At 45.3% G+C, this 57,671-nt stretch carries 41 protein-coding genes (1 of these 41 running past the window's edge); 25 read left to right on the forward strand and 16 right to left on the reverse strand.

Annotated features, from left to right (window positions below):
* Nucleotides 1-45: 45 nt before the first annotated feature.
* Complete coding sequence (locus ABW391_RS10070; protein WP_353481729.1) at nt 46-870, reverse strand: hypothetical protein; 825 nt, start codon at nt 868-870, stop codon at nt 46-48.
* 30 nt (nt 871-900) lie between these two features.
* Complete coding sequence (locus ABW391_RS10075) at nt 901-2,340, reverse strand: hypothetical protein (protein WP_353481730.1); 1,440 nt, start codon at nt 2,338-2,340, stop codon at nt 901-903.
* Nucleotides 2,341-2,500: 160 nt separating this feature from the next.
* Here ABW391_RS10075 and ABW391_RS10080 point away from each other — a divergent pair, with 160 nt between their 5' ends.
* From ABW391_RS10080 to ABW391_RS10090, 3 genes are read left to right on the forward strand one after another with little or no spacing between them, the layout of a single operon-like run.
* A complete protein-coding gene (locus tag ABW391_RS10080; RefSeq protein WP_353481731.1) occupies nt 2,501-3,208 on the forward strand; it encodes a hypothetical protein in 708 nt (235 codons plus the stop codon).
* Between the two features lie 5 nt (nt 3,209-3,213).
* On the forward strand, nt 3,214-4,449 hold the full coding sequence (locus ABW391_RS10085) for a hypothetical protein (protein ID WP_353481732.1): 1,236 nt from the start codon (nt 3,214-3,216) through the stop codon (nt 4,447-4,449).
* Nucleotides 4,446-5,888: an SUMF1/EgtB/PvdO family nonheme iron enzyme gene (locus ABW391_RS10090; protein WP_353481733.1), complete on the forward strand. Its 1,443-nt coding sequence runs from the start codon at nt 4,446-4,448 to the stop codon at nt 5,886-5,888. Before ABW391_RS10085 ends, ABW391_RS10090 begins: the two co-directional genes overlap by 4 nt.
* Nucleotides 5,889-5,896: 8 nt before the next feature.
* Here ABW391_RS10090 and ABW391_RS10095 read toward each other — a convergent pair whose 3' ends face one another.
* From ABW391_RS10095 to ABW391_RS10120, 6 genes are all read right to left on the reverse strand, one after another.
* Nucleotides 5,897-6,853: a PorP/SprF family type IX secretion system membrane protein gene (locus ABW391_RS10095; protein WP_353481734.1), complete on the reverse strand. Its 957-nt coding sequence runs from the start codon at nt 6,851-6,853 to the stop codon at nt 5,897-5,899.
* A gap of 22 nt (nt 6,854-6,875) precedes the next feature.
* Nucleotides 6,876-9,272, reverse strand: a complete 2,397-nt coding sequence (locus tag ABW391_RS10100) for a T9SS type B sorting domain-containing protein (RefSeq protein ID WP_353481735.1) — start codon at nt 9,270-9,272, stop codon at nt 6,876-6,878.
* 105 nt (nt 9,273-9,377) lie between these two features.
* A complete protein-coding gene (locus ABW391_RS10105; protein ID WP_353481736.1) occupies nt 9,378-9,920 on the reverse strand; it encodes a helix-turn-helix domain-containing protein in 543 nt (180 codons plus the stop codon).
* A gap of 267 nt (nt 9,921-10,187) precedes the next feature.
* Nucleotides 10,188-11,681, reverse strand: coding sequence for a M48 family metalloprotease (locus tag ABW391_RS10110; protein WP_353481737.1), 1,494 nt, complete (start codon nt 11,679-11,681; stop codon nt 10,188-10,190).
* A 138-nt stretch (nt 11,682-11,819) separates the two neighbouring features.
* Complete coding sequence (locus ABW391_RS10115) at nt 11,820-12,593, reverse strand: hypothetical protein (RefSeq protein WP_353481738.1); 774 nt, start codon at nt 12,591-12,593, stop codon at nt 11,820-11,822.
* On the reverse strand, nt 12,590-13,144 hold the full coding sequence (locus ABW391_RS10120) for an RNA polymerase sigma factor (protein WP_353481739.1): 555 nt from the start codon (nt 13,142-13,144) through the stop codon (nt 12,590-12,592). Before ABW391_RS10120 ends, ABW391_RS10115 begins: the two co-directional genes overlap by 4 nt.
* Nucleotides 13,145-13,315: 171 nt before the next feature.
* On the opposite strand from ABW391_RS10120, the gene ABW391_RS10125 reads away from it, so the two are divergent.
* From ABW391_RS10125 to ABW391_RS10170, 10 genes are all read left to right on the forward strand, one after another.
* Complete coding sequence (locus ABW391_RS10125) at nt 13,316-16,366, forward strand: CHAT domain-containing protein (RefSeq protein WP_353481740.1); 3,051 nt, start codon at nt 13,316-13,318, stop codon at nt 16,364-16,366.
* A gap of 20 nt (nt 16,367-16,386) precedes the next feature.
* Complete coding sequence (locus tag ABW391_RS10130) at nt 16,387-18,267, forward strand: caspase family protein (protein WP_353481741.1); 1,881 nt, start codon at nt 16,387-16,389, stop codon at nt 18,265-18,267.
* A 131-nt stretch (nt 18,268-18,398) separates the two neighbouring features.
* Nucleotides 18,399-19,163 (forward strand): hypothetical protein, encoded by a 765-nt coding sequence (locus ABW391_RS10135; RefSeq protein ID WP_353481742.1) that lies wholly within the window; start codon nt 18,399-18,401, stop codon nt 19,161-19,163.
* A 9-nt stretch (nt 19,164-19,172) separates the two neighbouring features.
* A complete protein-coding gene (locus tag ABW391_RS10140) occupies nt 19,173-19,712 on the forward strand; it encodes a hypothetical protein (protein WP_353481743.1) in 540 nt (179 codons plus the stop codon).
* A gap of 118 nt (nt 19,713-19,830) precedes the next feature.
* Nucleotides 19,831-20,862 carry a hypothetical protein gene (locus ABW391_RS10145; RefSeq protein ID WP_353481744.1) on the forward strand — a complete coding sequence of 344 codons (1,032 nt, stop codon included), beginning with the start codon at nt 19,831-19,833 and terminating at the stop codon, nt 20,860-20,862.
* 313 nt (nt 20,863-21,175) lie between these two features.
* Nucleotides 21,176-21,712 carry an NUDIX hydrolase gene (locus ABW391_RS10150; RefSeq protein ID WP_353481745.1) on the forward strand — a complete coding sequence of 179 codons (537 nt, stop codon included), beginning with the start codon at nt 21,176-21,178 and terminating at the stop codon, nt 21,710-21,712.
* Nucleotides 21,713-21,772: 60 nt separating this feature from the next.
* Nucleotides 21,773-22,312 carry an RNA polymerase sigma factor gene (locus tag ABW391_RS10155; protein ID WP_353481746.1) on the forward strand — a complete coding sequence of 180 codons (540 nt, stop codon included), beginning with the start codon at nt 21,773-21,775 and terminating at the stop codon, nt 22,310-22,312.
* Entirely contained in the window at nt 22,309-23,697 is a 1,389-nt protein-coding gene (locus tag ABW391_RS10160) for a hypothetical protein (RefSeq protein WP_353481747.1), read from the forward strand. The genes ABW391_RS10155 and ABW391_RS10160 overlap by 4 nt, the downstream gene beginning before the upstream one ends.
* Before the next feature lie 402 nt (nt 23,698-24,099).
* Nucleotides 24,100-24,321, forward strand: a complete 222-nt coding sequence (locus ABW391_RS10165; protein WP_353481748.1) for a hypothetical protein — start codon at nt 24,100-24,102, stop codon at nt 24,319-24,321.
* Nucleotides 24,311-24,649, forward strand: a complete 339-nt coding sequence (locus ABW391_RS10170) for a type II toxin-antitoxin system RelE/ParE family toxin (protein ID WP_353481749.1) — start codon at nt 24,311-24,313, stop codon at nt 24,647-24,649. Before ABW391_RS10165 ends, ABW391_RS10170 begins: the two co-directional genes overlap by 11 nt.
* 124 nt (nt 24,650-24,773) lie before the next feature.
* Here ABW391_RS10170 and rnr read toward each other — a convergent pair whose 3' ends face one another.
* On the reverse strand, nt 24,774-26,954 hold the full coding sequence (rnr, locus tag ABW391_RS10175; protein ID WP_353481750.1) for a ribonuclease R: 2,181 nt from the start codon (nt 26,952-26,954) through the stop codon (nt 24,774-24,776).
* A gap of 5 nt (nt 26,955-26,959) precedes the next feature.
* Nucleotides 26,960-27,457, reverse strand: coding sequence for a hypothetical protein (locus ABW391_RS10180; protein WP_353481751.1), 498 nt, complete (start codon nt 27,455-27,457; stop codon nt 26,960-26,962).
* Nucleotides 27,458-27,690: 233 nt separating this feature from the next.
* Here ABW391_RS10180 and ABW391_RS10185 point away from each other — a divergent pair, with 233 nt between their 5' ends.
* The 5 genes from ABW391_RS10185 to ABW391_RS10205 all read left to right on the forward strand — a co-directional run bounded on the left by ABW391_RS10185 (nt 27,691) and on the right by ABW391_RS10205 (nt 36,826).
* Nucleotides 27,691-28,425 carry a succinate dehydrogenase cytochrome b subunit gene (locus tag ABW391_RS10185; protein ID WP_353481752.1) on the forward strand — a complete coding sequence of 245 codons (735 nt, stop codon included), beginning with the start codon at nt 27,691-27,693 and terminating at the stop codon, nt 28,423-28,425.
* Between the two features lie 116 nt (nt 28,426-28,541).
* Nucleotides 28,542-30,545: a fumarate reductase/succinate dehydrogenase flavoprotein subunit gene (locus tag ABW391_RS10190; RefSeq protein ID WP_353481753.1), complete on the forward strand. Its 2,004-nt coding sequence runs from the start codon at nt 28,542-28,544 to the stop codon at nt 30,543-30,545.
* A 151-nt stretch (nt 30,546-30,696) separates the two neighbouring features.
* The gene (locus ABW391_RS10195) at nt 30,697-31,485 is read left to right on the forward strand and encodes a succinate dehydrogenase/fumarate reductase iron-sulfur subunit (protein ID WP_353481754.1); all 789 of its coding nucleotides are present in this window, start codon (nt 30,697-30,699) and stop codon (nt 31,483-31,485) included.
* Between the two features lie 318 nt (nt 31,486-31,803).
* Nucleotides 31,804-34,554, forward strand: a complete 2,751-nt coding sequence (locus ABW391_RS10200) for an alkaline phosphatase family protein (protein ID WP_353481755.1) — start codon at nt 31,804-31,806, stop codon at nt 34,552-34,554.
* Between the two features lie 10 nt (nt 34,555-34,564).
* Nucleotides 34,565-36,826, forward strand: coding sequence for a TonB-dependent receptor (locus ABW391_RS10205; protein ID WP_353481756.1), 2,262 nt, complete (start codon nt 34,565-34,567; stop codon nt 36,824-36,826).
* Between the two features lie 71 nt (nt 36,827-36,897).
* On the opposite strand, the gene ABW391_RS10210 is transcribed toward ABW391_RS10205, so the two are convergent.
* Complete coding sequence (locus ABW391_RS10210) at nt 36,898-38,394, reverse strand: calcineurin-like phosphoesterase C-terminal domain-containing protein (protein ID WP_353481757.1); 1,497 nt, start codon at nt 38,392-38,394, stop codon at nt 36,898-36,900.
* A gap of 125 nt (nt 38,395-38,519) precedes the next feature.
* Nucleotides 38,520-39,902, reverse strand: coding sequence for a class II fumarate hydratase (gene fumC, locus ABW391_RS10215; protein WP_353481758.1), 1,383 nt, complete (start codon nt 39,900-39,902; stop codon nt 38,520-38,522).
* Nucleotides 39,903-40,139: 237 nt separating this feature from the next.
* Here fumC and ABW391_RS10220 point away from each other — a divergent pair, with 237 nt between their 5' ends.
* Entirely contained in the window at nt 40,140-40,754 is a 615-nt protein-coding gene (locus ABW391_RS10220; protein WP_353481759.1) for a superoxide dismutase, read from the forward strand.
* 526 nt (nt 40,755-41,280) lie between these two features.
* Here ABW391_RS10220 and ABW391_RS10225 read toward each other — a convergent pair.
* The 3 genes from ABW391_RS10225 to ABW391_RS10235 all read right to left on the reverse strand — a co-directional run bounded on the left by ABW391_RS10225 (nt 41,281) and on the right by ABW391_RS10235 (nt 43,173).
* Nucleotides 41,281-41,916: a DNA-3-methyladenine glycosylase gene (locus tag ABW391_RS10225; protein WP_353481760.1), complete on the reverse strand. Its 636-nt coding sequence runs from the start codon at nt 41,914-41,916 to the stop codon at nt 41,281-41,283.
* Nucleotides 41,917-41,919: 3 nt separating this feature from the next.
* Nucleotides 41,920-42,516, reverse strand: a complete 597-nt coding sequence (locus tag ABW391_RS10230) for a 3-keto-disaccharide hydrolase (protein ID WP_353481761.1) — start codon at nt 42,514-42,516, stop codon at nt 41,920-41,922.
* 78 nt (nt 42,517-42,594) lie between these two features.
* Nucleotides 42,595-43,173 carry a hypothetical protein gene (locus tag ABW391_RS10235; protein ID WP_353481762.1) on the reverse strand — a complete coding sequence of 193 codons (579 nt, stop codon included), beginning with the start codon at nt 43,171-43,173 and terminating at the stop codon, nt 42,595-42,597.
* A 216-nt stretch (nt 43,174-43,389) separates the two neighbouring features.
* Between ABW391_RS10235 and ABW391_RS10240 the strand changes: the two genes are divergently transcribed.
* On the forward strand, nt 43,390-46,182 hold the full coding sequence (locus ABW391_RS10240; RefSeq protein ID WP_353481763.1) for a T9SS type B sorting domain-containing protein: 2,793 nt from the start codon (nt 43,390-43,392) through the stop codon (nt 46,180-46,182).
* A 328-nt stretch (nt 46,183-46,510) separates the two neighbouring features.
* Here the strand turns inward: ABW391_RS10240 and ABW391_RS10245 are convergent, their stop codons facing one another.
* Entirely contained in the window at nt 46,511-46,636 is a 126-nt protein-coding gene (locus tag ABW391_RS10245; protein ID WP_353481783.1) for an element excision factor XisI family protein, read from the reverse strand.
* Between the two features lie 198 nt (nt 46,637-46,834).
* Here ABW391_RS10245 and ABW391_RS10250 point away from each other — a divergent pair, with 198 nt between their 5' ends.
* From ABW391_RS10250 to ABW391_RS10270, 5 genes are all read left to right on the forward strand, one after another.
* A complete protein-coding gene (locus ABW391_RS10250) occupies nt 46,835-48,049 on the forward strand; it encodes an ROK family protein (RefSeq protein WP_353481764.1) in 1,215 nt (404 codons plus the stop codon).
* A 78-nt stretch (nt 48,050-48,127) separates the two neighbouring features.
* The gene (locus ABW391_RS10255) at nt 48,128-51,232 is read left to right on the forward strand and encodes a SusC/RagA family TonB-linked outer membrane protein (RefSeq protein ID WP_353481765.1); all 3,105 of its coding nucleotides are present in this window, start codon (nt 48,128-48,130) and stop codon (nt 51,230-51,232) included.
* 8 nt (nt 51,233-51,240) lie between these two features.
* Entirely contained in the window at nt 51,241-52,875 is a 1,635-nt protein-coding gene (locus ABW391_RS10260; RefSeq protein ID WP_353481766.1) for a SusD/RagB family nutrient-binding outer membrane lipoprotein, read from the forward strand.
* 159 nt (nt 52,876-53,034) lie between these two features.
* The gene (locus ABW391_RS10265) at nt 53,035-56,331 is read left to right on the forward strand and encodes a VCBS repeat-containing protein (protein ID WP_353481767.1); all 3,297 of its coding nucleotides are present in this window, start codon (nt 53,035-53,037) and stop codon (nt 56,329-56,331) included.
* A gap of 134 nt (nt 56,332-56,465) precedes the next feature.
* Nucleotides 56,466-57,671 carry the 5' portion of a vanadium-dependent haloperoxidase gene (locus ABW391_RS10270; protein WP_353481768.1) on the forward strand. It continues 117 nt past the right edge of the window, so only the first 1,206 of its 1,323 coding nucleotides appear in the window; its start codon is at nt 56,466-56,468; its stop codon lies beyond the right edge, outside the window.

Here is a 57,671-nt window from a genome sequence, read left to right on the forward strand (position 1 = left end):
TCTCAAAACTAATCCTTCTCCTCTAGTCTTCAAATTTTAATGCGTTTACCCTGTCCCTCCACCCCGGCTTAGGCTTAGCTGACTTCCGTTAATGCTGAGTTGCTGGATTTCATTTATGGTACTGGTATCGCCATCGCCCGCATTTGAAATCGTATTACCGCTGATTTTGATGCCGGTACCGGCAGTATAGGTCGTGCCAGTTCCACCGCCACCCGTGCTGGAATTGCTAATGGTATTTCCAACAATGGAGATGCCTTCCCCTGCTTTCAGGTCAGTACTAATGACGTTGGTGGGGCTAATGGAAATACCCGTACCTGCACTATAGGTAGTACCACTCCCGCCGGAAGCAGGAAGAACAACCGTGCCTCCATTTTTACTCAAAGTCAGTTGTGTGCCACTTAAGCTAAGCCGTTGAATTTCATTGGTGGTGTCTCGATCTCCCGTATTGGTAATGGTGCTTCCACTAACACCGATACCGTGGCCTGCTTTGAGGTTGGTTTTTTCGGCGTAGAGGGCGTAGGGTACACTGAGGATTTGAGTAGTTCCAACTGACAAATTGTCTACTACTACTTCTAGGTACTTGGGGCCTTTTGCCCAATCGACGTTTTGGAATTCCGAAAGCTTCGTACTGCCTATCGCCAAGGTGAACAATCCTTGATCATTGGTAGAGGTAAGAAACTTTTCCGAAAACTCAATCGCGCCATCTGATTTCAAGGTGTGAATTTTGAATTCTACGTTGATGGTTTTCAGCGCTTTGGGCGTGCCATCAAGATTCCAGGCAATAGCTTGGTAGTTGATGGATTGGGGGGACTGGGCAAACAATACAATAGCGGTAAAAAGGGTGAAGATTAAGGATATTAGCTTTTTCATCGCATTAGGTTTTGATGGATTGGAGATAGGTTAACGGATGCGAACTAAGGCCATCCAGTGTTCATCAATGCGAAAACTACTACCTACCCCTGATACATTACAAGTCATGCGTAATTGCTCTCCTTTATCCAATTGAGCTACCCAAACACCCACTCCGTTACCCCTTGACTGACCTCCAGTAACTACATGCAGAAGGGTACCAGCTTTGTCCGCAGTGGCCACTCGGAGCGTGGCCTCACTTTTTGCCGGATCCAGCCCTATTATCCAAGCACTAAAAAACACCATGTATATGCCTGAGTTAGGGACAATTAATCTATCAATTTTTTCAACCTCAAAAAAGGAAGTTGCGGAAGCTACAGAAGCTCCAAAATGAGCGCCTGTGGCATTTACGGTTAGATAGTCAACACCGGGTAATGACACTGAATTCCCATTACTAATGCTCAACACCCCATCCGCATAATTCAATATCTGTTTATCAATAGAGGGTAAATCCACACTTCCTCCATTGGGGCTTAAGGTCAATTTGCTGCCCACCAGGCTCAACGCCTGCTGCTCATTTGCGCTGATGGTATTGCCCGTGATGTTGATACCAGAACCCGCTGTATAGGTTGTGCCACCACCACCTGAGCCAGTCGGTAAGGTGACACTGCCTCCTCCTTTACTCAGGGTTAGTACATTGTTGTTGCTGTTAAGTGTAAGCTCTTGAATTTCATTGGTTTTGTCGGCATCTCCATCTCCACTGTTGCTGATGGTATTGCCTGTTATACTGATCCCAGTCCCCGCAGTATAAGTCGTGCCTGTTCCACCACCACCCGTGTTGGTATTGCTGATGGTATTTCCGACTATGGAGATGCCTTCCCCTGCTTTCAGGTCAGTACTAATGACGTTGGTGGGGCTGATGGAAATCCCAGTACCTGCACTATAAGTAGAGCCACTACCGCCCGAAGCAGGAAGAGTGACGGTACCTCCATTTTTACTCAAAGTCAGTTGAGTGCCACTTAAGCTAAGCCGCTGAATTTCATTGGTAGTATCTCGATCTCCCGTATTGGTAATGGTGTTTCCGCTGACACTGATGCCCGGGCCTGCTTTGAGGTTGGTTTTTTCGGCGTAAAGGGCGTAGGGGACACTAAGGATTTGGGTAGTTCCGACTGACAAATTGTCTACTATTACTTCCAGGTACTTGGGGCCTTTTCCCCAATCGACGTTTTGGAATTCAGAAAGCTTCGTACTGCCTATCGCCAAGGTGAACAATCCTTGATCGTTGGTAGAGGTAAGAAATTTTTCCGAAAACTCGACTGCCCCATCTGATTTCAAGGTATGAATTTTGAATTCTACATTGATGGTTTTCAGCGCTTTGGGCGTGCCATCAAGATTCCAGGCAATCGCTTGGTAATTGATGGATGGGGGGGATTGGGCGAACAATACAATGCAAGTGAAAACTGCGAAAATTAAAGATTGTAGCTTTTTCATTTAGGGATTTTAAATATTAGAATAACGTCTTGAAAATACGACCATAATTTCAATATACAAAACTTAAAAGAGGAAAATATTTAAATAATTAATACCTTTGATTTAAACATCTGTACGGGAAAAATTGTGTAACTTCAGATGTTGTAAATATTGTCAGGTTATGTTTAGGGCAGTTATCGTATTTCTAGTTTTTATTTTTATTAAAATGGGCTTGATTGCTCAGTGTGATCCTTCCGTTATGCCATCTGCGGATCAAAAGTTAGCATATCGACCAAGAGGAAATCGCTGCGAGGGTTTCTTTTCACCCAAGATTGCTGCACATCGAATCAGAATTGTGAGTTTTACATTAGGAGAAGTGCGCTTTGAGGCAGATCCATCCGAGGTAATCGAGGTGAAAGCTCCGGCAGAAGATTTGAAACTCCAGGCGATTGGCATTCCTAATGATTTATATTATCGCATGGATGTTGAATTGAAGGGGAATTCTTTGGAATGGCCAGTAAGTGATGTGCTTTATCAAAATGACCAGAGCAAATTAGCGCGCAACATTGGCATACTTGCCTTCAAGCAAGAAGGCAAAGACAAGGTGTACTATCCGGTCAATATCCAAGGAAAAAAAACAGCACTATCTGAGCCCGCCAAAACAATCATTCTGAAAATTGTGTCAACGACCAGACTTGCTCAGGTTGCATGGAAAATTGATAAAACAGGCGAAAAATACCGTCCTGTCAATGGTAATTCTTTCAAAGCTTATACTCCTGTTTACATTCGTATTCCTGCTGATTTGGTTGGATTTCAGTCTATAGTGATTAGAGCAGTAGAAGAAAGTAGCCCGAATCCCTTATTCTTGAATATAAAAGTAAGAATCTGACTAAAATGAATCCCATTGTACCTACCCGCGCGGAAATACTTCGGTTGCTTGAAGAAAATGACTTGGATACTTTGATTCCAATTCTAAAGTACAAAGCGATTGAAGAAAAGAACTTCGATCTGGAGCAGCAAATTATTTTATTGAGTTCAAGGTACAATCAGTATGTACAGCAACATCAGTTAGAGTTGGCGGAGGCAAAAGAGCTCAGAGTAGAATTGAATAAAATAAAAATGGGCCTGTTGAATCTGGTTAATCAACTTAATCTGGATCCGGGCAAACCTCAGCTGTCCTCACAGAAGATTCAAAAAGCAAGGCTAAACAAAATCACAATTATTCGATTGATGGTGGTTTTTATAGCAATTTGTTTTTTAAGTGTATTGTTTTATTTGGCTCAGGTCAGATTGACCAATACCCAATTCACCTTAAAAGCCAAAGTAAGTCAACTGGGTTTGCGCGCAACTCAGTCCTGGATTCCTGGCAACGGAGTTGACCTTTGGTTGAGGCGCTTTGAAGCATACCATCTCGCAAATTTTTCTTCTTTTTCTACATCCTTGTATAGCAATGGTGATGGCCCTTTATCCCTGTTTTTTTCCAAAGGACGAATTCGGATTGATTCGATTTCATTTTTACCAAAACATGAAATTATTCTGTTGATGGATGGTGATGAGCTTCAACTTAAGTTAAACAATGGAGCCATCAAGGGAGGACTCTTTTTGAAAAACAGTCAGTTAAGTTCGCCTGACTTAGGGATTGAGCAAAAGTTAGGAGTAAATCCGCTTGGCGATTTTTTTATGTTTGATTCTGAGGAAAATCCTGAGTTCAGCCTGATGCCTGCACGAAAAGGCGGATTGAAACTCCCTACGATGGAGGTAGATTCTGTATTTCTTTTCAGGCTTGAGAATAATTTAAATGTTTCGACAATCCAGGAAGGTACCTTACAAATAGGCAGGGCAAGGCCGATTAACTTGGCCAGTGGTGCACCCATTTTGTTGTCGAATTTGCGACAGGGAAAAATTCACTTCAATCAGCTTGACCAATATCTTGAAATTGAATTGACTGGTCAGGTAGGGAAAATTGTGCAAATTCAGAATGGGGACGTCAAGTCAATGATGCCAACACTTTTGGAGCATTTGCGAATTAATGCCATGTTGTATTATGCTATCATCACAGGTGCGGCATTGATGGGGATTTTTTATGCGTTCAAAAAAATGTTGTTAACTCAAAAAAGAAGACTTTTATGAAGTCAAATGTACTACTGAAGTCAATATTGATTGTTGTTTTACTGAAGCTATTGGGTACACCTAATGCCACATTTGCTCAACAAGTAGCTACCTACAAAGCAAAATCCTTGAAAGGAAACGTTGTGAGGATTGAAGCAACTTTTCCAAATGATAAAATTGATGGATTTGGTTTTATTATTGGAGCGAAGGATAGTTTTTATATCGTAACAGCACTTCATAATTTACAAGGAAAGGACGACGAAGACATAGAAGTCAGACCCACGGATATAAGGGTATACTTTGAAAATGAAACATCTGTTTCTGGAGTATACAAATATGATTGGAATGGACTTGCCGATTTGGCAATGCTCTCTGCTCCTTTTGGAAACAAGCAACAGAATTGGACTCGATATAGTGTGATGAGTCAAGATATGCAAAAAAACTTTGCTGTAACTTATTTAGGAAAGGATAAAAGTTGGACTTCTCCACTAGTAGAAGGAAAAGTTGAGACGATAAGCCAAACTCGTCATGAAATATACTTTCTCATAGATGAATTACTGGGAGGAACTTCTGGCGCACCATTAATTGGGAGCAATGGGATTGCAGGTATGATTTTGAGTACAGATACACAGAAATCCCAGAAAAATGGAACCGCAATCCAAATTTCCAGGCTTAAAACATTAATAAATGAGTCTAAACCAGGCTATTATATGCTTGAATCTGACGTTAGTGGAATGCGCTCTATTCCTGGAGGAGCCTTTGTTATGGGGGATAAAAATGGAGCAGATAATGCACGCTATGAACATGAAGTTAAAGTGAAACCTTTCTATGTCATGCCATATGAAATCAGTTTTGAAGAATATTATAAGTACTGCAATAGCAAACAGAAAAAAAAGCCAAATGATCAGGGTTGGGGCAGCGGGAATAAACCGGTAATCAATGTATCCTGGTTCAATGCCATAGATTATTGCAATTGGAGAAGTGATCAAGAATTACTGAAACCCGTTTATGACATTGGCGAAAATGGTATCGTTAAACTCGACACTAATAAAAATGGATATCGGCTGCCAACTGAAGCAGAATGGGAATATTTGGCAAAAACTGGAAGCATTGAGCAAGGTGAAGCAATTTATCAAACACCCAAAGAGGTGAATTTTAAAACGAAAGCAAAAAGACAAAGCCCTACTTGGGCTGTTTCCGAAGGAAGCGAAAATAATTTTGGTGTTTTCAATTTAAGAGGTAATGTGGCAGAATGGTGTTGGGACAATTACGATCATGATTTTTATAAGAATTCAGGTCCTAAAAATCCCATTGGCCCATCATCAGGTAGAGCTAAAGTAATTCGAGGTGGAAGTTGGAATAGTGATAAATTCGGTATACGGCTACATGCCCGTGATTCCAAGCTTCCTAATTTTGGCTACCCAACGGTCGGATTCAGATTGGTTCGCAACGCGGAATAAATCATTTTTTAATTCTGGTAGAAAGCATAAGAAATACCAATATCAAAAGTTTGCCCAAAATAAGAGTTGAGTTTAGATACAAACTGATTGTACCCCAAACTTAAGCGCAAAATATTGCCGCTTGTGGTTTCGATCATAGTACCAGCTTCAAACTTTATGGATTTTGATGTTCCACTACCTAATCCCAACCAAAGCGCCTTATTAAATTGGTATCGGATATTGGCGTCAATGCCAATGGGGCTATCGGGAAGGTATCTGCCCAAAAGATTAAATTCTATGAAATTGAAGTCTTTCTTGTTGAAGAAATGGTAGTAACCCACATTGGTATAATAATGAGGTTCTTTGATTACTTCATATGTATTTGATGGAGTCTTAAATGCTTTATTCAGGCTAAACATTTGTGGGATGGATGCTCCAATATAAAATATCCGCTCGTCATCCGTGGGATCTGTACAAAACATTAATCCTAGACCAACATCGTAGTAAAACTGCTGGGGATTTAGATTTGCGGTACTGATGATGTTGGTATTGTCTGATCCACTTAAAAGTTCACCCAAATTCAGTCGGTATTGTATGCCACCCAAGCTGATTCCACCAGCAAGAATATGGTCATTCTGAATCGGTATTCGATAGGCTATATTTCCGTAGATCCCGGTTTGCCCAATGGCACCAACCTGGTCATTGACTAAATGTAATCCACTTGAAAAATTAAACTGGTCATCATCGATGTATTCTAAAGATAAAATTTGTGTTCTGGGAGACTCAGGGAGTTTTAGCCATTGATTTCTTGCTGTTAAGCTACCCGAGATATTCATATTATAAGCCAAAAAATTGCTGCTTACTCCTGCTGGGTTTATTAAACCCGCATGATCTCTGTAGAATTGATACAATGGAAGTTGCTGTCCAAGAATTACTTGTGAAAACAAAGAAATTATTCCTATAATGAAGTATACTTTTAGTCGCATGTGATTAGGATTTAAGGTTTTATTATTCGATTATATAGAGTGCACCTTTCTTCGCTTTTTTATCTCCGGTTTTTCCACTTTCAATGATGTAGTAATATGTTCCATGTGGTAATATGCCTGAAGAAGAGCAATTTTCTGTACATTCTCCGTGCCAATTGTTTTGATAGGCTTCCGCCTGATAAACCAATTCACCCCAGCGATTGAATACCTTGATTTTATTATTAGGGTAATTATCTAAGCCATCTATTTTCCAAGGGGATTGCATGTTCACAATTTTATTGGCACTCAAATCCAGTTCGCTATCATCAATGACTTCTACCTTGAACCAGGCATCTTCGGAAATGCAAGTTGCGACTTTAGGCTGTTGTGGTGCTCTTACTTTTAGCGTAACGCGCCCTTCTATAGCTTTCGTAGCAAGCAATTTCAACTGATAAATGTCTACTCCAGAGGTATCCATCTGGTTGGGTAGTGTCCATACAAATAAACTATTGGATGGATAACTATTGGTCGTAAAGAGCCGGATGGTATCGCCTAATTTTACACGTTCAGTGCCTTGAATAATGGGCAATTGTAATTTTGCACTGTCATTTGGCATCAAGATCACGGATACAACATTTGACGCACACAAGCCTTGGCCAATCTTTGTGTAAATGACCAACTTATTAGCTATTGTTACATTCGGCTCCTTTATTTCATTTTTCAATGTTGAATCTCTGTACCAGCGTACTTGATTGGGTGGATAGAAAGGATTGGCTCTTTGAGCTACATCTTGAAGAGAAATGATCGACTTACCATTATTGTTAAGACAATTTGCGTAAGTACTGATTCCGATACCTTGCTTTTGTTCTATGCGCACCTCTACACTTGATTCGCGTTCCTTACAACGATTTGCTCCTTCCACTCTGTAAATGAAAAAATATTTACCGGGTTTATTTCCTTTTGGGATAAAATAGGGCATGGCCGGGTCAAAAGAATTGCTGTCTACTGGACTGAAACTACGCCATTTACCTCCGCTCGATTCATCTTTTAGCAAGTCATCGAGCATAATGGGGGTGTCCTGATTGCTGCAAACAGATAATGCAGGCTCGGGCTTACCCGGATAATTATTCGGAGTGACTTTAACTTGGAATATTGGTTTATTTAGCGAGGTATAGCATCCCGGCAAAGCGTCATTTCCTACCGCAAGAAAAGTATAGTTCGTATTTTGTTCAGGAAAGAAATCAAATAGCTGTTCACTGCGTACGCTTAATGTGTCTTGCTTAGTGCCATCACTAGTGTATACAACTCGATAAATGCCATTTCCTCCACCTAGGGTAAGTGAAGTTCTTGCTGGTTCACCTGCACAAATATTGATCTGATTTTTGGCTAAAGTGGCCGTCAAGGTAGGACAAATAATCGTAGTACAAGTTTGAGTATCTACACTTACGCCACATATTCCGCTGCCCATTGCTTGAACTTCAATTTTAATTTTGCTTCCCGGTGCTAAGTTTGAGAATGTCAGGCTGTTTCCTTTTTTTACGCCAGTTTCAGAAGTGCCAGAGATAACTCTTTCCTTGTAATCAGTAGCGCCTCCAACCTGAGACCAATTGAAAGAGATGGAGTTTCCACTTGGTTTCCCACAAGTAATTAATGCTGGTGATAATTTTCGATCTACTTCGATAGATTGCTCAAATTTCTCAGACTCACATCCATCATTGCTAATGATCAAGCTCACTTTTTTTGAACCATTAATTGACCATATGTTTCCTTGTTGTTTAGCTTTTTGACTTTTTACTAATAATCCGTCTGAAAAATTCCAGATGAAATTAGCGTTACTAATCGTGTCCTTTCCTGTAAAAGTGGCAAAAACGGAATCTCCAGTACACGAATTAACGGGCAAACTAAAATTGGCAAATGGTCTTTTGCGTACCAATAGATTGGTGGTTTGTCCAATTTCTTTCACATTGGAAGAAACAACCCGCATAAGGTAATTTCCAGGAGCTAAAGTAGCGGGTATTTCAATGGGTACTTTTCGAATGGTTGTGCCTTTTGCTTTACCAATTATGATAGGATTTGTAAAAGAACCTTTTTCATCAGAAACTTCAATTGTAAATTCATTGTCTTGCCCAAATAATAGGAGGGTAGAAAAACTAACTTCAGTCATTCCACCTATGCATACTGCCTTTTTTAGCGGTAAAGTTACTAGTGGCTTTGATGGAACCAATGAGGACAATGGTTGTAAAACACCTTGAGTAAGGTAACTTCCATTGCTACTTTTGAGGGTTTGAACTGCTGTTTCTCCAATGGAATAGCTTAACGTGTAATTTTCAAAACGAAAATAATTTCCAGTAGTATTTAATACTTGCTGCGCCTTAATGTTAAGGAATCCTAATGAGAAGAAAGTAAAAATAATTAATCTAAGATTTGATTGAACTAGCATTTAATCCGGGTTAAAGGTTGTAGATTTTTGTTTTGAAATGTTATTTTACCAATCAAATTTCATGATATAAGGCTTGTCTTGGAGTGACAATATGCGTACTTCGGTCTACCTCACCTCCACCCATCGCCTCACCCCCAGCTTCTCCTTGATCCGCCGCTTATGCGTATTCACCGTATTCATCGACACGAACAGTTGCTGGCCGATTTCTTTACTGCTGAGGCCTTTGAGTACAAATTGCAGCACTTCCCGTTCTCGGTTGCTCAGTACCTGCAACTTATCCAGCACTACAACTGACCTGCGGAGCCGGATTAAGTGCAAAGTGGCCATCAACTGGGGTTCAGTCACTGGATGGACCAGTACAGCTTGTGGTTCAATGTCAAGGGCAGTTTCCAATGCAGGAATGTCCAGTTCATCGCAGCAAGCCAATACTCCACACCTGGTTTGAGTCTGGAAAGCTTGAATGAGCTGACTTTCACGAGCATTTATAGGCAACATCACGACGATAAGATTGGGCTGGCGTTCCTGCCAAATCTCTGCGTAGTGCAATTCGTCTATGGATACCTCCCAATATTTTTCGCTGTATCTTTCAAACAGCGTATTATAAGGTGCCAATCGGCGGTTTTGGTCATAAATCATCAATATGCGCATAGATATCCCAGTATCATCACCGTCGGTGAAGTACAATACTTGTTGAATAAAGAATCATGTGGTAAATCTGACCGGATTGATCCGAAACAGAAAAATTCAGCTATTTGCCAATACCTACACTTGATAGCATTTCAATAGTTTGGGTTATCAGAATAGACTGATTTTTTTTGGGATATTTATACAATAAAAAGGAGTTGAAAAACGCAGTAGTAAAATTACTATGCATTCAATGAATTTCTTGTCACCGTTTATGGTGATTTTTGACCATTACCACCCCAAAGGAAGCAAGAATGCCCATGCTTCAATTTGTAGCCGTCGATTGCTTTTTACGGATGGTTGACAAGGGAGCGCATGCCAGTAGTCATATGTTGAGCCATCAGTCAGGATGTGCGCCTGTTTTATTGCGGTCCAATTGCCTCCTACACCAGTAAAACTGGCAAACGGTGTCGGACAGGGTTGGTGTACAATTTGCAAGCCCAATTCAGTTGATTGGTTTAAAGTTCGAAATTTTACCAAGCTTGAATGAGGCAAGGTTTTCCAGGCCAGTTCATATTGTTCATTCAACGCAAAAAAATGTTGTGTAGGAATTTTCAATAGTGCAGGCTTCAGTTGATCTGGATAAAAATCAAGGACAGGACAAGGTTCAGGCGCAAGATTCGATCTTTCACCTTGCAGCAATTTATAGTTTTGGGCGGCGGCAAAAGCAAGGTGTAGATCCTCAGCGTGGGAAAGCTGTTCAAAGCTGGTGCTGTACTCTGAGCCATTTGGTTGACGATGGAGGGCAATCAAAGTCTGAAAAAAAAGCAATTGTGCAGCATTGAGTTTGTTTGAATGGAGGGCCAACAATTGCTCGGCAGGTTCAAATTCATGATTCAGCAAGTGGATCATCAATAAATTCAAGGTGCTCGACAAATAAGCTGGTCGTTGCAAATGCGCCATTTGCAGGGCTCTTTTTGCGGTATTGAGCAAAGTATTCAGTTCAGACGTTTCATCGGGGCTTAAAGGCCCTCGAAATGCCTCCAACCGAAAGAGTCCTGCGGCCAATAGCGGGTAGTAAGGCGTAGCTTCTTGTCGATTCCGAAGTTGGATAGCCGCCAATGCAGCAGCCGTGCCCCAATTGTGCCACACTTCAGCACCTTGGTAATATTGAGCGATGTACTCAAAGCAAGCAGTTGCGACGGGGTATTGCTGCAAGCCCATCAAAAACAAACCTGATTCCCAGACTTGCCACAACGAGTCGGTTTTGCTGCCAATCCAGCTGGTGTATCCCTGTCGTTCTTTTTGGCTGGGATAGCCGGGTAAGTTTGGATCAAAGTGATAACGGCGGTACAGCTTTTCGATAAACTGAGGCAGGTGTTTTTTTACCTGAGCCAAGCCTGCCAATTTGCAAAGAAAAAGCCCGTATAAATCGGCATTGCCTTCATCTGCCTGCGGAGTATGGCTCTGGCGATAATATCCAAAAAAAGCGTGAATGGATTTGGAGGTACTGCGGTGTGCAAAGAGGTGCCCCATTTCATGGCCGATGATAAAACTAAGCAGAGCTGTAGAGTCTGCCCCAAATTGCCGACATACTTCCAGCGCTTGCACTTCAAGGATAATCTGATTTTCTCTTGGCTTACAGCTGGCTACAGAAGAACTGTCATTGCTCAACAAAATTTGTGGTACGGTACGACGTTGGTCTTCGGCTATGCTATACAATCGATTCACTAGCGCCTGGAGAAAAGGTGATGGCTTAGAAATAGTACTGGGTAGATTTGACACCGTGGGTGATGTTGTTGCTTGACTCCTTTCAGAGACCGCAACTGCTTTAGGCTGCTCTGCCTGGCAAGCCATCAACGCAAGAAGAATAAAAAATAAAACTGGGCGCATCGGTGTTGATGGTTAATTTTAAGGGGTGTTTTACTTTTCCAATTGTTGCAACATCAGGCGCGCCGACTCCTGATAAGGATCAGTGGCATCCCGAGCAATTTCTCGCCATATTCTCTTGGCGCGTTGCTGCTTCCAATAACTTTTTGCGTAAGCACAGCTCAACTCATACCGGGTAGCTTGTTTTACCCAGGTAGGGGCGTTGGTTGGCATCTTCATCCAGGTTTGTATGGCCAACTTGTTTTTTTGCTGTTCCTGATAAGCCTTGCCTAAAAAGAACTGAGCGACGGCATCGGGCTTGAGATTTGTAGTGCGGGATAGAAAATCGACAGCAGCTTCCAGTTCGCGGTTTTCCAGCGCGAGCAACCCTTTTAACAACAAACTATCGGAAGTGTTTTGACGTGCAAACCCCTGCATTTCCAAGGCATCTAGTTCTTGATTCAATAACTTTCGGGTATCCTGGTGGTAGGTTTGTTCCACCCGCAATAGTTTTTGCTGCTGCTGTTGCACCATACTTCCTCCGATGATCAATCCCAGCGCCAACGTAGCGGCAATTCCAAGACTCCAACGCAGAGTACGCCGTTTTTTTTGGTGCAAAAGCATATATCGAGTGCCCGCTGACTGTATCTCTTGGCGAACGCGCAACTGCCCAGTTGTCTGAATGCCCATGGTCAACAATTGGAAATCCCCCCAAAGTTGCTGCCAATGAGGATCGCTGCGCAATTTTTCTTCCAAATTCAACCGTTCGGAAGCTTCCAATTGATTGCGCTGATAAGCATGGAGTGTTTCCAACTCTTGTGGTGTCATAAACCAATGATTTCTTTTAACTTACTCAAACACCGAAAGCGCTTGACCTTAATGAAATTTCGGGAATAGGCCATGATTTGGGCAATTTCGTCATCATCTTTGTTGTCATAAAAACTCAGCAACAGCAATTGATGGCATTCTTCGCTTAGTTGATTCATTGCATTTATTACCCGTTGTGCTTGGTTTTCTTGCTCTTGAGCGGTTTCGAGCAAATGCCGAAAGTCTTCACCAGTGGTTTCTGCAAGCCGAAGCAGTTGTTCCGCCTCTGTGGAAATGATTCGACCAGCACTGCGTTGGTGGTACAGCCACAAATTGCGTACTACTGCATACAGAAAGGTAGCACAACTTGAGGTCAATTTGAAATGAGGGTTGCGCAGTTTTTCAACCAGTACAAAAAGAGCTTCCTGAAAAAAATCCTCTGCATCCTGACTGCTGCCCCGGTGTTGTGCAATGTAAGCTGTTGCTTTGGCAAAGCAATGTTGGTAAATCCAGTCAAAAGCAAAACTTTCCCCATTCCTCAGCCCTTTAATGATGTCGGATTCCTTTTGCATAAGTGATACACCACAGGTAAATAGCTCTAATCACAGAGCAGTTATCAAAAATCGTTGATTTTTTTTGAATTTTACAAAACTATGGATAACTTTTGAATCCTCGGAGCAAGTATTGCTTTCAAAACGATGCCAGCTCCGAAGATTAATAACCCTAATTAAAACCCAATACCTATGCCTCGTTTATGGATATTGCTTTTATTAATGCTCGGTTTGGTTGATCTGTATAGCCAAAATTTAAAGGACAGTATTTTTCAAAAACTGGATGAATATTATTTAACTGGACGCTTTCGGGAAGGACTACAGCTTAGTGAGCAATTGTTACAATCCCCTACTTCATTTACTGCGGATAAATTGGCTTTTGTTAAGATGAAACAAGGCTTGTTTTTGAAGGATGTAGATCGATTTAAGGATGCATTTAACATTTTGGAATCAGTAAAAACAGAGCAGGAAAACAATGGTGATACCTTGTCTATATTTTATTGTGAGTTACTTCAACATTGTTCTTATGCGGCGGCGGCCAGTACGAAATGGGATGAAAGTGAAGCTTGGGCTCGTCAATCGCTTAAGCTTGCGGAAGCACTAGTTGGTAAAAAACATCCTTTGTATGCTTTAGCTCTTTTTCATGTTGGATACATCAATAACCATCGACGCCGTTACATTGAAGCAGATCAATATTTTCAAGAGGCATTAACTTTACAAAAAACCACCTTGGGCGAACACCATCGAGATTATGCACAGACCCTTCAAATTTTGGGAAGCCTAAATATCAACCAAGCTAAAATAACGCAGGCGCAAGTTTATTTTGAACAAGCCTTAAAGGCAAGGCTTCCTGTTTTTCCCTCCGACCATCCTCGTATCGCTACTTTATACAATGCTCAAGGTGTCGTTTTAATACGAAGAGGAGAGGTAGAAAATGCAGAAATCTGGTTAAGAAAAAGCATTGAGGCAGGAAAATCTCTAGGAGACTATGGTTTGTTTGTTCGGTATTTAGCAAGTTTCAATTTGGCCAATATCTTTCTGGGTTTGGGGCGCATTCAGGAAGCGCAGGAATTAATTTTAGAGATTTTACCACTGGTATTAAAAATGCAAAATGCTGATCATCCAGATTATGCAATGAATCTACAGACTTTAGCGCATACTTATCAAAGGCAAGGTAAATTTGATCAAGCTGAGGAAACAATGAAAAAAGTACTCAAGCTAAGAGAAAAAACTTTGGGTACGAAACATCCCCATTATGGCGAAAGCTTAGGTTTTCTTGGAAGTTTGTATCTGGAAAAAAAAGATTGGGAAGCTGCAGTTCCTTTATTTGAGGAGGCAACTGCATGCATGCAAAGTATTCAAGGCAATTTGCATCCTGATTACGGTCAAAATCTATTTGATTGGGGGTTTGCTTTGTTCTATAGTGGCGAAAGGAAGGAAGGAATGAAAAAAACACAGGAAGCTTTTAAAATTTTACAAAATGCCTATGGCCTTAATCATCTCGATGTGGTTCGCACTCAGTACCGCATGGCAACAATGTTAAAAAGCGTTGGAGATTTTGAAGCTGCTTCACTTTTGGCAAAAACAGCCGGAGCAACCCAACAAAAACTGCTTATCCGCGCGGCTACGTATTTTTCTGAAAATGACCTGGAAACCTACACTTATGGATTTTCGCAAGATTTATCCAAACAATTTGCGCTGCTCGCTCCTGAAACCGCAACAAAAAACTGGGATGATGTAAATGGCACTTACTACAACAATCTCCTGTTTTACAAGGGTTTTGTAGCACAACAAGTATTTCAACTCCGGGCATTTATTCGCCAGCAAGGCGATACTATCCTTCGTGCCAAATTGGATCAATGGCAAAACCTATACCGCCAGATTGGTCAAGAATATGCCAAAACGGTGGCCGATCGAAGCACTGATCTCGCTGTGCTGGAACGATCTGCTGCTGCACTGGAAAAAGAACTGGCTCAAGAAGCCAAAGCCTTTGTTCAGTTGCGCCAGGAAGTACACTGGACAGATGTACAACAGCACTTGAAATCCAATGAAGCAGCCATCGAGTTTTTTAACTACCAACCCAATCCCGATGATCCTGAGGTAATGTATGCTGCCGCAGTAATTCGACCAGGTTGGAAAACTCCTCGATTGGTGCAATTGTGTAAAGAGATGGACTTAAACCTGGCATCGGCGGTTACAGTACAACCATGGCTGAAAGGCCAGCGGGGCATTGAGCCCGTCCAAAAGGCTGACCTTAAAGATGTTTATGAGCTGATTTGGAAGCCTTTGGATACATTACTGCATGGGGTGAAAACGATTTATTTTTCTCCAGTTGGAATCCTGAATACCTTACCAATGCATGCCCAATCAATGGGTAAATCCAAAAAAATGCTCAGTGATCGGTACGATTTAGTCCTGATGAGCAGTACCCGCAGTTTGGTAGATGAGGTGCAAGATCAAAGTAGCCGACCTCAAAATGCTTTTTTAGTCGGAGGCGTCAATTATGATCGTGCTTCAAATTCAAGGGTTAAAGAAGAATTGGTGAATGGCACAGCCTTGCGAACACGTACTGCTTTGCGGAGCAGCACCGCACTACGCGATGGTCACTGGATCAACTTACCAGGGTCTGCCTACGAAGTAACCCAACTTGAGTCAATTTTGGGATCTCAGAGAATTGCTACTACCGTATTAAAGGATACCGCTGCAACGGAAGAATCGGTCAAGCAATACCTGGCTGCGCCCAAAGTTGCCCTTGATGTCATTCATTTTGCTACCCATGGTTTTACCTTTAGAGATACATTGCTGCGGTCTGCTTTTCATTATACCGTACTGCAAAATCCTTTACTGCGCAGCGGATTGGTACTGGCTGGTGCAAATGATCGCTTGCTCAGAGACTCCTTGCATTTGGAAGACGGCATCTTAACCGCTTTTGAAATTTCAGGATTCAATGTGCAGGGCACAAAATTGGTCGTATTGTCGGCATGCGATTCCGGCTTGGGCGAAATTCGTCGGGAAGAAGGTGTTTTTGGATTGTCCCGCGCCTTCAAAATGGCAGGTGCCAAGGCATTACTGCTCAGTTTGTGGGAAGCGCCAGATGAAGAAACCGCCGAATTCATGACCGGTTTTTACCAGCGTTGGTTAAATGGCAAGTCCCTCAGGGAAGCTTTTTGGAAAACCCGCGATAAAATGAGGAAACGATACACCGATCCACAGAAGTGGGCCGGTTTTGTACTCTGGGAATAGGAAATCTAAACAACCACCTGATGCGTTATCAAGTACTGCTTTACCTCGTTTTTTACGCTTCAATGATTCCAGCTCAATCACCGCGAGTTAGCCTGCAGATAGGCATTAGCCAATATCCTCAGGCTTCGGGATGGAGCAGCATTCATGGACTCAATGACCTGGATATACTGGGGCCAGTTATGCAAAGAGCAGGATTTGAAGTTCGCCAAGTACGCGAAGAACAGGCAAAATTACTGGGAATTCGTACTGCAATGGATCAACTTTTAGCGGATGCCAGCACTGGCAGTATGATACATTTGCATTTTTCCCTTCACGGGCAGCAACTACCCGATGACAACGGTGATGAATTTGATCAATTTGACGAAACACTTATTCCTTTTGATGCGATTGCAAATCGACAAAATGGATACACCGGGGAGCAGCATTTGCGGGACGATGAATTGCAGCTCCGTTTATCAGATTTACGCAAAAAAATCGGCCCCGCAGGTCAGGTATGGGTAACGCTGGATGCTTGTCACTCCGGCACAGCAACGCGAGGTTGGGGAACTTTCAGAGGATCAACTTTGCCTTTTGGAAGGACTAAAACCTACCGGAATGCAATAACTGAATCCGCATGGGAAGCAGGCAATCCAGGAGATGACGAAGCAAACCTTGCTCCCCTTTTGCTATTTTCGGCAACCACAGCACAGCAACTCAATCGGGAGTATTTTGCCCCAGATGGTAAAATGTATGGCCCATTGAGTTATGCTTTGGCTAAGGCTTTATCAGAGTCTGTTCAAGCCAGTACTTACGGAACACTTTTTGATCGGGTATGCCAAAGCATAGTTCTGATTGCTCCGATACAAATTCCTCAATTTGAGGGTGACAGACAATTGATGCGGTGGTCAGCAATTCGGTCAGAACGAAAGCCGTTGTTCCCGGTTATAAAGGTTTGGGATGCCCAAACCCTGCTCATTGGAGCCGGGTACCTGCATGGGCTTCATGCTGATGCACTCATCAGTATTTACAATGCCGACGAAACGCAATTGTTGGTAAGGGGAAAAGCTACGAATATTGGCATACAGGAATCGGAAGTTGTGCTGGAGAAAGCCCTTTCACCTCAACTGTTGATGCATGCCTTGGCCCGTATTGAATACTCAAAAAATAGAGCAACTGCAATCCGGATCAAATTGCTCACCGATGAACTTTTAAAAAATGCACTGAGAGATCGACTGCAAAATGAACCAGAAATACTGGAGGTAAGCGAAAACCCGGATATCCTCATTGAAAGCAGCAACGCCAGGCAATGGGTTGTAAGGACGGTGGATGGTCGGGAAGTTTTAAAATCTGATGCCAAAGATCCAGTAACCGATGCGGACTTAATTTATCATCAAGGCTTGTTGCCTGCCATCAAAGCACACTATTTGCGCAATTTGGCATCGGACGATTTGGGGGAGTCCGTACAGTTGGTTTTTCATACTTATCAAAATGGCACTTTGCAGCCCCGAAAGAATACCAATGCATTCAAAATAGGAGAAGAATTTCGCTTGGAGTTGATCAACGCAAGTCCACAAAACTACTACTTCAATCTGCTGGACATCCAATCCAATGATCAAATCTCGATCATAAACCCAACGAACCAACCAGGTAGCAAGTCAGGTGATTGGTTGATTAAAGCCAACGAAAGAAAAATGCTAGAGCCAACCTGGCGATTTACCCTACCTGAAGGCTTGGAAATGCTTAAACTCATTGTTTCCAATAAGCCTATTGATCTTTCAACTGTGCTGGCCTCAAATTCGTCATTTACAAGAAGTATGGATGCATTATTTGAGCAAAATTGGTCATTTCAGCAAACAAAAAATGCGTTATTAGCGCAAACTTCGGTATCTGTTTACACAGTGGTATTTCGAATTGAGAAGTGATCTTTTAATCACCCCCTCAAACATTCCGAAACCCATACCCCCGCCACTAAAATTTAACAAAAGCTTCGAAGAAGTTGTTGAATTTTGATAAAAACACTTAAATTTCGAACACCAATCAACACCTAGAGCCTATGTCTTTTCAATTGAATTGCATCTCCTGCGGTACTCCAATTTTAGCCGAGGATGTGAATTTGCAAAACATGGTGGCCAAATGCAGGCAATGCAATGCCATTTTTTCCTTTATGCCTCCTCAAGCCAATTCTGGAAAAGGGAATGATGCGCCGTTGGAATTCAAAGATCCTATGGATAATCAACCAGCACCGGATTTTCTTCAAAGACCAAGCGATGGAAATTTAGTAGAAATGCCCAGTGGGGTAATCGCAGAACGCGACTTTGGAGAATTGCGCTTTACCATTCCCTGGCACAAAACGCGCCGTTGGGGATTTTTCCTTCTATTTACGATTTTGTGGAATGCCATTCTATCTCCTTTCGTCATCATTGCTGTAACCACTGGCAATTGGCAAATATTATTGTTTACCAGTATACACATCATTGTTGGGGTTTCTGTTTTGATCTATACGCTGGGTTTATTGCTCAACAAAACCAGCATCATCGTGACCAGCCAGGGCATTGACATCAAAAATGCGCCCATTCCGATACCCTTCAATCCGAATCGATTCATGGCGGTACGCGATATCGAACAATTGTTTGTAGAAGAATACGTTCCCAGCCGCACCAATGGTCGTCCCGATTATACCTATGCCGTGACCGCGCTCACTAAAAGTGCCGAGCGCCAGCGTTTGGTGGGAGGATTTTCGCAACCAGGGTATGCATTGTACCTGGAACAGGAGATTGAGATTTTTTTAGGGATCAAAAATCAAGCTGTACCCCATTAATTCAAATTTATGCCTTCTAACACCCATCAACAAGTGCTGGATTTACCCGTGCCCGAAGACCTGGAAATCAAGCGGACTGAAGATTCTTTGGAATTCACTTTGCCATTTACCAATGAATCAAAGTTTTGGATTTGGTTTGCTGCACTTTTTTGGGCAGGAGGAGTATTGATAATCTATATTTTTGCAATTGCCGCGCAGGAAGAGTACGTATTTATTGCTGGATTCTTTCATTTGTTAATTGGTGTTTTTTTAGTTATAAATGCCTTGGCCTCATCTTACAATACGGTTAAAATTACGGTTACTCGAACAACAATTGAGAAGCACGAGGGTCCAGTATTTGTCCCTTTTCGCCGCATGCACTATTCCAAAAGCTGGGCAGACGTGAAAAAAATTTACGTGGATACCTTTATTGTTGATAGACGCACCTACGACCGGCTGAATTTGAAGACACATTACGAAACGGATCGCATTTTGGTAATGTGGAGTTATGGAGGTTACCTCAAAGTAGTCATGAGGGAAATCAAAAGTTTCCTCTCTGAAATGGAATAAACCTTTAGTCGATATCCAAAAGGGAATTGTCGAAGCAATTGTTGGAATCCCCTTTCTTTTCCACTATATTTAGCCTGTCTTTCCCAAAAAATTAACCAACTCAAAAATCCAAACTGCCATGGGATTTTTCAATGAAATCAAAAAAGTGTTGTTCGGTGCTCAATCTTTAGGCAAATCAGCTGCGAATAAAGCAGTAGAAACTGCCAAAGAGGCCGGTCAAGAAATAAAAGAACGCTCTGGAGAATTGGCCAGCAAAGCCGAGGATTTCCTAAACAGTGCTTTGGATAGAGTAGAAGACCTCGGAGCTGTAGTAATCGACAAAGCTCAGGATGTAATGGGCACCAAAAAAGAAACGGAAGCACCAGTTGTACCTCCAACTGCGACCAGTTCCACAACTCCAGGGGATGCCATCAATGACCTGTTTGAAGAAACAGAAAAACAACAACCTGTAGCCAGTACACCTCCACTCGCCAAGCCCATTGCCGACGAAGACCATTCCCTGAATTTTGATGCATTGGACAGCACCGATCCAACTGCGCCGAGGGAAAAATCAACGGCTGAAAAGATTGGCTCAAAAGTGTTGGATACAACCATCGAAGCAGGCAAAAAGGTTGAAGAAGTAGCGGCTAAGGCAGGCGAAAAACTGTTGGACGTAGGCAGTTCTGTCTTCGAAACCATGAAAGGTGTAGCCGGATCAGTTGGCGAAAAAGTACTCGAAAAGGGCGGCGAGTTTTGGGACAAAGTAAAAGAAGCCCAAGGCCAGGTGATCACCAGAACCGACGAACTCTACGAAAAAGCCAAAGAAGAAGCCTCCTCGGAAAAACACCAAAACAAATTGGACGACCTTATCCAGAAGGCCAAAGAAATGGGCGATAAAATTGAGGAAAAAGCCCAGGACAAAGACCGCACGTTCATGGACGTGATGGACGATGCCAAAAAGAACGACCTCAGCAAACACGACGATTTTTTTGAAAAAGCCAAGCGTTGGGCGGATGGCGATAGTGGCGCATTTTCTACGGAAACACGCATCACCAAAGATCCTGATTTCAAATCCGAAAAGGGCAATAGCACCCACGGTTTTGAAGACGGCGACAAAGATGGCAACGACCTGATCGATGACGCGATCATCGATGATACCAAACCGGAGTAAGTCATGATCGATTGGTTCTAGTTTTAAACCATTTTGGATTGGGCTGCGCCCAATCGTTTTTAATAACCGCGACGACGCGACGGCGCGACGATTCATTTGGCTGCGCCAAATGCGCGACGTAAAACGACGAAAAAGTGTGCGAAGCGCTCTTCTCGTCGCGCCGTCGCGCCGTCGCGGTTATAAAAACCAAGCAGCGAAGCTGCTTCAACGAATAAAAATCAGAATCAATCGCCTCTGAGAGTAAGGGTGATAAAAAATAAATGTTCATTTTGCCCCACTGCTAATGCTTTAGGTTGCACCCAAAACAAATAACATGTCTTCCTGGAAAGTTCAACATTCCGAGCCTGGCCCCGACCTCAGTCTCTTCAAAACGCGCTTCGATCACCTGACCAATCCGCGCAATGGGATTACCCAAAGAATGATCATTCTTGACTCACCAGATGCTGCCAATGTGGTGGCCGTCACCCCCAACCAAGAATTGGTGCTGGTTCGCCAATACCGGGTCGGAATCGGTTTTGAGACCCTGGAGTTGCCCGGAGGCATTGTAGACGAAGGCGAAGAACACCACTTTGCCGCCCAACGCGAATTGCGCGAAGAAACCGGCTACGCCAGCAGCAATTGGAACTTCCTGGGCAGCATTCCCTCCAACCCCGTCTTTATGGATTCCTACATCCACCATTGGTTGGCCACAGATTGTGTACCGACCCATGCCCTGGATTTAGATTCAGGTGAAGCCGTTGACATTGAATTGATGCCGCTCGAAGAAGCCTTTCAGTGCTGGAAATCAGGCTTTTTTCAACACCCTCATACAGTAAATGCCCTATTGTTGTATTTTCGTGACAGGTTTTAACGTTAAGTTAGGCAGCGCTTTTTGTGTATGTCGGCTCTATTCATCAGACCTGTTAAACTTGTGACGGAAAAAGAAATCATCGAAGGTTGTTTGCGGCAGAAACGAGAATGCCAACAGGAACTTTTCCGACGTTACGCCGGAAAGATGCTGGTGGTCTGTATGCGGTATGCCCGGCATCAAATGGAAGCAGAAGATGTTGTTCAGGATGCTTTCATCAAAGTCTTCGATCATTTGAATCAATTTCAGAACAAAGGCTCCTTTGAGGGCTGGATTCGCCGCATTGTGGTGAATACCGCACTGAAAACCTTTGACCGCAAAAGTTTTACACATGAGCAGTATGGCCTGGATGTACGCGAGGATTACTCCGCAGCAGAACCCAGTGTATACGCCCAACTCAGCGAAGAAGAACTATTGGGCCTCATCGCCCAACTCCCTGATGGTTACCGCATCGTGTTCAACCTGTACGCCATCGAAGGCTACAGCCACGCCGAAGTCGCGGAAATGCTCGGGGTACAAGAGAGTACTTCGCGGTCGCAATTGGTAAAAGCCCGCAAAATGCTGCAGGCAATGGTCATGGATTTACAAAAAGTTGCCGTATGAGTGAGGGAAATCCCATTGACGCAATTTTTCGGGATCGACTGCACGACCACAGCATGGAACCGCCCATGCACTTGTGGGGTGCTTTGGAAGCCCGCAGAGCTGCGCAGGTAAAACAAGAGAATCGTCGAAAATTAGGATTTTGGTTATTGTCCGCCGCACTATTGTTGTGTATCAGCGGAGCTGTGTTGATTTGGCTCACCCAAAAGCCAACTGATTCAGCAGGCAATACTGCTCCAGCACCAACCCAATCGGATGAACCAGTTGCCCAAATTCAAAAATCACCAAGCAATAGTGGGCAGCTTAATGCAGATCTTAAGGGAGTTGAGACATCAAGCGCTGCAAACCTTTCTGTGAAAAATCCAGGTTCAAAGGCGGAGTTGCTTGCTGATCAGGAAATCGCCCTCGATAAAAACACCTTTGTAAAACCTGAAAACAACGCATCCGGTTTTCAGCCGAGATCCAAGTCTGGCCATACACCAGCAGTCAACTCTATTTTAGCGCTGAAACAACCAGCGGCTTCATTGGTTTCGGACAAAACAGCGGTTTCAACCTACGCCGACCAAAGTACAACCAATCAGGTGATGTCTTCAGCAACGAATGACACGGAAAGCCCTGTTGTCGCAGAAGACATCCAACATTTAACTGACTTTTCCTCGATTGATTCCAAAGCATACGCGGTCGTTTATGAGCCTTCTTTGGGTTTGGATGGCGGTCGGCCATTGACTTTGCCACTGCCCAAAGGCTGGAGGGTTTATGGCGAGTTGTTTGGGGCAGTAGATGTGCCTACCCGCACACTAAAAGCCCGCGAGCCAGAATTTGAAGCTTATCGCCAGGCGCGTGAACAATCTGAAATGGTGCAAACTGGGCAACGAATGTCTCTCCGTTTTTCCATGATCTCCATGGACGGTATCGCTGTACGCAGTGGGTTGAGTTATGGCATTCACCGCGAAACGTTCAACTATCAACAAGTAAAGCAAAACAACCGCTTCCAAACCATCGATATTCCGGTCGTTTTGGGGTATGAGCGCAACAACGTAGGCAAGTTTACCCTTTCCGCCAATGCGGGGGTTTATGTAAATATGGCTTTCAACCAACACGGTAGCTTCCTCTCGCCTGACCTGAACAAAGTGCTGGAATTTTCGAGTAATAAGCCCGATGCTTATCCGGCCTTTCGCAACCACCTGGGACTGTCCTGGTATGGCAGCGTAGCCGCCAGTTACCCGATCACGCCCCGGCTGCGCCTAGTGATTGAACCTTACGTACTGCGCAATTCCGGCTCTTTTACCGCCAACGATTATGCCATTGATCAACGTTACCAAAACTGGGGCATCAACATTGGCATCCGCAAAAAAATCAACAAGTACATTTATTTTGTCAAGCCATAAAAAAGCAATAGTAGTGGGGCAAAAATAAGTGATCATTTTTCCTGAGCCAGAGGATTAGATAAGACACTTGAAATGAAACGTTTGCTTATCTAATCCTCTGGCAAAATGATCACTTATTTTTTTATCGCCCCATAGACCCAGGCAGCAATTTAGCAACCACCTGGGTCTATACTTTTGAAATGACCACCGCCCACGAATGGATTTGTGGGCACTTAATGATCTGACACGAGTTTTTTCTTCTTCTTTATGCAGCATGGCCGCCGATTTAGGGAACTGAATCGGCGGCCTTTTTTTGTGCAAATGGATAGTAAGTGCTGGAACCTTATTAATTTTAACTTCTAATAAAAAAGAGAAACCAAAAGGACTTTTATTTTGTATATTTAAGACATAAAGTATCCAACGATGCAACAAATAGTACTGAATATCAAAGACAACTCTAAGCGTGAGTTTTTTAGGGAGTTGCTTAAGCAATTGGACTTCGTCGAAGTTGTAAGTGTCAATGAAGAATCTCTTGAGCATCCTGACCTATTTGAAGGGCTAAAAGCTTCTTTGAATGAAGTAGAAGCTCATCTGAAAGGCGAAATTAAATTGCTAACTGCAAAGAAGTTTTTGGATGAGTTATGAAGTTATAGTCACTGAGAATTTCAGGAAGCTGGCTAAATCTTTGGCTAAAAAACACCTTTCCCTAAAGAATGATTTAAGCAACCTGATTGAAAGTTTAGAAAATGAACCGAATCAAGGCGTTTACCTTGGCAAAGATTGTTACAAAATTCGGATGGCTATTTCTTCAAAAGGAAAGGGTAAAAGCGGAGGAGCAAGAGTGATCACTTGTGTAAAAATAGTATCGAATTCTGTTTTTATGCTTACCATCTACGATAAGTCAAACACAGATGGTATCACGGAGAAAGCAATTGACGATTTATTAGCAGAGGAAGGACTCTCAGATGAATGACAAATCTTGATAGATTTTTAGTAATTCACTAATCCACTCTGGAAAGGATGCATTTCCCAGATCAACGTAGACTCCTTTAGTCATTAAAAAATTCTACGTTGATCTGGGAAATCTGCAGGAGAGTTTAGGCCTCTCCCTCAACCCAAACCATCTCAATCTGCCGTCTCTGCAAGTTCGTACTCGCAATTCGGACAAAAATTTCCTGGCCCATGGTGTACTCCTTTTTGCTGTGAGCCCCCCGAATCCGCAAGCGACCTGGGTCAATCTCAAACGGTTCGTTCATGGTTTCGTAACTCACCATGCCTTCGCAGCGGTTGCCACGTAGCTCGATGAAGATGCCCCGATCTCCGATGCCAGAAATGAACCCAGGGAATACCTCACCCAGGTGTTTGGACATGAATTCGACCTGTTTGTACTTGATCGATTCGCGTTCAGCGTCCGCGGCTCGGCGTTCCTGTTTGGAGACGTGCTTGCACATTTCCTCCAGTTTTTCCTTGTTGACGCGGTGGATGGCTTTGAGGTTGTCAAACAAAATCCGGTGCGCCAGTACATCCGAATAACGCCGAATGGGCGAGGTAAAGTGACTGTAAAAATCAAAAGCCAAACCGTAGTGCCCAATGTTGTCGCTGGAATACTCGGCTTTGGCCATGGTGCGGATGGCAATCGGCCCCAGGATACTCAAGGCTTCATTCTCTTCGGCGAGTTGGGCCAGTTTGTTGAAGGATCGCGCAATGTCTTTCGGAGTGGTTACGTTCATTTCTACCCCCATTTGGCGGGCAAAACGCGCCAATTCCTCTACCTTATCCGTATTGGGTTCGTCGTGGATGCGGTATACAAACGGAATCTCGGCAGCATCCTGGGTGCCTTTGTTGGACACAAAAGTAGCCACCTCTTTATTGGCCAGCAACATGAAATCTTCGATCAGCATGTGCGCATCTTTCCGCTCTTTGGTGTATACCTCGAGGGGTGCACCATTCTCATCCAGTCGGAAGCGGACTTCTTCTGATTCAAAATTGATGGCACCTCTTTTGAAGCGCTCTTTGCGCAGCTTGTGGGCCAGGTTATTGAGAATTTTCAGCTCTTTGGCAAAATCGCCTTCGCCAGTATCCAGGCCTTCCTGCGCTTCTTCGTAAGAAAAACGTCGATTGGAGTGGATGGCGGTTTTGCCAAACCAGCGGTCTACAATTTTATCTTCATTGTCGAAGGTAAACACCGCCGAGAAAGTCAGTTTGTCTTCGTGTGGGCGCAAGGAACACAACTCGTTGGACAGCTTTTCGGGCAACATTGGACAGACCCGATCTACCAGGTAAACGGAAGTCGAACGCGCCAATGCTTCTTTGTCCAGCGCAGTGTTTTCGTGCACGTAATGCGTCACATCGGCAATGTGTACCCCAACTTCGAGGTTGCCATTGGGCAAGTACGCAAACGAAAGTGCATCGTCAAAGTCACGGGCATTTTCAGGGTCAATGGTAAAGGTGGGCGTTTCGCGCATGTCGCGTCGAATGGCGATCTCTACTTCGGGTATTGCTACGCCCAGTGATTCGGATTCCTCCAATACTTCTGGCGGAAACTCCAGATTGAAGCCATTGTTGATGAGGATGCCCTTCATCTCTATATCGTGTGATCCAGCTTTGCCCAACACATAAGTCAGCACGCCAATCGGTTGGCGTTGTTGGCCAGTGGTCCAGTTTTCAATTTTCACCACCACTCGATCCTCGTCTTTTCCGCCCATGGTTTTGGTGGGGTCGACCAGGATTTCCAGCGAAGATGGTGGGTCTGTAACCACCACGGCATAGCGGGGATAAATCCAAAGCGTACCGACAAAATGCTCGCGGGCACGTTCCAATACTTCCACCACTTCCCCTTCGGGCTTGTTGCGGCCACGGGGCACCCAGGCTTTAATCTGTACCTTGTCTCCGTGCAGAGCGGTATTCATGTTTTTTGCCGCCACGAAAATATCATTCTCCTGGCCTTCTACGCTGACATAGCCTGCACCGGAGCGGGTCATGTCCATGACACCAACCAGTACTTTGCGGTTTTGGCCCAGAGAGGAACTGCTACCAGGGCTGCGCAGTTTGAATTTGTATTCTTCCAGTTCAACCAGGTAGCCCAATTTCACCAATTCCTGGCAAGCGTGTTGGATGGAGTCTTTGTGGTTGTCGATGCCCAGTTTTTTGACGATCTGCTTGGGATTCAGTCGCTTTTTGGGGTCTTTTTTAAAAAGGAGCAAAACATCAGTTTGCAATTGTTTTGAGGTCAGCTTGCGGGTGTAACTCCCTCTTCCGGGATCTTTCTTTTTAGTCATTTTGGTTAATGGGTTATAATCTGCCCTTCCGGCAGCAATTCTAGTTTTTGAGTGCGGGTACCGGAAGCGTCATAAAGCGCGTCAGTTGAAGTTTGTCCTGACATGATCACCATTCCCCAGTCTTCATCGATGGTGGCAATCGATGTCGTCAACGTTTTTCCATCGTAGAAGGTTCCCCCCAACACTTTTTTATCAATCAATGCACCATCTTTGGTAAAGGTAACCATGACGTATTGATAATTCATCAATTGAGCGACCCAATACACCACTGCATGAAAATCCAAAGTATCTGGAATGCGAAAACAAGGCACAAATTCCGTGAATTCGTCTATCTCGTCTTGTTCTTCCAACGGAAACAGGTATTGCTCAATCATGCGTTGAGGAAAAGGTTCGTTGGTTTGACTGAAAACCCGTTGGGATTCATCTGTAAGCGTAATGGGCAATTTCACCTCCGGAAACTGTGCCAAAAACTCTTTTAAAGAAATATTTAATTCTGCTGCCATTTTAAAAATGAAGAATTGTTGATCAAAACAGGAAATAAAACGATTTAACAATTTATCTACAAGCCTTTAATTTTGAACGATTCTAAATAAAAGCCTGAACTGTAACTTGGTTAGAACACTTTTGTGCATCTAGCCTTGAATATATAGCTTTGTAGACGGTTAAACGCAAAACACTTGAGAAAGTCAATGGTTGTTGTTGCTGCAAAAATAAACAAAACACAAAACGAAAACACATGAGTTGGCTTACAAACACGCTTTCTCCGGTTGGATTGGGCTGGTTCGGCGGGTTCTTGACTTCCTCCATCGGTAAAAAGGTACTGATGGCGATCACCGGAATCTTTCTGATCACTTTCTTGCCTGTTCACCTACTTGGCAACTTACAAATGCTGAATGATGATGGAGGCGAAAGTTTCAATCTTTATGCTCAATTCATGACGCATAACGAAATCATCAAAATTGTTTCCTACTCGCTTTATTTGTCTATCGTATTGCACGCCATTCAGGGGCTTTTGTTGTGGAGACAAAATTCCAGTGCGCGTGGACAAAACTACGCTGTAAAAGTTACCCGCGCGGTAGCGACCAATGCAAGTGCAGCGACCCGGATGGGCTGGTTGGGTACCATTTTGCTGATTTTCATTTTGTTGCACATGTACCAGTTTTGGCTGCAAATGAAATTGGGCAATGTGCCCATGGCCTCTTACGGTGGTGAAGTGGTAAAAGACTTGTATACTCCAGTAATGGTGGCATTTGCCGATCCAATTTTCGTGGCAATCTATGTAATTTCTATGGTAGCGATTGCTTTCCACCTCTGGCATGGTTTCCAAAGTGCATTCCAGACCCTGGGTTTGAATCACAGCAAATACATGACTTTTATACGCGCATTGGGTAAATTTTACGCCGTAATCGTTCCTTTCGGTTTTGCGTTTATACCGGTGTATGTATATGGCGATGCCATGGGATGGTGGTAGGGACAACCCTCGCGGTTGTCCCGGTCAACCGTAAGGGCGACCGTAAAGGGGTAGGCGACCGTAAAGGATCGCCCCAACAGATAGTCGATATTTTTTTCAAAATAAATTGAATCAACATGGCTCTTAATGGCAAAGTTCCAGCGGGTAATTTGACGGAAAAGTGGACAAAATACCGCGCTTCCATGCCGCTGGTAGCTCCCAACAATAAAAGACGCCTTGACATTATCATAGTCGGATCCGGTTTGGCTGGAGCAGCAGCAGCAGCTTCACTGGGCGAATTGGGCTACAACGTCAAGTGCTTTACCTTTCACGATAGTCCACGCCGGGCGCACTCAATTGCAGCTCAGGGCGGGATCAATGCGGCAAAAAACTACCGCAACGACGGCGACAGCACTTATCGCCTTTTTTATGACACCATCAAAGGCGGAGATTACCGTGCACGCGAAGCCAACGTTTACCGTTTGGCCGAAGTGAGTGCCAGCATCATCGACCAGGCTGTATCTCAAGGCGTTCCTTTTGCCCGCGAATACGGCGGCTTGTTGGACAACCGCTCTTTCGGTGGGGTGCAAGTAAGCCGTACCTTTTATGCACGCGGTCAGACTGGACAACAATTGCTGATTGGTGCCTACCAATCATTGTCTCGCCAGATTTCACTGGGAACCGTACAGATGCACAACCGCCACGAGATGCTGGATGTCGTACTGGTAGACGGCAAAGCGCGCGGCATCATTGCCCGCAATTTGCTGACGGGTGAACTCGAGCGCCACGCTGCTCACGCAGTAGTATTGGCAACGGGTGGTTATGGCAACGTATTTTACCTGTCTACCAACGCAATGATGTGCAACGTAAGTGCTGCCTGGCGCTCTGTACGCCGTGGCGCCTTGATGGCCAACCCTTGCTTCACCCAAATTCACCCAACTTGCATCCCTGTAAGCGGTGATTACCAATCCAAGCTGACCTTGATGTCGGAGTCCTTGCGGAACGACGGTCGGGTATGGGTGCCCAAAAAGCAAGAAGATGCAGCGGCCATCCGCTCTGGTCACAAAACCGCTTTGGACATCACTGAAGAAGACCGGGATTACTTCCTGGAGCGCCGCTACCCTGCTTTTGGCAACCTGGTACCTCGTGACGTTGCTTCTCGCGCTGCCAAAATAGCTTGTGATGAAGGTTTGGGCGTAGCCCCGACTGGACTTGCGGTATTTCTTGACTTCTCAGCAGCCGTTGAACGTTACGGACGTTCCAAGGCAAACATGCAAGGCAACCACAATCCAAGTGAAAAAGAAGTAGTGGACCTGGGTGAAAACGTAGTGGAAGAAAAGTACGGCAATCTCTTTGCCATGTACGAAAAAATCACTGGCGAGAACCCTTACAAAATGCCGATGAAGATCTACCCTGCCGTACACTATACCATGGGCGGCTTGTGGGTAGATTACAACCTCGAAACCAATATCCCTGGCTTGTTTGCAGCTGGCGAGTGTAACTTTTCTGACCATGGCGCCAACCGCCTGGGTGCTTCTGCACTGATGCAAGGTTTGGCCGATGGCTACTTTGTATTGCCTTACACCATTGGCAATTTCCTTTCCAATGACATCCGTACGCCAAAGTTTGATGCCAACTCCGCGGAGTTTGTGCAAGCCGAAGCAGATGTAAAAGGCCGCATCGACAAATTGATGGGTGCTCAAGGCAATCAATCAGTGGAAAGCTTCCACCGCCGCCTAGGTAAAATCATGTGGGAAAAATGCGGGATGGCCCGCAACGCCGAAGGTCTTACGCAAGCACGCCGCTTGATTCAGGAATTGCGCGAAGAATTTTACAAAGACGTATTTGTACCTGGCAGTGCCACCGGGGAATACAACCCTGAGCTTGAAAAAGCCCTGCGGGTTGCCGACTTCATGGAAATGGGTGAATTGATGGTGATTGATGCCCTCAACCGGGAAGAATCTTGTGGAGGCCACTTCCGCGAAGAATTCCAAACCGAAGAAGGCGAAGCCCTGCGCGACGATGCAAACTATGCTTACGTAGCCGCATGGGAATACAACGGCTGGGATACCTACCCGGTATTGCACAAAGAAGAACTGGTTTTCGAAAACGTCGAACTCAAGAGCAGAAGCTATAAGTAAAGTTGAAGAGTTGAAAAGTTTAGGGTGAATAGATATGGGTAGTGCAAGGTAAGTACTCTATTTGGCTGCACAGAAAACCCGAAATGTTTTACCCTAAGCGTTTTCCTTCTTTTCAACATTTCACCCCTTCAACTTTTTAACTTTTTTTGTAATGGAAAACATGCATTTAAAACTCAAAATATGGCGTCAGGGTGGCAAATTTTCCACAAAAGGACAATTCGTCACTTATGAGCTGGACAACGTCAGCGAGCACATGTCTTTTTTGGAAATGTTGGACGTGCTCAACGACAAATTGATCACCCAACGCGAAGACCCCGTTGCTTTTGAGCACGATTGTCGCGAGGGCATTTGTGGTACTTGCTCCATGGTGATCAATGGCCATCCACACGGCCCCAACACCGGAACTACGACTTGCCAATTGCACATGCGTTTCTTCAAAGAAGGCGATACCGTAACGGTTGAGCCATTCCGGGCCAAATCTTTCCCGGTCATCAAAGACCTGGTGGTGGATCGCTCGGCTTTTGACCGGATCATTCAAGCAGGAGGCTTCATTTCGGTAAACACGGGTCAAGCGCAAGATGCCAACGCCATTCCAGTTTCCAAGGAATCGGCTACTGCATCTTTTGATGCTGCTGCCTGTATCGGCTGCGGTGCCTGCGTTGCTGCCTGCCCCAATGCATCGGCAATGCTGTTTGTGAGTGCGAAGGTATCTCACTTGGCTTTGTTGCCACAAGGTAAGGTAGAAGCCAAGCGTCGTGCGCTGAGCATGGTGAAGCAAATGGATTTGGAAGGATTTGGCAATTGCTCCAACGTAACCGCCTGCGAAGCCGAGTGTCCAAAGGAAATTTCTGTTGTAAACATCGCCCGCCTCAATCGGGAATACATCTCCTCTGCCTTTACTTATGAAGAAAACGCAGACAAAGGTGGTGGTGCGGGATAGAATTAGGCGCGAAATGTAGTTTGATCGACCGAGTACAAATCAAAATGTACCGTTTACCTGAAAAAAACTACCGTTTTCTGAAAAGAAAATTGCTTTTAAAAAACTTAGGGCGTACATTTGTACTTTACAGTTGCCCTTCAGATATACGAATATCTGGTTTTGCCCGGAGTTATCCCCTCCGGGCATTTTTTATTTTATAGGTTGGCACTTTTTCCCTCCTCACGTTAACCCAAGATTACCCAAAAATCAATTTTTTCCCCAAATTACTCCCCTACCCCAAAACACTTTAGCTTTGGTTTTGAAAAACCATTCAGCATTATGAACAAGCACCGCCTACTCCTTGCCTATCTGGCAATCGCCCTAATTATCGCCGCCTGTACCCGCCAATCGCCTTGGGTTGCGCAGTCACCGGCCGCAGCGCAGTACTGTCAAATCGACAAAACCGGCGAAAGCATCATTCCCAATGGCCGCATCATCAAGCCAGCGGGCAAAAGCATCGTTACCGCTCCGCACCCCTACGGTTTGGTACTTTCGCCAGATGGCAAAGTAGCCGTGACCGCCAACTCTGGCAATGCGCCTTTTTCCATCACGGTCATTCGCAATTTTGATGGCAATGGCGAACCGCAAGTGAAGCAAATTCCAGAAGGCGCCAATAACCAGGAAGGCATTCTGGAATCTGTTTTTATGGGCTTGGCCATTACGCCCGACAACCGTTATGTATTTGTAGCGGGCGGTCAATCCAACAAAATCTTCAAATTCGACCTCAATTCTGGAAAAAAAGTGGACTCCCTGCGTTGCGGTGTCAAAGATGGCGACCGTGATTACAGCCACGGATACATCGGTGATATGATCCTCTCCCGGGATGGCGCCCGCCTGTACGCCGTGGATCAAATTGGCTTCCGTTTATTGGTGATCGATGCGCAAAACCTGAAATTGTTGCACAACATTCCAACCGGGCGTTATCCATTTGGCATCACACTTTCGCCGGATGGCAAAAACCTGTATGTTGCCAACGTTGGCATCTTTGAATACAAACCGCTAAAAAACCTCGACCTCAAGAACCTCAAAGGCACTGCTGCGGAGTTTCCTACCTCTGGTTTCAATACCCCGGAGATGAAGGAAGGCTACAAAAATGACAAACTGGACGTACCCGGCCTGGGGGATTCCAACACCCCCGAGGGCTTTTCGGTATGGAAATACAGTCTGGGTGAACAACCTAAAGTGAGCAAAAAAATCAAAACTGGCTTTCTGGTCGGCGATCTCGTAGAGGGCATTCCTGCCGTAGGCGGCGCCAGCCCCAACTCATTGGTGGCTACCGATCGTTACGTATTTGTGTCCAATGGCAACAACGATTGCATTTCGGCCATTGATTTTGTGAAAGATACCGTTGTAAAAAATATTTTTCTCAAGCCAGATCCACGTTTGGGTGGTTTCCGGGGCGTGATTCCATTCGGACTGGCGCTCTCCCCTGATCGCAAAAACTTGTTCGTTGCCGAATCTGGGGTCAATGCGGTTGGCGTAATCGATGTGGAGAAGCTGGAAGTGCTTGGCCATATCCCTACCGGCTGGTTTCCGTCCAAAGTAGCGGTTACGCCTGACGGCAAAAAACTGCTGGTCACTTCAGCAAAAGGTTATGGCAGCGGCCCTAATGGCGGCAAAAACTGGAAAGACGGACCCGAAGGTCACTACGTTGGCGGATTGATGAAAGGTTTGGTGAGTGTCATCGATGTACCGAATGCGGAGCAATTGAAAACACATACTGCCGAAGTAATTCGCCAAAACTATGCATTTGCACCTGCCAATGATGCACAGTTCAACTGGCGGTCAAAAAACCCGGTTCCCCTTTTCCCCGGACAAAAAGAAAGTCCGATCAAGTACATCGTGTTCATTTCCAAGGAGAATCGCACATTTGACGAAGTTTTTGGTCAAGTAAAAACCGCCAAAGGCGATGCCTCCCTTGCCCGGTACGGGGCCAATCAAAAGGTGGTTAATCGCCGCCACACCGATAGCGTCCTGAACGCAACAGTAATGGTGAATCACCTGGCCTTGGCCGAGCGTTTTTCCATCAGCGACAATTTCTATGTCGACTCCGACCACTCTGCCGATGGCCACCGCTGGTTGGTCAATACTTACCCGAACGAATGGGTAGAAACCGGAACGACAGCTGCTTATGGCGGCAAACGCAGCATGCGCGCCAACAGCAAAGCCCCTGGCAACCTGTTGCTTTATGGTGCATCTGGTGCCATTTACCCTGAAGATTACAACGAAGCGGGCTCAATGTGGGATCATTTGGAGCGCAACAAAAAAGAGTTCTTCAACTTTGGTTTTGGCCTTGAACTCGCTGCGGGAATTGATGATTCTACGATGAAATATACTGGCTTAAAGTACCTAGTCAACTACCCCATCCCCGGGCCCTTGTACACCCGCTCTTCGCACAAATACGCCACTTACAATATGGCCATCCCGGATCAATTCCGCTTGAAAACCTTCATGGAAGAGTTCAACGAAAAATACACGGGTGCTGGCAAAACGCTGCCGCAAGTACTTACGGTGATTTTGCCCAACGACCACGGTGCTGGCGAACGCCCACAAGCTGGCTATCCCTATCGCGCCAGCTACATGGCCGACAATGACCTGGCCTTGGGCCGCATCGTTGAATTTTTATCTAGTACCCCTTACTGGAAAAACATGGCCATCGTGGTTACCGAAGATGACGCGCAAGATGGCCAAGACCACGTTGATGCCCACCGCAGTGTGCTGATGGTGATTTCACCTTATGCCCGCAAAAACCACGTAGGCCATCAACACTACAGCTTTGGGAGTATTTTCAAGACCTTCTGGAACATCCTAGGCATTCCTTATTTGAACCAATACGATGCAGCGGCTACAGATATGGCGGATTTGTTCAGCGATACGCCAGATTTTAGCCCTTATAAAGCCTTCCCGGTTAACCCAAAGATCTTTGACCCACAAAAGGCATTGACGCCAATGGATGCCAAGTTTGATTGGAAGGCAGTCATTGAATCCCCAAAATTGGACAACGTAGAAGATTTTATCAAAAAGCAGTAACAACCAGCTTATGAAAAAATTGCCCCTCTTCCTATGGTTTCTGTTGTTGCAAGCTCCGTTGTGGGCACAACAAATACAGGGCGTGTTGGTAGATGCCAGCACTAATGAACCATTGCCGGGTGCCAATTTGTGGTTCAAAACAACCCAACGCGGTACCTCAAGTAACGCGAAGGGGGGATTTATCATCAATGCGCCAGCTGTTCAAGGCACCTACACGCTTTTGGTATCGATGCTTGGATACCGCGAATTAGAGCTTGAAATCAACTTGACGGCTAATGATCAAGTGTTGGATACCCTGAGGTTAACCGCAGAGCCTACCCTGATCCAAAGCGATTTGGTGATCACTGCGCAACGCAGCCTGAATCAAGCTTTTGCAACCTCAGAAGCAGTGAGTGTACTCAAGGCCACTGACATCCTGCACAATGGGGCGCGCAGTACCCCCGAAGCCTTGATGGGATTAACGGGGGTATTTGTTCAAAAGACCAATCACGGGGGCGGATCTCCTTTTATTCGTGGGCTTACGGGCAATCAAACCCTTTTACTCATGGATGGTTTGCGCCTCAATAACTCCATTTACCGTTTTGGTCCCAATCAATATTTCAACACCATTGATGTATTTAGCGTACAACAGATTGAGGTGGTGCGTGGTGCGGGTTCCGTCCTCTACGGCAGCGATGCTATGGGGGGAGCCATTCAGGTCTTTACGACTACCCCACAGTTTTCTGCCGAAGGCTGGCAATTTGGAGGACGACTTTTGGGGCGTTACCTGGATCGGGATATGGAAAAGACGGTACATGCTGAATTGAAAGCAGCCAATGAAAACATTGCTTTTCGAGCTGGGGTGAGTGTCCGCAATTTTGGAGACTTATATGCCGGCAAGGGCAAAGGTCAAGAGGGGCCTTCCAACTATCGGGAGCGAACTGCCGATGCTAAGGCCATTTTCAAACTCAACCGCCATGCTCAATTTACGATGGCCTACAATGGTGTATTTCAGTCTGATGTAAATCGATACGATCAATACGTCACCGGTTTTGCACTGTCTCAATTTGAACCCCAAACCCGCCAAATGGCTTACGCCCGTTTAGCCTGGGAAGGTCAATCGCCTTGGTTACAAAAAATCACCTTGACCGGTTCCTGGCAGTTTGCTGAAGAAGGCCGCATCTTTCAACGGGTCAACAACGTGACCCGCAGCAAAGAAAAAGATGAAATCCGCACTTTGGGATACGTTCTGGAATGGCATGCACAACCCTTTTCTTTTTGGAAAATCACCTCCGGATTAGAGGCTTACTTTGATAAAGTGACCAGTGGGGGTACCAACCTCAATACTGAAACAGGGGTAGAAACGGTGCGCAGAGGACTTTATCCAGCCGGAACCAACGCCAGCAACCTGGCCGCATTTACTGCCCATAACCTGAATTGGAAGCAATGGTCACTCAACCTGGGTTTGCGGTACAACCAGGTACGATTGGAGATTCAAGATGCTAAGTTTGGCAATACCGAAATCACCCCCGATGCCTTGGTGGCACATGCGATGCTCCGCTATCAGCTTGGTAAGCAGCACGCAATTTCCGCCGGAACTTATTCCGGGTTTCGGGCACCTAACATCAACGACATGACCAGTTTTGGCCGATTTGACTTCGGCATTGAGGTACCCAGCTACAATCTTGCTCCGGAAAGGTCTACTACTTACGAACTGACCTATAAGTACAGCTCCGCTAAATTGCAGGCCAACATCTCAGGTTTCTATACGGCATTATCAGATTTGGTAACCCGGGTACGCAGCACCTTTGAAGGACAACCCAAATACGAAGGCAGTGATGTGTACAAAAAAGAGAATGCAGCCACTTCTTTCATCCGGGGAACGGAAGTTGATTTTGCCTGGTCGATCAGCCAAAAATTCAACCTGCAAGGCAGTCTGACTTATGCTTTTGGCCAAAATACTACAGCGCATGAACCAATGCGCCGCATTCCACCTCTCAATGGCCGGATTGGATTGCAGTATCAACCCGTCAAGAACTGGTTCAACCGCATCGATTTCTTGTATGCCAGCAAACAGGATCGTTTGGCCAGTGGTGATAAGTCGGATCCACGGATTCCCAAAGGAGGCACTCCAGGGTGGAAAGTTTTGAACCTGCGCAGTGCTTATCAATTCAAGCAAGTGGAGCTACAAGCCGGTTTGAATAACCTGTTCAACGAAGCTTACCGCACCCATGGTTCAGGGATTGATGGGGTCGGAAGAAGTGTCTGGATTGGATTGGATTGGAAGTTTTAAACCTGAAAAAACCAGATTGGAGAGATGGAATGCCTTCCGTCTCTCCAATTGACATAATGTCTAATCTTGAATTACGCCAAAACTCCAGTTTGAACATCGAGGGTGTGCATTCCCCCATACTGTTCTCCATTTTTATCGGTAATGCGCACTTCAATTTGGTGCATTCCATTTTCAAGTCCCTTCGGCAGGAAGCCTTTCCACAAATGCCGATTCACCTTGGCGGCCATCCATACATTGTATTTGTCCAGGTGTTTCTTTAAAAACTCTTCCACATAAGGGTCGGTTCCTTCAAATTGGGTCAAGGTTTGAAAATCGCCGTCATCCCAACGCACTTCAATCTGGGCATCCGGGTGGGTAGCAAAAGCATTGATGATCAACTGAGGCAGAGCAGATCGGTCTGCTTTGGGAAAACGCAAGACATAGCGCGAGCGGCTTTCTGGCACCCCTAATGGCTTGAACTGGTAATTGAATTCAACGCCATTGAAATTGAACACAAAATAGCCATTGGGAACACCGTCCATGGCCATCCGAATGGGCAAGCCATCCTCCAACAAGGGGCCTTGCCACCAGGCTCCACAAACGGCACCTGCAATCAAACTATGGAAAGGGTTTTTTCGCGTCCAACCGCCTTCACTGAGGTTCACATGCTCGATGGTGTGTGTATGCGCAGAAACCGAAAAGAGGTGTGGATGCTTTTTGAGTAATGCGTATAAGGCCTGCCGATTGACAATATTGCGGTAAGGATTTTTTGCTGCTGTTTTGGTGTAAACAGGAATATGCGAAAGTAAAAATACCAATTTGTCTTTGGGCACTAGCGCAAGGTCACTAGCCAGCCATTTCAATTGCCGATCATCGAGTCGTCCTTCGGTGATGCCTTGTTCCTCGCGCTTTTTGTTCCAGCCTGAGTAACCAATGTCATCCAGAACGACAAAATGCACCTGTCCGTAGTCAAAGGAGTAATAAGTAGGGCCAAAATAGGATTGGTAAGTCTCGCGGGCATACCGAGCTTGAGTGGCGCGAACGTTGATGTCGTGGTTGCCCATCACTGGAAACCAGGGTTTGCCCACACTTCCGATGGCGTCGCGCACTGCGGGGTGTACTTCCAGTTCATCCCAGGCCAGATCGCCCAAGGGAACCATAAAATCGGCTGATTCACGTTGCAAGGCAGGGACACCCAGTTGCTGAAAATACCCCACTTCCAGGCTGGTCTCTGGCTGAATGTCTCCCATCAGCACAGCCCTAAACTCCGTTTCAACTTCGGTTTTGATCAAATAAAAATTGAGCGGATTGGGTACTTCGCCTGTCGGCAAAACACCGGGATAGGGAGCGATCTCCGTTTCTGGAGAGCCGCTTGGGCGATACAAGTAATAAAACTGTGGTTGATGCAACGCATTGACTGGCAGTACATATCCAGCCGGTTTGCTGATAAAGATGCTGCAATCTTCTTCCAGAGGCAATTCGTAGTATCCATTTTCATCGGTCAGTACCACCTGGTGTTGGTTACTGACCATTACGCCGGGAATGCCGCTGGCGCTTTTTTGATCCAAGACATAGCCGCTGGCCGTCATTATTTTTCAGGGTTTTTGGGTTTTCAGTGACTTAGATTCCAGTCGCTTCGACCACTCCGGCGCTTCGGCTACGCTCAGCGACCGGAGTATTCGAAGCGACTGGAATCTAAGTCACTGAAAACCATTTAAATCATATCCTCTGGCCGCACCCACTCATCAAACTGCTCGGGGGTCAGCAAGCCCAATTCTACAGCGGCTTGCTTCAGGGTTGTATTTTCGGCATGGGCTTTTTTGGCAATTGTTGCCGCGTTGTCGTAGCCGATTTTGGTATTGAGCGCGGTCACCAACATCAGCGAATTGTTGAGCTGCTCGGTGATGCGGGCGTAGTTGGGCTCGATGCCTTCTGCGCAATGTTCGTTGAAGCTCACACAAGCATCGCCGATCAGACGGGCAGAAGTCAGGAAGTTGAAGATGATCACCGGTTTGAACACGTTCAGCTCAAAGTGGCCGTTCATACCGCCAATGTTGATGGTCACGTCATTGCCGATGACCTGAGCCATGGCCATGGTCATAGCTTCCGATTGGGTTGGGTTGACCTTGCCCGGCATGATCGAAGAACCTGGCTCATTGGAAGGGATGATCAATTCGCCAATCCCTGAACGAGGGCCAGAAGCCAGCAAACGAATGTCGTTGGCTATTTTTGACAAGGAAACTGCTACCGTTTTCAATGCACCATGTGCTTCCACCAGGGCATCGTGCGTAGCCAGCGCCTCAAATTTATTAGGGGCAGTTACGAATGGCAAGCCACTCAACTGGGCGATGTGCCGGGCTACATTTTCAGAATATCCAGGAGGGGTGTTCAATCCGGTGCCTACTGCAGTACCGCCCAAAGCCAATTCAGCAACGTGAGGCAAGGTGTGTTTGATGGCGCGGATACCGTAATCCAATTGGGCAGCGTAACCAGACAGTTCCTGGCCTACCGTAATCGGCGTCGCATCCATCAAGTGGGTACGGCCAATTTTGACAACCCCCATATAGGCTTCAGACTTGGCCTTGAGGGTATCCCGCAGCGCTTCAATGCCGGGGATGGTGGTTTCAACCAGCATTTTGTAAGCAGCAATGTGCATTGCTGTGGGGAAAGTATCGTTGGAGGATTGCGACTTGTTGACGTCGTCGTTCGGGTGAAGTACTTTTTTGGCGTCATCCAGTTTACCACCGGCGATTACATGAGCGCGGTTGGCAATCACCTCGTTTACGTTCATGTTGGATTGGGTACCTGAACCGGTTTGCCAAACCACCAAGGGGAATTGGTCGTCGAGTTGGCCAGCAGAAATTTCATCGCATACCTGGGCGATCATATCGGTTTTTTCTTTCGACAATTCACCTGCTTCGAGGTTGGTAAAGGCGGCGGCCTTTTTGAGGATGGCAAAGGCGCGGATGATCTCGATTGGCATCAAATGCCCGCCAATTTTGAAGTTGTCTTTGGAGCGTTGGGTTTGTGCGGCCCAATATTTGTCAGCGGGTACATCTACGTAGCCCAAACTGTCTTTTTCTTTGCGGAAAGCCATGGTGTGGTCTCTAATGTTTAGGTAAAAAAGTGCCTCAAAGATAGCAAACTTACATCAGGACAAAGGAGGAAAAGCGTTGAGAATTCTCAAAGAAGGGCATTCTCGTGTTACTTTTTCGGTCATTATACTTTAAGAAATCATCAACACTGAAAAGGGGCTAAAAACTCTTTGCTATTAAAAGCGTTTTTAAAGTAACTTTCGGTCGCAATTTTTAACCCATTATAAAATAAAGCAATCATGGCTTTTGAACTTCCAGCGTTGCCTTACGCATTTGACGCACTTGAACCCAACATTGATGCCCGTACCATGGAAATCCACCACGGTAAGCACCATGCTGCCTATACCACCAACCTCAATGCTGCATTGGCCGGCACTGAAAATGAAGGCAAGTCAATCGAAGCTATTTTAGCGCATGTCTCTACCTTGTCTCCAGCCATTCGCAACAATGGTGGTGGTTTTTATAACCACAACCTGTTTTGGACCATCATGTCTCCAGATGGAACGGCTACTCCTGCTGAAGGCACTGAAATCCACGCTGCGATTACTGCCGATTTGGGTGGTTTCGACAATTTCAAAAAAGAATTTGCTGCTGCTGGAGCTACCCGTTTTGGATCAGGTTGGGCTTGGTTGAGTGTGGATGCAGATGGCAAGCTTTTCGTTAGTTCTTCTCCAAACCAGGACAATCCACTGATGGATGTTGCGGAGAAAAAAGGAACACCAATTTTGGGAATGGATGTTTGGGAACACGCTTATTACCTGAACTACCAAAACCGCCGCCCCGACTACATCGAGGCATTTTTCAATGTCATCAATTGGGGAGAAGTGAACCGTCGCTACCTCGCCGCGAAATAATTTTTTGATCCATTCTATTTCGAAGAGGGTGAAAATGTACTATTCTTTGCCCTCTTCGATACTATTTTTTTTCTTCCATACGTTTCCCCCCTTATACGCTTTACTTGCGTGACTCCTCGTACTGCCAATTGTACGTGAATATTCGACTTTTCTTACTTAGTACCCAGACTAGCACTACTGTAATCTCAGCTTGCACCTTTTATTTTCATACCCAAAACCGCATACCCATGATCATTGCAGCTTTTTGCCTCGTGTTGTTTTTAATTTTTGGTTCTAAATTATTGGAAAAAACCTAAGGGGCGATAAAAAAATAAATGTTCATTTTGCCAAAGGATTAGATGAGTAAACGATTCATTTTAAGTGCCTCATCTAATCTTTTGGCTCAAAAAAAATGAACATTTATTTTTGCCCCACTACTAAGGGGTTGACCTGAACCAAAGAGCCGCGTTCCTGTGCTGATGTCACGAAACGCGGCTTTTTTTATTGCGCTGATTTTAGTAAGCATTTTAATTGTATGAACCTAACCCTACAATCCCTTCGCTTTGCTCACCCATTTATTTCCAGCAATGCTGAACCGCCAGGGCCAGAAGGCGGATTCTTCGGAGTAAGCAACGCCAACTCTGGTTCCCGTTTGAATTTCGAAGGTTTCAAAAACTACAGGAGTTTCGATCCACACTGGAGAGGCATTCTCGGTCAAAGAAAGGCCAGAAGATGCAGTGGTCAACCCGAGTGCCTGACTACAAGTACCTGGGCCAGCGCTTAAATTCGTTTTGAGTTGGGGCATGCTTCGGCGTTGAAGCATGGTTTCAATGCCCCAAACAGGCTCAATGGCACGAATCAACACCGCGTGGGCAATGCCACCCGATGCAGTAACCACATTGAACAAGTGGTGAATGCCATAGCACAAGTAAATGTAGCAATGCCCTCCCGGCTCAAACATGACTTTGGTACGAGGCGTGAGGCGATTGCCATAGGCGTGACTGGCTTTGTCTTCGGGAGCGCGGTAGGCTTCCGTTTCCACAATTTTGCCTACCGTGAGTTGCCCGTCAAAGTTGGTCACCAAATGTTTGCCCAATAGCTCTTTGCTGATTTGCACGACATCTTCGCGCAAATAGAAAGCCTCGTTCAGCCTCGTACCAATTTGGTCAAGCGGTCTTTGCAAAACCTAGGGAAGTTGGGTAAGTTTGAATTTTTTCCAGCGTACTTTGATGCCACCACCATCGTGGATTTGCAGCGCGATGAAGCCTTCGCCCTTGCCAATCTTATCGTCTTTGAGGTAAATCATCTGTTGACCATTGAGCCAGGTGGTTACTTCGTCGCCTTTTACGAGGATTTTCAGTTTGTTCCATTCGCCCACTTTCAGGGCTTTTTCAGCCTCTGCGCTGGGTTGAATGAGCCAGCCCCGGCCATAAGATTCGTAAACACCCCCGGTATGGTTGTTCAAAGGGGCTACTTCTACTTGCCAGCCGCTGATTTTGACGCCTTCAATTCCAGAGCGAAAAAATACGCCACTGTTGCCATTGGCTTCTTGTTTGAACTGTAAGGTAAGGTCAAAATTCTTGTACTTGTTGGCAGTAGAAAGATAGCCATAGGCTTTGTCTGGACCGCTTTCGCAGATGAGTTCTCCGTTTTCTACAAACCACTTTTCGGTGCCGTGGATGTTCCACCCCGTCAGGTCTTTGCCATTGAACAGGGACACTTTTTGTGCCGCAACTAAAAACGGCATACAAGCGATGCATGCGATCAGATAAGAAATTTTCATGGATGAAATTTGTGTGTGATGAAAATGTGACAATGAAGATAAACTTTAACGGCGAATAAATTTGTCATCACAACAAGTCTAATCAATTCTCCTTCCTTCAACGGTGCGGCTGTTGCGATCTTGCCGATCGATGCGGCGCAAATCCACCATCAATCCGGCGAAAGCTGCACCAAAATTGACGTCGTATTCTTTGCCGTCGTAAGTAACGGTTCCGGTTGAACGTTCCCAATCTTTGGCCAACAAGACGTAGCGCTCTCCTGCTTTGGGGCTGGGCCCAAACATTAAGAAACGCGATTCCGAGCCATTTTCAAAAGCAACCGCAAAGCGGTTGGCCTTGGGGCTGAACATGAATACGCCCGGCGTGCTGCGGGGAATGTAAATCTCCTCGACTTTTTGTCCATTCACCATTCGCACCTTTCCTTCTACTATTTCGGAGGAATTTTCGCCCAGTTTACGGCGCAGGTATACATCATCCGAAAGATAAAATTGAATTTTCTTCAATTCTGATTCACTCCAGCGGTTGCGGTCGTACAAGTCTTGGGTGAAATACGACAAGCGAGAATTACAACTGCTCAACACTGCCAAAAACAGCAGCAACTTTGGAATGACGCAAAATCGGGAAGTCAATTTTTCTGCGTTGCTTAGGGTATTTTTCATCATCACGTGTTTTCTTTATGAGATGGTGAAATTACAGCAAGTCACTCATGCACAAAAGTGGTTTATGAAAAGTTTAACAAGGGTTAAGGTTTATTAAAACTTAAAACCCCAAGACTTTGTAAGGTTAATGACAATCCCTTTCATCCAAAAATTGTTACATTAGCACGTGGTGTATTAAACGACCAAGACATGAAGGTTTTTACCAATGTTTTTTCTATGAGAATACTATATTTCAGCCTGCTGTTTAGCCTAATGGCCTTGCCGATGGCGATGGCAACACACAACCGCGCTGGTGAGATCACCGTTGAGCAGGTAGGCAACTGTGTGACCAGTTTGACCGTCAAGGCAACCATTGTTACTTATACCAAGGCCAGTAGTTTCATGGTGGACCGTGATTCCTTGACCATTTTCTGGGGAGATGAATCGCCAGGATCCAAAGGTTTCCAGGTGGTCAGGGTCAATGGCCCGGTCGGATCAAATGGCATTGGCAAAGGAGAATTGCTCGAAAATGATACGCGGAAGAATATTTACGTCGCTTTCCATACTTTTCCATCGCGGGGTACTTATGTCATCTCGATGAATGACCCCAACCGCAACGGGGGGATTTTGAACCTCAATTTTCCCAACTCGGAGCAAATTAAATTTCACATCCAAACCACCTTCACCTTTCCCAATCCGCAGGTGGATGGCTGCAACAACACGCCAATTCTGCTGCAGCCCCCCATCGACATTGGTTGCGTAGGAAAACCTTTTATCCACAACCCCAATGCCTATGATGCGGATGGAGACAGTTTGGCTTACAAACTGATTGTTCCTTTTTCTGATCGAGGGGTGCAAGTACCCAATTACTTGTTTCCCAATATGATTAACCCTGGCCCCAAAAACAACCTCAGCATCAATGAGAAAACAGGGGAAATCGTCTGGGATGCCCCCCAACGTGCCGGGGAATACAACCTGGCCATGATCATTGTGGAATTTCGGGATGGCAATCCCTTGGACACCATTGTGCGCGACATCCAGATTTTGATTCAAAACTGCGACAACCAGCCTCCCAAAATTGAGCTTCCTTTTACCGAAATTTGTGTAATAGCAGGTCAGGTCGTCCAATTCAAAGTAACGGCTACGGCCCCGATTGAAGAAACCCGCCAAAAAGTAAAATTGGGCGCATTGGGTGGCCCTTTTGAAGTAAAAATAAGTCCAGCCACCTTTACCCCAAGAATCAATTCGTATCAAAATGATCCGTTTGTCAAAACATTCCGCTGGGAAACCCGCTGCGAGCACATTTCGGATCAATTTTACTCGGTCGTCTTCCGAGCGGTAGATGATTTTTATCCGCGAGACTCCACTGGTTTATCCGTGCTTAAAACCGTACGGATCAAAGTAGTCGGGCCGCCGCCTGAAGGAGTCAGGGCTTCGCCAGGTAATGGATTCATTGATGTCACCTGGAATAAACCATACGTGTGCGACAAAGCCGCCGAAAATTATTTCCAGGGATTCACCGTCTGGCGCAGAATTGGCAGCAATGCTTTTGAACCGGATACCTGCCAATCAGGTCTGGCTGGGCGTGGTTACGTGAAACTGACCGAATTTGCCATCAAGGACAGCTTGAGCGGACGCTATCATTTCCGCGACAACAATGTTGAGCCAGGCCGGACGTACTGCTATCGGATTTTGGCAGAATTTGCAAAAACCACTCCGGGTGGCCGTTATGCCTACAACCTGATCGAGAGTTTGCCTTCCAAAGAAGCCTGTGTACAACTGAACCGCAACCTCCCCTTGATCATCAAAGCGGATGTGGTCACCACCAGCAGTACAACTGGCAGGGTACAGGTTTGCTGGACGAAACCCAAGCCAGCCGACCTTGATACCTTGGTCAATCCTGGGCCTTATGCCTATGAATTGGTGCGGGCAGTTGGTTTAACCCCTGCTGATGCAGACTTCAGGCCCGTAACGCGTTTCAGCAGTGCAACTTTTAAAGGAGCCAATGACACCTGCTTTTTGGATCAAAACCTCAACACCTCTGGTACGCCATATAGTTATAAGGTTCGATTTTATACCGGCCGATCAACTACCGTTCCGCTGGGATCGACACCATTGGCGTCGACGGTATTTCTAAAAATCAGCCCATCGGATAAATTGCTGCAATTGAGCTGGGATGAAACCACGCCCTGGGACAATTACGCTTATGTGGTGCTGCGCAAAAATGCCGCTGGAGGGTTCGACTCTTTGGCAACTGTATCAACAAGTACTTATACCGACCGCAATCTGGTCAATGGTACCGAATATTGTTACAAAATCCGGGCTTTGGGTACCTATGGTATCGAAGGCATCACCAGACCCTTGATCAACTTTTCGCAAGAAGTTTGCGCAAAGCCTCAGGACAACGTGCCGCCTTGCCCACCTACCATCAAAGTTGGCACCATCTGCGACAAGCCAACGGATTGCTCCAACCGCGACTTGCAGGTGAATACCATTACCTGGAATCGACCAACCACCACTTGTCCGGAAGCTACGGATCTGGCGGGGTACAAGGTGTATTTCAACAGCGGTGATACGGTAGGAAAATACACCCTGGTCGGCACCATCACTTCTCCGAATACCCTGCAATTTGGGCACCGCCCGGAATTTGGCATCGCTGGTTGCTATGCCGTAACCTCCGTTGATCAATTGGGCAATGAAAGTGCGCGCAGCAACCTCATTTGTGTAGACAATTGTCCGCGATACACCTTGCCGAATACCTTCACGCCCAATGGCGACAATCAGAACGAGTTGTTTACCCCATTCCCCTTCTGCTTTATTGCCAATGTTGACTTCCAGGTGTTCAACCGCTGGGGGCAATTGGTCTTCAAAACCGTTGATCCAAACCTGAATTGGGATGGCAAAAACCTGCAAGGGGAAGCACTTCCCGCCGGTGTGTACTACTACAAGTGCAAGGTTTTTGAAGAAAGAGTGAATGGCGTAGTGCCGGTAGAGAAGCCGCTGGAAGGGTATATACAGTTGGTGAAGTAGTGAGCGGTCAGCGGTCAGCAATCAGCTATCAGCAAATTTGAGCTGATAGCTGATTGCTGATAGCCGAAAGGGAGATTAGGTTTTTTTGTGTTTTTTCACGCTAATAAAACGACTATCAATCCAGTACACCAGCCAAAAGAGACCAAGGGTTACCATTCCTAAGAAAACATAAATTACCGTATTTACAAATTCTGTGGGATTCCGTTTGTAATCAGCAGTATACCCAAATATGAAGGAAAAAATTGGCAATACATAGCATGAACAAAAAATGCAAAATGAATCAATGTCAAGTCCCATAATTATTTCTATTTTTTAGACTGTGTTTGAATCAATCAACTCCGAACCCAGAGTAAACTCGCCCCTCCTCAGGCATAAACCCCAAAACAATATCTCCAGCAGGAACGCCCAATTGCAATAATTCTTCAGCAACTTCTTCTTCGGTCCAATTTTGAATGACCTATATTTTTTCGTTTCGAAAATCAAAGTGCAACATTACCAAACTTACAGTATTTAATGTAAGCTATTTGTCTTTTCATCGATAGAAAACAAGAACTTCTTCGAAAAAGAGAAAATAATCTTGAACTTATTTAATTTTTTTAAAAAAGAATACTAAGTTTGTTAAAATGTTTCTTTTAACCGACTTGATTGTAGAATGTCACTCAAAAAAGACCAAAATAAATTGGGGGTCATCAAAGAGCTTTATTTTTCCCGCATGCTGTCTTGTACAGACTTGTGCGAACGGAGGGATAAGAGCTTGCCTTTAATTACAAAATTGGTCAATGAGTTGCAAGAAGATGAAGTGATTATAGAAAGCGGCTTTGCGCCCTCCACCGGCGGCCGCCGCCGGCTTATGTACTCCATTCGTCCTGATTTTCAATACATTATTGCGGTATCGATGGATCAGTTGATTACCCGGATCGCTTTGATGGATTTGCACAACAACTACATTGGTGTCATCGAAAAAGTGGACTTACCCCTCATGGCAAATGATCACGCTTTATTCGACTTGACCACTGCAATAGATTCTTTTTTACAAAACAGCCCAATTGGACAGGATAAAATTATTGGCATAGGAATTGCTATGCCGGGTTTCATCAATCCAGGCAAAGGCATTAATTATTCCTTTTTAAAGGCTGAGGATAACATCGTTGAACACCTTGAACATACCCTGAACATACCCGTTTTCATCGACAATGATTCCAGCCTCATTGCCTTGGCCGAGTTGCGTTTCGGTGCTGCCAAACAAGAAAAAAATGCCATGGTCATCAATATGGGCTGGGGAGTGGGCTTGGGCATGATCCTCGATGGAGCCCTCTATCGGGGTGAGATCGGTTTTGCTGGGGAGTTCAGTCACATCCCACTTTTCAACAACAAAAAACAGTGTAGTTGTGGCAAATACGGCTGTCTGGAAACTGAAACCTCTCTTTTGGTCTTAGTCGAAAATGCACGTAAAGGCATTGAACAAGGGCGCTCTACTACGCTGGATGCCCAAGTTTTTGGTGATCCAGAAGAGGCCAATAACGCCATCGTTAGGGCTGCTTTGAATGGTGACAAATTTGCAGTGGAATTACTCTCAGAAATTGGCTTAAAAATCGGACTTGGGGTTTCGATTTTGATCCATTTGCTCAATCCAAAACTCATTGTACTCAGCGGACGTGGTGCTATGGCTGGAAAAATCTGGCAAGCACCCATACAACAGGCATTGAACGAATATTGCATTCCCAGGTTAGCGGACAACACCGTGATCAAAGTATCCGAACTCGGTTACCAGGCCGAAATGATTGGTGCAGCAGCTTTAGTTATGGAGAATTTAGAGCAGCTTCATCTGTCCAAGTTTAGTGCGACACCTTACGAACAAGCTTTTTAACGTAATGACAATGTGCATTACTCACCACTAGTGGAATATTAAACTAATTTTTATGAACAACTTAAACTCAAATCTAAAATGATCAGAAGTATACGATCGCAGATCAGGATCTGCTTAATGCTGATCCTGGGGCTCTGCGGGGCAGGCGCCTTTGCTCAGGGAACAGTAAGAGGTACGGTTACCTCAAAAACAGATGGAATGCCACTCCCAGGTGTGAATATACTAGTCAAGGGGAGGACTACTGGTACCGTTACGGAAGTAGACGGCCGTTTTTCGCTTCAGGTTAGTCCTGGTGAAACACTTACCCTCTCCTACACCGGATTCGCTACGCAGGAAGTGCAGGTGACTAACCAGACAGAGTTGAGCATTGTCCTTGTAGAGGATGTACTCACCATGCAGGAAGCGGTAGTGACGGCACTTGGCATCAGTAAAGAAAGTAGAAAACTGGGGTATGCCGTTTCTACCATTAATGGCGATCAACTGAACAAGGCTAGAGAAACCAACGTAGCTTTATCCCTCCAGGGCACAGCTCCGGGGGTAACCGTAAGAGGTACCAATGGTGGCCCTGGCGGAACAGCTCAAGTGCTGCTGCGTGGAATGCCCAGCATGAACAGCGGGGGTTCCCCACTCTATGTTATCAATGGTATTCCCATGGATAACACGCAACGCGGTGGTGCTGGCGAGTGGGGTGGCGGAGACAATGGAGACGGTATTGGTAACCTTAACCCGGATGACATTGAGACCTTGACCATTCTGAAAGGTCAGTCAGCTTCTGCTTTGTATGGCGCTCGTGCTTCAAACGGTGTAATCTTAATTACCACCAAAAAGGGTAAGAAAAACGATTTTTCCGTTGAGTACAACACGAATTACATGACCGACAATGCCATGAATCTTACTGATTTTCAGTACGATTATGGTCAAGGTCTTTTGGGGGTTAAACCAGTTGATGCCAACTCCGCGCTCTCATCAACTCGTATGAGTTGGGGGCCTAAGTTAGATGGCAGCTCTACCCCTCAATTTAATGGCCAGTCTTATCCTTACAGTGCGCAAAAGGACAACATCAAGAACTTCTACAGAACAGGTTCCTCCTTTACAAACACCGTTTCTGTTTCAAAAGGAACTGAGTCAGGTTCTTTCAGATTGTCGGCCTCAAACCTTTCCAATCAATCCATGGTGCCCAACAGTGGCCTCGAACGAAAAACCTTTAACTTTAGCTTAGATCAAAAAATCACTAAAAAGCTTTCGGTTACTGCTGTTGCAAACTATGTGGATGAACAGTCTAAAAACCGATCATACCTGAGTGATGGTCCAATGAATGCGAACAATATCTTGTTTCTGGCAACCAATGTAAATGAGAGCATTTTAGCCCCTGGATTTGATGCGTCAAAGAATGGAGCTGAAGTTCGCTGGAGCGATGATGAGTACGTATCCAACCCTTACTTTGTAACCAGTCAATTTAAAAATAATCTCAGCCGCAGGCGCATGATTTCATCTTTGATGGCACGTTACGATCTAACCAGCTGGTTGTACGCACAGGCTCGGGTGGGCTATGATTTAAGCAATGACAAGTCTTTTAACGTAACTCCTTGGGGAACTGCCTACCAAACCAGACCTGATGGAAGTGGATCGATGGGGCAATCTCAAACCCAGCGTTCTGAGTTGAACATCGAAGGGATTCTTGGTGCGAATAAGAAGATTTCCGATGATTTAACGATCGATGCCTTGATTGGAGGCAACATCCGGAAGAATGAATCAGAATACGTAGGGGTTGGCGGCGCGTTTTTTACACTTCCCTATGTATATACATTGTCAAACTTGTCACAACGAGGTGGGGGTGATTATGGATTTTCGAAACAAGGTGTTCATTCAGGGTTCTACTCAGTGGACTTTTCCTACAAGAATTTCCTGTCCGTAAACACAACTGGCCGGTACGATGACTATTCCACGCTATATTCTTTGATCAATCCGGAAAAGAAGACGGGGATCTTCACGCCATCGGTCTCCACCAGTTTCTTGTTCAGTGAATTGGGCAATTTTGGGAAATTGAGCTTTGGAAAACTACGTGCTTCCTTCGCTCAAACCAGTGGCGAGCTAGGTGACCCTTACCAAACATCATTGTACTATAACTTGGATCGTTCATTCAATGGTCGGCCCGTGGGTTCATTCCCTGGAACTGCGCCCAACTCTACTTTGAATCCCTTTACCCTTACCGAAATTGAAATCGGTACCGAACTTAAGTTCTTCAATAATCGGTTGGGATTGGATTTGGCCTGGTTCAACCGTACTACCAAAAATGAAATCATGCGCGCCAATTTTAGCCCAGCAGCTGGATTTACTGGTGGTTTTGTAGGCACGGGTTCAACAAAAAACACGGGTATTGAGCTTCAAGTTAAGGGTGTAATTGTTCGGACAGCAAATTTTGAATGGAGCACAACGCTGAATTTCACGAACGTTAGCAACAAGATTATCTCTACTGACCTCAACAATACCAATCTGCAATTGGGCTACAATCGCGCTACCTTGGGCAATGCCTATACTGCTTTTGTGCCAGGCCTGCCAGGTCCGCAGATCATGGCGTATGACTACAAAAGAAGCAATGGTCAAATTGTTGTGGACGGAAGTGGAATTCCAGTGAGAGGTGATTTAAAGCCAATGGGAAGCGTTTTGCCTAAACAATATGGCGGCTTAATGAATCAACTGTCCTATAAAGGATTTAACCTTGCATTCCTCATTGACTATAGCTTCGGAAATAAAGTACTTTCTGCAACCGAGCACTATTCAATTGCCCGTGGCTTGAACAAAATCACCCTGGAAGGCCGTGATGGAATTACAACGGGTGTTATCGAATCAGGAACAGCCAATACGGTAAAAGCTCCTGCTCAACTTTACTACCGAGCTGTAGCACAACAGATTACCTCAAGTAGCGTGGTTGATGGTGACTTCATAAAATTCCGCCAGCTTACCTTAGGCTACCAGATTCAAGGCACAAAACTTGGAAAGCTTCCTTTCCAGTCTATTCAATTGTCTTTGGTTGGGCGTAATCTTGCCATCTTAATGCGTAAAGCGAAGAATATCGATCCTGAATCTTCATTTGGGTCTAATCTACGCTACTATGGCATTGAGGGAACAGGTTTACCTTCTGCCCGTTCAATCGGACTCAACCTTAACTTTAAATTCAAATAGCCAGAACCATGAAAATACAATATAAGAATTTCCTTAAACAAGGAAGACTTGCCTACTTAGTGTTGGTACTTACTTTCCTTACCTTCTCCTGCGAAGATTTGGCCGAGTTGAACGTAGATCCAACCAGGTCTTCACCCGCAAACTTTGACCCGAATTTCTTCTTGTCTTCTAGCCAGTCGAATTATCTGGGTGCAACTACGGGTTATAGTGGCCCTATTCTATTTCAGAGCGGATGGGTACAAATTTTGGCCAGTACCTCTACCTTAGGTGCCAACTACTACTCCAACATGGACAAGTATGTTCCTTCTACCAACACAGCGAATTATCAACAAGGAGGCTGGAACAGTGGTTATCGATCAGCTACCCTGGCCAATCAAATCTTGTTTGATACCGACGGCAAAACTGGGTTTGAAAATTTGAGAGGGGTGGCCAAAATCATGATCATCCTGAATATGCAGCACATTAGCGATGTTTATGGAGACATACCATATACGCAAGCATTGCAGGCTGCTGCCGGGCTCACCCAGCCTGAATATGACACTCAGGAGGCTCTTTACCAGGCTCTGCTTAAAGATTTGGACGCTGCGGTAAGCAGTTTAGATGTGTCCAAAAAAGGCCCAACTGCGGATCTGATGTACAATGGGGATGTTGCCAAATGGAAAAAATTTGGTTACTCCCTCATGCTGCGCATGGCCATGCGATTGGTAAAAATAAGTCCAGCCACTGCCAAGACTTATGCCGAGAAAGCAGCAGCGGGCGGCACATTTGCCAGTGCAGCTGATGACGCTGTTATCAAGTATGACAATACCAATGGCTATACAAACGGCAATGCAGGACCTTTGAATACTGCTTCTGATTTCTATGAGGTTCGCTGGAGCAAAACCATCATTGATTATTTGAAGACCAGAAATGATCCTCGCCTGGGAATAATTGCTGAAGTTCCACAAGATGGCTTTGCGGCTAACAACAACGCTGCACTGAGTGGCAATTCTACTCCTGCAAACCAGCTTGGTTTGCCCAACGGATTTGATATAGCTGGAGGAGCTACCGACATCAGTAAATCTCCTGGCTTTCCAGGCGCAACAGGCTCTGGCTCAGATGCTACCAAAATTGGGAAGTACTCACGTCCAACAGCCATCTACCGTAATGTAAATGCCCCCGCATTTATTCTGACTTACGCTGAGAGTGAATTACTCTTGGCAGAGGCAGTTGTAAGGGGCTTTACTGTATCGGGAACTGCTGCTAGTCACTACAGCAACGCGCTTCGAGGTGCCTTGGCTGGCATGGCGCCACTTGGTACCAGCGCAGCTATTGATGCGGCTACGGTAAACGCATATGTTACAGCAAACCCACTTGACGTTTCTTCCTCAGCCAATTCTCTAAAGATGATCAATGAGCAGTATTGGGCAACCACTGGCCTTTTGTTCAACTTTGTAGAGGCATGGAACAACTGGAAACGTTCGGGCCATCCAGTGCTAACACCGGTTAAATTTACTGGTAACTTCTCAAATGGAGCAATTCCTCGCAGACAGCCATACCCAACTGGAGAAGCAGGTCAGAATGGTGATGCTTACAAAAAAGCAGTCACCAGACTTCCAGGCGGTGATCAGTGGACATCCCGCATTTGGTGGGACGCTAATTAAGTTGAAACGGGTTAAACTTGTGTTTTGAATTCCAACCATAAGTTTATTAATGGGAATGAAGTAAAAGGCTGGACTCCAATCCAGCCTTTTATTTTTTCTCTAGTGTGTGTAAATTGCTGTTGATAATTGCATTTGAAAGTGACGAAATTCCCTGTATCAATGAAAAAAGTATTCGCAGTTGCGCTTTCTTTAATCACCTTGGTATCTGCCAAGGCGCAAAGTTTATTCGAGTCCGTTAATTCCTCACGCTCAGGTGTATCATTCAAAAATACCATTGTCGAAAATGCGACTCAAAACGCATTGACTTACGAAAACTTATTCAATGGAGGGGGGATTGCAGTTGGGGACATCAACAACGATGGCCTCGAAGACATCTACTTCGTTTCTAACATGCAGCTCAATCAGTTGTACCTCAATCAGGGCAACTTCAAATTCAAAGACATTACTCAAGCAGCGGGAGTAGCTGGCCGGGTGGGATGGAAAAGTGGCACATCCATGGTAGACATCAACGGCGATGGGCTTCTCGATATCTACGTGTGTTACTCCGGCAAAACAGATGCAGAAAAAAGGCGCAATCAGTTTTTTATCAACCAGGGAAACCTCACTTTCATCGATAAGGCCCAAGAGATGGGGCTTGACGATCCATCATATACCACCCAAGTCTCCTTCTTTGACTATGATCGGGATGGTGATTTAGATGCTTTCTTACTCGCGACCAATGTAAAAGTGATCCGGGACTTGGAGTATTCGCAGGCCCGTAAAGCTAAACATCCTTATGCCGGCGACAAGTTGTTTCGCAACGACAATGGGCGCTTTACCGAAGTAACAGAGGCGGCTGGTATTCTTTCTAATGCCCTCGGCTTTGGCTTGGGTGTAACGGTATCGGATGTGAACAAAGATGGCTGGCTAGATATTTATGTCTCTAATGACTATGCCGAACCGGATTACCTCTACATCAACAATCGCGATGGAACCTTCACCAATAAGCTGGATGTATCGCTCCAACACATTTCGCAATTCTCGATGGGGTCAGATATAGCAGATGTCAACAATGATCTGTTACCTGATATTTTCACTGTTGACATGTTGCCTGAAGACAATAAAAGACAGAAGCTATTGTATGGACCGGACAACTACGAGCAATTCGCGCTCATGGTGAACGAGGGCTATCATTACCAGTTCATGCGCAATATGCTTCACCTCAACAATGGTAACGGTACATTTTCGGAAGTAGGGCAACTGTCGGGCGTATCCAATACCGACTGGAGCTGGGCACCACTGTTTGCCGATTACGACAACGATGGCTGGAAAGATCTATTCGTGACAAACGGATATTTTCGGGATTATACCAATCGCGATTTTCTTAAATACAAAGGGGATTACTATTTTCAGAAAGTTCTGGCGCACGAAAAAGCCGATACCTTGGAGTTGGCAAAGTCAATGCCTTCAACACCAGTGCACAATTATATTTTTAAAAACATGAGCAATGCCCGGTTTGAAGATCAGAGCAAGGCCTGGGGATTTTCAACGCCCACTTTTTCAAATGGTGCCGCTTATGCCGATCTTGACAATGATGGCGATCTGGATTTGATTGTAAACAATCAGAACGCTGAGGCTTCGCTTTACCGAAATCTCGCGCGCCAGCAAAACGCATCGCGCCATTACATCGCTTTGCAACTGAAAGGTGCTGGACTGAACACACAAGCTATTGGAAGCGCTGTAACGATTTACATTGGACAGGATAAACAGTTTTTTGAAATGATGCCGGTGCGCGGTTACCAGTCCTCTGTTTCTAGCAGAATTCATGCTGGCTTGGGTGGCCAAACACAGATCGATTCGATAGTTGTAGTTTGGCCGACGGGCAAAAAAAGTAAAATTGCCAACGCAATGGCCGACCAGTTGCTCGTGTTGGAAGAAGTAAACTCGACACCAACTGATCATGATGCTACCCCTCAAACAGCTACCCTTTTCAAAAGCGAAAAGTCCCCACTCACCTATCGTCACACGGAATATGGGGCAAATGATTTTAAACGACAACCATTACTCAATACCATGCTGTCGCCTTGCGGCCCCGTGATGGCGAGTGCCGATGTCAATAAAGATGGCACGCTGGATATTTTTGTTGGGGGCACCAAGGAAAATCCCGGTCGCTTGTTCGTACAGTTGAGCAACGGCATTTTCCGCATGATGGGTAATTTTGATTTCAAAGAAGATGCCAATTGCGCGGATGCAGATGCCAGCTTTTTTGACGCAGATGGTGATGGCGATCAAGATTTATATGTAGTAAGTGGCGGTTATCACGAATATCAGCCGGATGAGGAAGCTTTGCAAGATCGCTTGTACATCAATGATGGTAAGGGAAACTTTAGCAAAGCGCTAGGCGCGATACCGCATATGTCTCCAGCCAAATCCTGTGTGCGGCCAATCGATCTTGATCACGATGGCGATCTTGACCTATTCGTGGGAGGAAGAGTTATGCCGGGTTCATATCCACAATCTCCGCCAAGTTATCTCTTGCTCAATGATGGTTCAGGGCGGTTTACCGATGCCACTGAAAATCTATTGCCTTTGCTGAAAAATCTGGGCATGGTTACCGATGCAGCCTGGCTTGATGTAAACGAAGATACTTTTGCTGACCTGATTGTAATGGGAGAATTTATGCCAATCAGCGTATTTATCAACAACCAAGGCCAGCGTTTTGAGGAAGCCACCAATCAATATTTTAAAAATGTGGAATCTGGTTGGTGGAATAAACTAGCCGTGGCCGATTTTGACCATGATGGTGATGACGATCTGATTGCCGGCAATTTCGGTTTGAATTCCCAGTTCAAAGCAAGTGAATCAGAACCCATCAGTATGGTCTATTCAGACTTTGATAACAATGGCAGCATAGATCCCATTCTGGTTTCATATGTACAGCACAAACCTTACCCCTTCGCTGGTCGCGATGAACTGTTGGATCAACTTTTTCCCTTGCGCAAGAAGTTCACTACCTATGCCCCCTATTCAGAAGCCACACTAAGCGACCTGTTCACTCCTGCGGAGCTTTCGCAAACAAAAAGATTGTCCGCGACAGAACTGCGAAGCGTTTACTTCGAAAATCAGGGCAAGCAGTTTGTCAAACACATTTTGCCAACTGAGGCCCAGTATGCCCCGGTTTATAGTATTGAAGTACTTGATTACAATCATGATGGTCACCCCGATTTTATTCTTGCTGGCAACCAGAGCGCGATACGCATCCGTTTGGGCAGTATTGATGCAAACTTTGGGCAGCTCTATGAAGGCAATGGCAAAGGAAATTTCAGGTACGTAACCCAGGCGGAATCCGGATTTTCTTTTACAGGCGATGTAAAATCAATGAAGTGGATAAAAACTCCTGCCGGGGAATTCCTACTTGCAGGGATCAATAACCTGGGTATTGTGGCCTACAAAAGAAATGAATCAACTTCGAAATAAGGGGCAAAAAAAATAAGTGTTCATTTTGCCAACGAATTAGATAAGTAAACGTTCCATTTTAAGTGTCTTATCTAATCCGTTGGCTCAGAAAAAATGAATACTTATTTTTGCCCCACTACCAAATTTTCTTTCTGATGAAATATTTTTTCAGCATAAGCTTCTTTTTGATCGTAACGACACGCCTCCTTGCGCAGACGGAAGATCAGGCAACTGCCCAGTTCATCAAATCAGCCTTTCATCTTTCTGAAGTGATGCTGCACGATGTGGCCAGTCCGCCAGCTGCAGCCCGCTTCTACGCTTATGCTATGTTAAGTGCCTACGAAGTGTTGCAGCGCAATCAATCGGATATGCTTGCACTGAGTAAAAACTTTCGTGTTGTTCCCGAATTTGTTCAATTACCAGTTCCAGCAAATTTTAATCCAGCATTTTGCGCTACTTATGCCATGCTCGAAACAGGCAGGTTGATTCTGCCTTCCGGTTATATGTTGGAAGAGAAGCAAGGTGAATTGATCACCATTTTCCGAAAGAGCTACAAACTGAATGCCAAGCACCTTGAGGCCAACCGGCAATACGCCAATGAGGTGGCGGCGCAGGTGCTGGCTTACGCAAAGAAAGATGGCTACTTTTCGCTCAGCGTACTGCCGCGCTTTAAACCCAACACCAAAGAAGCGGGAAGATGGTATCCAACAGCTCCTGAATACATGAGCGCAGTAGAGCCTCAATGGAAAACCATTCGTACCTTCTTTCTCGATTCAGCCGATCAATTTATGCCTTACGATCCGGCACCTTTCAGTACCGAAAAGGGGAGCAGTTTTTTTAATCAGTTAGAAGAAGTGGTTACCATCTCCAAACAACTTACTGCAGAACAAAAAGCCATCGCTGGATTTTGGGATTGCAATCCGTTTGCGGTTACTTATTCAGGTCATGCCGCCATGGGAATGAAAAAAATTTCACCAGGTGGTCATTGGATCGGCATTACGGGTATTGTTTGTCGTAAGGCAAATGCCTCACTGCAAAAGACAATTACCGCACACACACTCATCGCACTTTCATTGCACGATGCCTTTGTAAGTTGCTGGCATGAAAAATACCACAGCGACCGCATTCGTCCAGAATCTGCGATCAACAAATATGTAGATGAAGAGTGGCGACCACTACTGCAAACGCCACCGTTCCCGGAATACACCAGCGGCCATAGTGTAATCTCCACCGCCAGTGCCGAGGTACTGAGTCACCTCTTCGGAGAAAACTTTGCATACGTGGACACCTCCGAGGAATATTTTGGATTGCCGGCCCGGTCATTCCAATCATTTAAAGCGGCATCGCAGGAGGCTGCCATC

The organism is Haliscomenobacter sp. (assembly GCF_040403615.1).
Classification (GTDB): Bacteria; Bacteroidota; Bacteroidia; order Chitinophagales; family Saprospiraceae; genus Haliscomenobacter.

What these genes read in the sequence shown, in the direction of transcription:
- ABW391_RS10260 (WP_353481766.1), top strand. Translation starts at nt 51,241, where the DNA reads ATGAAAATACAATATAAGAATTTCCTTAAACAAGGAAGACTTGCCTAC.
- ABW391_RS10085 (WP_353481732.1), top strand. Translation starts at nt 3,214, where the DNA reads ATGAATCCCATTGTACCTACCCGCGCGGAAATACTTCGGTTGCTTGAA.
- ABW391_RS10200 (WP_353481755.1), top strand. Translation starts at nt 31,804, where the DNA reads ATGAACAAGCACCGCCTACTCCTTGCCTATCTGGCAATCGCCCTAATT.
- ABW391_RS10265 (WP_353481767.1), top strand. Translation starts at nt 53,035, where the DNA reads ATGAAAAAAGTATTCGCAGTTGCGCTTTCTTTAATCACCTTGGTATCT.
- ABW391_RS10130 (WP_353481741.1), top strand. Translation starts at nt 16,387, where the DNA reads ATGCGTTATCAAGTACTGCTTTACCTCGTTTTTTACGCTTCAATGATT.
- ABW391_RS10160 (WP_353481747.1), top strand. Translation starts at nt 22,309, where the DNA reads ATGAGTGAGGGAAATCCCATTGACGCAATTTTTCGGGATCGACTGCAC.
- ABW391_RS10190 (WP_353481753.1), top strand. Translation starts at nt 28,542, where the DNA reads ATGGCTCTTAATGGCAAAGTTCCAGCGGGTAATTTGACGGAAAAGTGG.
- rnr (WP_353481750.1), bottom strand. Translation starts at nt 26,954, where the DNA reads ATGACTAAAAAGAAAGATCCCGGAAGAGGGAGTTACACCCGCAAGCTG.
- ABW391_RS10140 (WP_353481743.1), top strand. Translation starts at nt 19,173, where the DNA reads ATGCCTTCTAACACCCATCAACAAGTGCTGGATTTACCCGTGCCCGAA.
- ABW391_RS10240 (WP_353481763.1), top strand. Translation starts at nt 43,390, where the DNA reads ATGAGAATACTATATTTCAGCCTGCTGTTTAGCCTAATGGCCTTGCCG.
- ABW391_RS10205 (WP_353481756.1), top strand. Translation starts at nt 34,565, where the DNA reads ATGAAAAAATTGCCCCTCTTCCTATGGTTTCTGTTGTTGCAAGCTCCG.
- ABW391_RS10125 (WP_353481740.1), top strand. Translation starts at nt 13,316, where the DNA reads ATGCCTCGTTTATGGATATTGCTTTTATTAATGCTCGGTTTGGTTGAT.
- ABW391_RS10165 (WP_353481748.1), top strand. Translation starts at nt 24,100, where the DNA reads ATGCAACAAATAGTACTGAATATCAAAGACAACTCTAAGCGTGAGTTT.
- ABW391_RS10095 (WP_353481734.1), bottom strand. Translation starts at nt 6,853, where the DNA reads ATGCGACTAAAAGTATACTTCATTATAGGAATAATTTCTTTGTTTTCA.
- fumC (WP_353481758.1), bottom strand. Translation starts at nt 39,902, where the DNA reads ATGGCTTTCCGCAAAGAAAAAGACAGTTTGGGCTACGTAGATGTACCC.
- ABW391_RS10070 (WP_353481729.1), bottom strand. Translation starts at nt 870, where the DNA reads ATGAAAAAGCTAATATCCTTAATCTTCACCCTTTTTACCGCTATTGTA.
- ABW391_RS10255 (WP_353481765.1), top strand. Translation starts at nt 48,128, where the DNA reads ATGATCAGAAGTATACGATCGCAGATCAGGATCTGCTTAATGCTGATC.
- ABW391_RS10150 (WP_353481745.1), top strand. Translation starts at nt 21,176, where the DNA reads ATGTCTTCCTGGAAAGTTCAACATTCCGAGCCTGGCCCCGACCTCAGT.
- ABW391_RS10170 (WP_353481749.1), top strand. Translation starts at nt 24,311, where the DNA reads ATGAGTTATGAAGTTATAGTCACTGAGAATTTCAGGAAGCTGGCTAAA.
- ABW391_RS10100 (WP_353481735.1), bottom strand. Translation starts at nt 9,272, where the DNA reads ATGCTAGTTCAATCAAATCTTAGATTAATTATTTTTACTTTCTTCTCA.
- ABW391_RS10210 (WP_353481757.1), bottom strand. Translation starts at nt 38,394, where the DNA reads ATGACGGCCAGCGGCTATGTCTTGGATCAAAAAAGCGCCAGCGGCATT.
- ABW391_RS10230 (WP_353481761.1), bottom strand. Translation starts at nt 42,516, where the DNA reads ATGAAAATTTCTTATCTGATCGCATGCATCGCTTGTATGCCGTTTTTA.
- ABW391_RS10080 (WP_353481731.1), top strand. Translation starts at nt 2,501, where the DNA reads ATGTTTAGGGCAGTTATCGTATTTCTAGTTTTTATTTTTATTAAAATG.
- ABW391_RS10105 (WP_353481736.1), bottom strand. Translation starts at nt 9,920, where the DNA reads ATGCGCATATTGATGATTTATGACCAAAACCGCCGATTGGCACCTTAT.
- ABW391_RS10195 (WP_353481754.1), top strand. Translation starts at nt 30,697, where the DNA reads ATGGAAAACATGCATTTAAAACTCAAAATATGGCGTCAGGGTGGCAAA.
- ABW391_RS10185 (WP_353481752.1), top strand. Translation starts at nt 27,691, where the DNA reads ATGAGTTGGCTTACAAACACGCTTTCTCCGGTTGGATTGGGCTGGTTC.
- ABW391_RS10090 (WP_353481733.1), top strand. Translation starts at nt 4,446, where the DNA reads ATGAAGTCAAATGTACTACTGAAGTCAATATTGATTGTTGTTTTACTG.
- ABW391_RS10145 (WP_353481744.1), top strand. Translation starts at nt 19,831, where the DNA reads ATGGGATTTTTCAATGAAATCAAAAAAGTGTTGTTCGGTGCTCAATCT.
- ABW391_RS10115 (WP_353481738.1), bottom strand. Translation starts at nt 12,593, where the DNA reads ATGACACCACAAGAGTTGGAAACACTCCATGCTTATCAGCGCAATCAA.
- ABW391_RS10220 (WP_353481759.1), top strand. Translation starts at nt 40,140, where the DNA reads ATGGCTTTTGAACTTCCAGCGTTGCCTTACGCATTTGACGCACTTGAA.
- ABW391_RS10075 (WP_353481730.1), bottom strand. Translation starts at nt 2,340, where the DNA reads ATGAAAAAGCTACAATCTTTAATTTTCGCAGTTTTCACTTGCATTGTA.
- ABW391_RS10250 (WP_353481764.1), top strand. Translation starts at nt 46,835, where the DNA reads ATGTCACTCAAAAAAGACCAAAATAAATTGGGGGTCATCAAAGAGCTT.
- ABW391_RS10135 (WP_353481742.1), top strand. Translation starts at nt 18,399, where the DNA reads ATGTCTTTTCAATTGAATTGCATCTCCTGCGGTACTCCAATTTTAGCC.
- ABW391_RS10120 (WP_353481739.1), bottom strand. Translation starts at nt 13,144, where the DNA reads ATGCAAAAGGAATCCGACATCATTAAAGGGCTGAGGAATGGGGAAAGT.
- ABW391_RS10235 (WP_353481762.1), bottom strand. Translation starts at nt 43,173, where the DNA reads ATGAAAAATACCCTAAGCAACGCAGAAAAATTGACTTCCCGATTTTGC.
- ABW391_RS10180 (WP_353481751.1), bottom strand. Translation starts at nt 27,457, where the DNA reads ATGGCAGCAGAATTAAATATTTCTTTAAAAGAGTTTTTGGCACAGTTT.